General features: G+C 71.3%; 47 protein-coding genes (1 of these 47 running past the window's edge). 20 read left to right on the plus strand and 27 right to left on the minus strand.

What is annotated here, in order from left to right; all coding sequences use genetic code 11:
- Positions 1 to 102 precede the first annotated feature (102 nt).
- Positions 103 to 1,047, minus strand: a complete 945-nt coding sequence (locus N4G66_RS25815; RefSeq protein WP_261706581.1) for an SCO0930 family lipoprotein — start codon at positions 1,045 to 1,047, stop codon at positions 103 to 105.
- A gap of 479 nt (positions 1,048 to 1,526) precedes the next feature.
- Here N4G66_RS25815 and N4G66_RS25820 point away from each other — a divergent pair, with 479 nt between their 5' ends.
- The 3 genes from N4G66_RS25820 to N4G66_RS25830 all read left to right on the plus strand — a co-directional run bounded on the left by N4G66_RS25820 (position 1,527) and on the right by N4G66_RS25830 (position 3,475).
- Complete coding sequence (locus N4G66_RS25820; protein WP_261706582.1) at positions 1,527 to 1,784, plus strand: hypothetical protein; 258 nt, start codon at positions 1,527 to 1,529, stop codon at positions 1,782 to 1,784.
- A gap of 173 nt (positions 1,785 to 1,957) precedes the next feature.
- Positions 1,958 to 2,722, plus strand: a complete 765-nt coding sequence (locus N4G66_RS25825) for a bestrophin-like domain (protein ID WP_261706583.1) — start codon at positions 1,958 to 1,960, stop codon at positions 2,720 to 2,722.
- Between the two features lie 225 nt (positions 2,723 to 2,947).
- On the plus strand, positions 2,948 to 3,475 hold the full coding sequence (locus N4G66_RS25830) for a hypothetical protein (RefSeq protein WP_261706584.1): 528 nt from the start codon (positions 2,948 to 2,950) through the stop codon (positions 3,473 to 3,475).
- 131 nt (positions 3,476 to 3,606) lie between these two features.
- Here N4G66_RS25830 and N4G66_RS25835 read toward each other — a convergent pair whose 3' ends face one another.
- The gene (locus tag N4G66_RS25835; RefSeq protein WP_261706585.1) at positions 3,607 to 4,098 is read right to left on the minus strand and encodes a hypothetical protein; all 492 of its coding nucleotides are present in this window, start codon (positions 4,096 to 4,098) and stop codon (positions 3,607 to 3,609) included.
- Positions 4,099 to 4,429: 331 nt separating this feature from the next.
- On the opposite strand from N4G66_RS25835, the gene N4G66_RS25840 reads away from it, so the two are divergent.
- Positions 4,430 to 5,092, plus strand: a complete 663-nt coding sequence (locus N4G66_RS25840; protein ID WP_261706586.1) for a class F sortase — start codon at positions 4,430 to 4,432, stop codon at positions 5,090 to 5,092.
- 111 nt (positions 5,093 to 5,203) lie between these two features.
- On the opposite strand, the gene N4G66_RS25845 is transcribed toward N4G66_RS25840, so the two are convergent.
- Together N4G66_RS25845 and lysX are read right to left on the minus strand one after the other, a co-directional pair.
- Complete coding sequence (locus N4G66_RS25845) at positions 5,204 to 6,049, minus strand: polysaccharide deacetylase family protein (protein ID WP_261706587.1); 846 nt, start codon at positions 6,047 to 6,049, stop codon at positions 5,204 to 5,206.
- Between the two features lie 82 nt (positions 6,050 to 6,131).
- Positions 6,132 to 9,410: a bifunctional lysylphosphatidylglycerol synthetase/lysine--tRNA ligase LysX gene (lysX, locus tag N4G66_RS25850; protein ID WP_261706588.1), complete on the minus strand. Its 3,279-nt coding sequence runs from the start codon at positions 9,408 to 9,410 to the stop codon at positions 6,132 to 6,134.
- Positions 9,411 to 9,511: 101 nt separating this feature from the next.
- Between lysX and N4G66_RS25855 the strand changes: the two genes are divergently transcribed.
- A complete protein-coding gene (locus N4G66_RS25855) occupies positions 9,512 to 9,976 on the plus strand; it encodes a universal stress protein (RefSeq protein ID WP_261706589.1) in 465 nt (154 codons plus the stop codon).
- 13 nt (positions 9,977 to 9,989) lie between these two features.
- Here the strand turns inward: N4G66_RS25855 and N4G66_RS25860 are convergent, their stop codons facing one another.
- Positions 9,990 to 11,138 (minus strand): CapA family protein, encoded by a 1,149-nt coding sequence (locus tag N4G66_RS25860; protein ID WP_261706590.1) that lies wholly within the window; start codon positions 11,136 to 11,138, stop codon positions 9,990 to 9,992.
- A gap of 278 nt (positions 11,139 to 11,416) precedes the next feature.
- Here N4G66_RS25860 and N4G66_RS25865 point away from each other — a divergent pair, with 278 nt between their 5' ends.
- The 3 genes from N4G66_RS25865 (at position 11,417) to N4G66_RS25875 (ending at position 13,484) form a co-directional block, all read left to right on the plus strand.
- Positions 11,417 to 11,965, plus strand: a complete 549-nt coding sequence (locus N4G66_RS25865) for a sigma-70 family RNA polymerase sigma factor (RefSeq protein WP_261706591.1) — start codon at positions 11,417 to 11,419, stop codon at positions 11,963 to 11,965.
- A 135-nt stretch (positions 11,966 to 12,100) separates the two neighbouring features.
- Entirely contained in the window at positions 12,101 to 12,616 is a 516-nt protein-coding gene (locus tag N4G66_RS25870) for a hypothetical protein (RefSeq protein ID WP_261706592.1), read from the plus strand.
- 187 nt (positions 12,617 to 12,803) lie between these two features.
- The gene (locus tag N4G66_RS25875) at positions 12,804 to 13,484 is read left to right on the plus strand and encodes an anti-sigma factor family protein (protein WP_261706593.1); all 681 of its coding nucleotides are present in this window, start codon (positions 12,804 to 12,806) and stop codon (positions 13,482 to 13,484) included.
- Between the two features lie 129 nt (positions 13,485 to 13,613).
- Here N4G66_RS25875 and N4G66_RS25880 read toward each other — a convergent pair whose 3' ends face one another.
- The 3 genes from N4G66_RS25880 to N4G66_RS25890 all read right to left on the minus strand — a co-directional run bounded on the left by N4G66_RS25880 (position 13,614) and on the right by N4G66_RS25890 (position 18,011).
- Entirely contained in the window at positions 13,614 to 14,474 is an 861-nt protein-coding gene (locus N4G66_RS25880; RefSeq protein WP_261706594.1) for an Fpg/Nei family DNA glycosylase, read from the minus strand.
- A gap of 37 nt (positions 14,475 to 14,511) precedes the next feature.
- Positions 14,512 to 16,587 (minus strand): SpoIIE family protein phosphatase, encoded by a 2,076-nt coding sequence (locus N4G66_RS25885; RefSeq protein WP_261706595.1) that lies wholly within the window; start codon positions 16,585 to 16,587, stop codon positions 14,512 to 14,514.
- Positions 16,588 to 16,664: 77 nt separating this feature from the next.
- A complete protein-coding gene (locus N4G66_RS25890; protein ID WP_261706596.1) occupies positions 16,665 to 18,011 on the minus strand; it encodes a DUF6777 domain-containing protein in 1,347 nt (448 codons plus the stop codon).
- 117 nt (positions 18,012 to 18,128) lie between these two features.
- Between N4G66_RS25890 and N4G66_RS25895 the strand changes: the two genes are divergently transcribed.
- The 5 genes from N4G66_RS25895 to N4G66_RS25915 all read left to right on the plus strand — a co-directional run bounded on the left by N4G66_RS25895 (position 18,129) and on the right by N4G66_RS25915 (position 22,823).
- Positions 18,129 to 19,559 (plus strand): lipase maturation factor family protein, encoded by a 1,431-nt coding sequence (locus tag N4G66_RS25895; protein ID WP_261706597.1) that lies wholly within the window; start codon positions 18,129 to 18,131, stop codon positions 19,557 to 19,559.
- 164 nt (positions 19,560 to 19,723) lie between these two features.
- Positions 19,724 to 20,428 (plus strand): VanZ family protein, encoded by a 705-nt coding sequence (locus N4G66_RS25900; protein ID WP_261706598.1) that lies wholly within the window; start codon positions 19,724 to 19,726, stop codon positions 20,426 to 20,428.
- A gap of 67 nt (positions 20,429 to 20,495) precedes the next feature.
- Positions 20,496 to 21,191: a response regulator transcription factor gene (locus tag N4G66_RS25905; RefSeq protein WP_261706599.1), complete on the plus strand. Its 696-nt coding sequence runs from the start codon at positions 20,496 to 20,498 to the stop codon at positions 21,189 to 21,191.
- A complete protein-coding gene (locus tag N4G66_RS25910) occupies positions 21,184 to 22,314 on the plus strand; it encodes a sensor histidine kinase (RefSeq protein ID WP_261706600.1) in 1,131 nt (376 codons plus the stop codon). Before N4G66_RS25905 ends, N4G66_RS25910 begins: the two co-directional genes overlap by 8 nt.
- A 74-nt stretch (positions 22,315 to 22,388) precedes the next feature.
- A complete protein-coding gene (locus N4G66_RS25915) occupies positions 22,389 to 22,823 on the plus strand; it encodes a hypothetical protein (protein WP_261706601.1) in 435 nt (144 codons plus the stop codon).
- Positions 22,824 to 22,851: 28 nt separating this feature from the next.
- Here the strand turns inward: N4G66_RS25915 and N4G66_RS25920 are convergent, their stop codons facing one another.
- From N4G66_RS25920 to N4G66_RS25935, 4 genes are read right to left on the minus strand one after another with little or no spacing between them, the layout of a single operon-like run.
- The gene (locus tag N4G66_RS25920; RefSeq protein WP_261706602.1) at positions 22,852 to 23,691 is read right to left on the minus strand and encodes an amidohydrolase family protein; all 840 of its coding nucleotides are present in this window, start codon (positions 23,689 to 23,691) and stop codon (positions 22,852 to 22,854) included.
- Positions 23,688 to 24,674 (minus strand): aldo/keto reductase, encoded by a 987-nt coding sequence (locus N4G66_RS25925; protein WP_261706603.1) that lies wholly within the window; start codon positions 24,672 to 24,674, stop codon positions 23,688 to 23,690. The genes N4G66_RS25920 and N4G66_RS25925 overlap by 4 nt, the downstream gene beginning before the upstream one ends.
- Positions 24,671 to 25,435, minus strand: a complete 765-nt coding sequence (locus tag N4G66_RS25930) for an SDR family NAD(P)-dependent oxidoreductase (RefSeq protein WP_261706604.1) — start codon at positions 25,433 to 25,435, stop codon at positions 24,671 to 24,673. The genes N4G66_RS25925 and N4G66_RS25930 overlap by 4 nt, the downstream gene beginning before the upstream one ends.
- Complete coding sequence (locus N4G66_RS25935; protein WP_261706605.1) at positions 25,432 to 26,787, minus strand: L-fuconate dehydratase; 1,356 nt, start codon at positions 26,785 to 26,787, stop codon at positions 25,432 to 25,434. The genes N4G66_RS25930 and N4G66_RS25935 overlap by 4 nt, the downstream gene beginning before the upstream one ends.
- A gap of 363 nt (positions 26,788 to 27,150) precedes the next feature.
- On the opposite strand from N4G66_RS25935, the gene N4G66_RS25940 reads away from it, so the two are divergent.
- On the plus strand, positions 27,151 to 27,807 hold the full coding sequence (locus N4G66_RS25940) for a FadR/GntR family transcriptional regulator (RefSeq protein ID WP_261706662.1): 657 nt from the start codon (positions 27,151 to 27,153) through the stop codon (positions 27,805 to 27,807).
- Positions 27,808 to 27,845: 38 nt separating this feature from the next.
- Here N4G66_RS25940 and N4G66_RS25945 read toward each other — a convergent pair whose 3' ends face one another.
- The 6 genes from N4G66_RS25945 to N4G66_RS25970 form a co-directional block, all read right to left on the minus strand.
- On the minus strand, positions 27,846 to 30,863 hold the full coding sequence (locus N4G66_RS25945) for an alpha-mannosidase (protein ID WP_261706606.1): 3,018 nt from the start codon (positions 30,861 to 30,863) through the stop codon (positions 27,846 to 27,848).
- A gap of 35 nt (positions 30,864 to 30,898) precedes the next feature.
- On the minus strand, positions 30,899 to 32,941 hold the full coding sequence (locus N4G66_RS25950) for an endo-beta-N-acetylglucosaminidase (protein ID WP_261706607.1): 2,043 nt from the start codon (positions 32,939 to 32,941) through the stop codon (positions 30,899 to 30,901).
- Positions 32,942 to 33,101: 160 nt separating this feature from the next.
- Complete coding sequence (locus N4G66_RS25955; RefSeq protein WP_261706608.1) at positions 33,102 to 34,334, minus strand: glycoside hydrolase 5 family protein; 1,233 nt, start codon at positions 34,332 to 34,334, stop codon at positions 33,102 to 33,104.
- Between the two features lie 186 nt (positions 34,335 to 34,520).
- Complete coding sequence (locus N4G66_RS25960; protein WP_261706609.1) at positions 34,521 to 35,438, minus strand: carbohydrate ABC transporter permease; 918 nt, start codon at positions 35,436 to 35,438, stop codon at positions 34,521 to 34,523.
- Positions 35,435 to 36,436 (minus strand): carbohydrate ABC transporter permease, encoded by a 1,002-nt coding sequence (locus N4G66_RS25965; protein ID WP_261706610.1) that lies wholly within the window; start codon positions 36,434 to 36,436, stop codon positions 35,435 to 35,437. Before N4G66_RS25965 ends, N4G66_RS25960 begins: the two co-directional genes overlap by 4 nt.
- 6 nt (positions 36,437 to 36,442) lie before the next feature.
- The gene (locus N4G66_RS25970) at positions 36,443 to 37,729 is read right to left on the minus strand and encodes an ABC transporter substrate-binding protein (protein ID WP_261706611.1); all 1,287 of its coding nucleotides are present in this window, start codon (positions 37,727 to 37,729) and stop codon (positions 36,443 to 36,445) included.
- Positions 37,730 to 37,950: 221 nt separating this feature from the next.
- Here N4G66_RS25970 and N4G66_RS25975 point away from each other — a divergent pair, with 221 nt between their 5' ends.
- Together N4G66_RS25975 and N4G66_RS25980 are read left to right on the plus strand one after the other, a co-directional pair.
- Positions 37,951 to 38,994: a LacI family DNA-binding transcriptional regulator gene (locus tag N4G66_RS25975; RefSeq protein ID WP_261706612.1), complete on the plus strand. Its 1,044-nt coding sequence runs from the start codon at positions 37,951 to 37,953 to the stop codon at positions 38,992 to 38,994.
- Positions 38,995 to 39,294: 300 nt separating this feature from the next.
- Positions 39,295 to 40,635: an amidase gene (locus N4G66_RS25980; protein WP_261706613.1), complete on the plus strand. Its 1,341-nt coding sequence runs from the start codon at positions 39,295 to 39,297 to the stop codon at positions 40,633 to 40,635.
- Between the two features lie 138 nt (positions 40,636 to 40,773).
- On the opposite strand, the gene N4G66_RS25985 is transcribed toward N4G66_RS25980, so the two are convergent.
- The gene (locus N4G66_RS25985; RefSeq protein ID WP_261706614.1) at positions 40,774 to 40,950 is read right to left on the minus strand and encodes a hypothetical protein; all 177 of its coding nucleotides are present in this window, start codon (positions 40,948 to 40,950) and stop codon (positions 40,774 to 40,776) included.
- Between the two features lie 551 nt (positions 40,951 to 41,501).
- Here N4G66_RS25985 and N4G66_RS25990 point away from each other — a divergent pair.
- Both N4G66_RS25990 and N4G66_RS25995 read left to right on the plus strand, forming a co-directional pair.
- Positions 41,502 to 42,095: an HD domain-containing protein gene (locus N4G66_RS25990; RefSeq protein WP_261706615.1), complete on the plus strand. Its 594-nt coding sequence runs from the start codon at positions 41,502 to 41,504 to the stop codon at positions 42,093 to 42,095.
- 442 nt (positions 42,096 to 42,537) lie between these two features.
- A complete protein-coding gene (locus tag N4G66_RS25995; protein WP_261706616.1) occupies positions 42,538 to 43,344 on the plus strand; it encodes an SDR family oxidoreductase in 807 nt (268 codons plus the stop codon).
- A 138-nt stretch (positions 43,345 to 43,482) separates the two neighbouring features.
- Here N4G66_RS25995 and N4G66_RS26000 read toward each other — a convergent pair whose 3' ends face one another.
- From N4G66_RS26000 to N4G66_RS26025, 6 genes are all read right to left on the minus strand, one after another.
- The gene (locus N4G66_RS26000; protein ID WP_261706617.1) at positions 43,483 to 44,997 is read right to left on the minus strand and encodes an SDR family NAD(P)-dependent oxidoreductase; all 1,515 of its coding nucleotides are present in this window, start codon (positions 44,995 to 44,997) and stop codon (positions 43,483 to 43,485) included.
- Positions 44,998 to 45,098: 101 nt separating this feature from the next.
- A complete protein-coding gene (locus N4G66_RS26005; protein WP_261706618.1) occupies positions 45,099 to 46,427 on the minus strand; it encodes a wax ester/triacylglycerol synthase family O-acyltransferase in 1,329 nt (442 codons plus the stop codon).
- A 155-nt stretch (positions 46,428 to 46,582) separates the two neighbouring features.
- On the minus strand, positions 46,583 to 48,925 hold the full coding sequence (locus N4G66_RS26010; protein ID WP_261706663.1) for a GH92 family glycosyl hydrolase: 2,343 nt from the start codon (positions 48,923 to 48,925) through the stop codon (positions 46,583 to 46,585).
- A gap of 351 nt (positions 48,926 to 49,276) precedes the next feature.
- Positions 49,277 to 50,506, minus strand: coding sequence for a glucose-1-phosphate adenylyltransferase (gene glgC, locus N4G66_RS26015; protein ID WP_261706619.1), 1,230 nt, complete (start codon positions 50,504 to 50,506; stop codon positions 49,277 to 49,279).
- Between the two features lie 82 nt (positions 50,507 to 50,588).
- Complete coding sequence (gene glgA, locus N4G66_RS26020; protein WP_261706620.1) at positions 50,589 to 51,740, minus strand: glycogen synthase; 1,152 nt, start codon at positions 51,738 to 51,740, stop codon at positions 50,589 to 50,591.
- 86 nt (positions 51,741 to 51,826) lie between these two features.
- Positions 51,827 to 52,576, minus strand: coding sequence for a (2Fe-2S)-binding protein (locus tag N4G66_RS26025; RefSeq protein WP_261706621.1), 750 nt, complete (start codon positions 52,574 to 52,576; stop codon positions 51,827 to 51,829).
- Positions 52,577 to 52,786: 210 nt separating this feature from the next.
- Here N4G66_RS26025 and N4G66_RS26030 point away from each other — a divergent pair, with 210 nt between their 5' ends.
- Positions 52,787 to 54,175, plus strand: a complete 1,389-nt coding sequence (locus N4G66_RS26030) for a DMT family transporter (RefSeq protein ID WP_261706622.1) — start codon at positions 52,787 to 52,789, stop codon at positions 54,173 to 54,175.
- Here N4G66_RS26030 and N4G66_RS26035 read toward each other — a convergent pair.
- Positions 54,165 to 55,373 carry a transglycosylase family protein gene (locus N4G66_RS26035; RefSeq protein WP_261706623.1) on the minus strand — a complete coding sequence of 403 codons (1,209 nt, stop codon included), beginning with the start codon at positions 55,371 to 55,373 and terminating at the stop codon, positions 54,165 to 54,167. The two genes, N4G66_RS26030 and N4G66_RS26035, sit on opposite strands and share 11 nt — an antisense overlap.
- Positions 55,374 to 55,871: 498 nt before the next feature.
- On the opposite strand from N4G66_RS26035, the gene gndA reads away from it, so the two are divergent.
- Positions 55,872 to 57,311, plus strand: a complete 1,440-nt coding sequence (gene gndA / locus N4G66_RS26040; protein ID WP_261706624.1) for an NADP-dependent phosphogluconate dehydrogenase — start codon at positions 55,872 to 55,874, stop codon at positions 57,309 to 57,311.
- A gap of 296 nt (positions 57,312 to 57,607) precedes the next feature.
- Here gndA and N4G66_RS26045 read toward each other — a convergent pair whose 3' ends face one another.
- Positions 57,608 to 57,671, minus strand: the end of a protein-coding gene (locus N4G66_RS26045) for a hypothetical protein (protein ID WP_261706625.1). Its footprint extends 161 nt past the window's final position; only the last 64 of its 225 coding nucleotides appear in the window; the start codon falls outside the window, past its right edge; its stop codon occupies positions 57,608 to 57,610.

The raw sequence follows: 57,671 nt of genomic DNA on the forward strand, positions 1-57,671 counted from the left end.
CGGACCCTTGGCGACGCGTTTGGTGCTGTTCGGGCGGGCTGATCAACCGTGGGGTGCTGATCAGAACCGTGGGGAGTTGACCGACCGTGGGGAGTCGATGCCCTACTTGGCCGCGCCGACCGGCTTTCCGTCGGGCGAGACGGCGTACCACGTGCCACCCACGCCCTGACCGTTGGTGTCACCGGGGGCACTGTCACCGGAGAAGGTGTAGATCGGCCAGCAGTTGACCGTCATCTGCTTCACACCGTCCGGGCGGGTGAAGCCCATCAGGCCCTTCTTCTGAACACCCTTGGTGTCGCTCGCGGGAACCGGAGCGACGGCGGGCCACTTCTCCAGGCAGGCGCCCGTGCAGGCCGACTTCGAGACGGGCCAGGCCTGGTCCTTCATGAAGCGGTAGACGGTCATGCCGTTCTTGTCGACGACGATCTGGCCGAGCTTCGGGTCGTTGCGGACCGACAGACCGGGGAGAGCGGCCAGCGTCGCCTTCTTGCCGTTGGGCGCCGAGGCGAACCAAGTACCGCCCACACCCTGACCGTTGGCGTCACCGGCCTTGGTGTCCTTGGCGAACCGGTACATGGGCCAGCCGCCTATGGTCAGCTGCTTCGTACCGTCGGCCCGGGTGACCTCGCCGAGCAACGCCTTGTCGACGCCGGCGGCGGCCTCGGCACCCTCGGCGGGCACGGGCGGCCAGGCGGTGGCGCAGGCACCGTCACAGCTCGACTTCGGCGGCTCGGCGGTGTCCTTGTCGAAGCGGTAAAGAGTGAGTCCGGCGCCGTCGGTCAGCACCTTGCCGAGCTTGACGCTTTCCGTCACGGCGAGCTGGCCCGCGACTTCCGGCTTGGCGGCAGCGCTCTGGTCCTTGGAATCGGCGCCGTAGCCATTGCCCGCACCGGCGGTGGTGCTCGTCCCGTAACCCCCCGCCACCGCGGTGGCACCCACGTTCTGAGCGCTCGAAGGGGTGCCCTGTTCCTGACCACACGCCGTCGTGAGCGCCAGCACGGCCGCAGCTGACGCTACGAGTGAGGCGCTCCGCCAGGAGGTCTTCATTGGTAACTCCCGCTGTTCGCATAAGTGTTGCAGCGCCCTGCAGCGCCGCGCATGGTCCTAGGTACGGGCGGGAGGGGCAGGAGTGTTCAAACGGGCTTCAAATTTCTTTCGGAAGACTGTGACGCGCACGACGACGCTCGCCCATATGTTCGATCCGTGCCCGCGCTTCCCGACCCCCGCTCGTCAAGCCGCCGGGGGTCGGAGGTACCCCCTTCGGGGGCAATCCCGGACACTCCGGCGTGGCCGGGTCCCGCGCACCTCATGATCTCCGTCGTGCACGCACCCCAGCGGACCCGATCCGCCCTCTTCATACGTGTATTGGCGCTGACGGCGCTCACCTGGCTCCTCGTCGGCGCGCCGAGCGGAACGGCCGCGGCCGACGCCTGCGCGTACGCCTCCACCGGCCCGGGCGGCGACGGCGTCACCGCGGTGGCCGTGGCGGGCAGCGGGGCGGTCGCCGTCGCCGGGAGCACCACCCGGTGCCCGGCCCCGACCCCGACCCCGCCCTGCCCGCCCACACCCACACCGACCCCGCCGCCCCCCAAGCCCCCTCCGCCGAAGCCGACGCCGAAGCCACCCCCTCCACCCACCCACGCGCCGAAGCCCGTACCACCGCCTCCGCCACCGCCCCCACCACCGCCTCCTCCTCCGCCCGCGCCGAAGCCGAGGCCCCTGCCGCCACGGCCGGCCCCCGTCCTGGCGCCGAGACCCACGCCGAAGCCCCGGCCGGCACCTAGCGCGCGTCCCACTCCCCCGCCGGTTCCGGTCAGCTATCCGGCGTACCGCACGCCGCCGCACAAGCACCAGCCCCGCAGCGGTCCGTCGCTGGTCTCGTTCACCCTGCTCATCACCGCGCCCGCGGTGCTCGCCGTCGCGGCGCTGCGCCCGCGCTGACCCCTGGAGGCACACTTTGTCGGATTGGCTTGTTCTCGCCCTCGCGATGGCGGCCGCGTGCCTCGTGGTCCTCATCGTGACCCTCGTACGCCATCGCAGGGCCCGCGAGGACGAGGACCCCACCGAGACCCCGGACGTCATCGAGTACATGACGATGATGATCGGCGTGGTGTACGCCATCGTTCTCGGTCTGGCCATCGCCGGTGTCTGGGAGGCCCGCGGCGGCGCCCAGGACCATGTGCAGGCGGAGGCCCAGGCCCTGCACGAGATCTCCGAGCGGGTCCGGGTCTACCCGCCCGACGTCCGCGACCGCATCCGCGGTGACGTCGACACGTATGTCCATCACGTGGTCACCACCGAGTGGAAGGCCATGGCCGAGCACGGCCGGGTGACCGCCGAGGGCGGCCGGCTCCTCGACCGGATCCGGCACGACGTCACCGACTACCAGCCGAAGTCGGACTTCGAGGCGCAGGCGTACCAGCCACTCCTCGACCAGGTGACGGCGGCCGACACCGCGCGCAGCGCCCGCGCCGACTCCACGGGGGCGACCATGCCGGGGGTGGTGTGGTTCGGGCTGATCACCGGCGCCGTGGTCACGGTCGGGATGATCTTCGCGCTGCAGATCCGGCGCACCGCCCGGGAACTGATCCTGGCCGGACTGTTCTCCGCCCTGATCGCCTTCCTGCTCTTCCTGATCTGGGACTTCGACGCGCCCTACAGCCGGGGGATCACAGCGTCGGCGGAGCCCTTCACGGCGCTGTTCCCGCAGCTTCCCGGGTAACGGCTCGCCCGGGGAGACCCGACGGACGGGGGACGGACGCCACGCCGTGTCCGTCCCCCGTCCGCACGCACGACATCCCTCGAACGGCCCACAGGATTGCCCCGTTCGCGCTACTGGGATCGCGCCCCGGTTCACCCTTTCCTAGCGTTTCGATCATCGAGGTGCATTTCTGGCGCGAGCGGAAAAGGTCCGCAGCAAGGCTCCTCGGGGACCTGGAGGCTCACCATGCGCGCGATACGCGTCGCTTCGGCCGCACTGCTGGGCGTGACCGCCCTGACCTTCACCGCACCCGCCGCCTTCGCCGGTGACGGGGACCACAACATCACCCCGTTCGCCTTCAGCGTGCAGCCGTCGACCATCGCCGCGGGCGGTCAGGTGTCGCTGCTTCTGAAGCGGGACGGCGGGTGCAGGGGAACCGCCACGGTCACCTCCGGGGTCTTCGACACCGTCACGATCCCGCCGGGGCAGTCCTCGGCCACCGCCATGGTCGACTGGGACGCCAGACCCGGGGCCGTGTACGACGTGACGTTCTCCTGCGGCGGAGCGAGCGGCAGCACCGGTCTCACCATCGCCGGCCGCCGGCCGGTCACTCCGACCCCGGTCCCCCTGCAGCGGGGTGTCCGGGCCGGTGTCGGCGGCAGCGTCGGCGGCTTCGATCCGAAGGAGATCGCGATGGGAGCCGCGCTCATCGCCGGTTCCGTCGGCGCCGCCTGGTACCTGTCGCGCCGACGCGGCGCGTCCGACGAATCCTGACGGGGTGGCACAGCCCTTCACCCCGGACCCTGTCAGGCGGGTCCGGAGCGAAGGGCTGTCATGTGCGCTCCGCGCGGCGGACGGCCGGCCTCCGAAGGGGGCGGGACCGGCCGCTTCGCCCGTCGGAACGGTCAGATGTGCCTTTCCGACCTGCGCCGCATCCAGAACACCCCGCCGCCGACGGCCGCCGCGGCCACCAGACCGCCGCCGATCGCCATGTCGGTGGACGTGGCCCCGGTGGAGCTGCTGCCGCCGAGACCGCCGCGCACACCGCCGATGACGGTGAAGGCGGCAGGACGGGTCAGCGGGCCCGTGCCGTCGCAGTTGACGGTGATGTCGTACGAACCGGGACGGGCGTCCTGGTTGATGGTGGCCGTACCGCTGGACGACTCGTTGTGGCTGCCCAGGAGCGGCGAGAGCCTCGCCTGACGGAACGCGGGCGAGGTCATGGTGCCTCCTCTCGGGCACCCGTCGACCGTCACGGTCAGCTGGCCGCCGCGGGCGATGACGCTGGGCATCGCGACGATGTTGCTCGGGGTGTTCCACGCCGCGGCCATCGGGGCGGCGAGCCCCACGACGGCGACCGCGGCGGCAGACACCGCCAGGGCACGAGTAGTACGCATGTGATCCTCCGCGGGGGCGCCCCGGGAACCGTCCCCGGTGGATCGGCGAGAAAGCGCCTCCCAGACAGACCCTCAGATGCCGTGCGCGGGGCCGCATTTCGGGAATGGTCCGTCCTGGTGAGAAGACACGCCGAAGGAATTCCACACAATCGGATATTGCCGCAGGTCACGCACCGTCAGAAAATTCCTGGTCACGGCAACTCGGATGGCGCACGATGCATTCGTCCCGCCACCCGTTCGCCCGCGCCCCGTCGCCGGGCGGTCCCGCTGCCATTAGCGTGCTCATATGCGCGGATGACGAGGCGACGGCCGCGTCGAGAGGGGATTGCGAATGTCTGCGTCCGAGCTGGCCGAAGAGGAGGAGCGGCAGAGGAAGCGCGCTCCTTGGGGCGTGATAGCGCTTGTTCTGCTGACCGGCCTCGCACTCATTCGGAATGGTTCCGGTGAGTTCGACGTGGGCCCCCCTCAGCCCGCCTCGGCCGCCGCGGCGGACAGCCGCACGCCGGGTGGCACGTTTTCGAACGCGCCGGACCCGCTGCCGTACTCCGTGGTCGACCGGGTGCGGATCCCGGCCATCCGGGTCGACGCCCCGGTGATGCCGGTGGGTCTGGACATGGACGGATGGGTCGACGCGCCGCCGCCCGACGATCCGAATCTCGCCGGCTGGTTCACCGGCGCGGTCTCGCCCGGCGAGAAGGGCACGGCCGTGATCGTGGGCCATGTCGACAACATGCGGGGGCCCGCCGTGTTCTACGGGCTCGGGGCGCTCAAAAAGGGGAACCGGATCGAGGTCCTGCGCAAGGACGGGAAGACCGCGGTGTTCGAGATCTACGGCATCGAGGTCTTCGCGAAGAGCGATTTCCCCGGCGACCGTGTTTACAACAGCAAGGGCACCCCCGAATTGCGCGTCATCACGTGCGGAGGCGGTTTCTCCAAGCAGCACGGCTACGACGGAAACGTGGTCGTCTTCGCCCGTTTGTCCGAGGTGCGCTGAGCGTTCCCGGATCGGGCGGGCGAAAGGCCGGTCGGCGAGGCTCCGGGCCTCCCGCCGGCCGGCCCGGCCGAAAGCCCCGCGACGCCCGGCGCGCGGGGCCCTTTTTCGGTTCTAGGCGTATTTCCGGCGCGGCACCGTGATGTGGTAACCGGAGTCCAGCAGGTGCGGGAGATAGCCGCGCAGCGCCTGAACGCTCTGCGAGCGGTCACCGCCCGCGTCGTGCGAGAGGACGACGACGCCCGGGGCGGCCTGCTTCTCGACCACGCCGACGATCGAACGGGTGCCCGGCATCGACCAGTCGAGCGTGTCGATCGTCCAGGCCAGTGGCTCCATGCCGAGTTCGGCGCCGATCTGGTAGGTCGCCCGGTTCCACTCCCCGTACGGCGCGCGGAACCAGGCCGGCGGCTCGCCGTAGGCGTCGTCGATGACCTCGCTGGTGCGCTCGAGCTCGGAGCGGATCGCGGAGCGCGAGAGCTTGGTCAGCAGGGGATGGCTCCAGGTGTGATTGCCGACGATGTGTCCGTCGTCGGCCATCTCACCCAGCAGGTCCTTGTTGTCGGCGGCCATCGCCCCGCACACGAAGAACATGGCGTGCACGTCGTACTCGCGCAGGGTGCGCAGGATCTCGGGGGTGTAGTGCGGGTCGGGGCCGTCATCGAAGGTCAGCACCATGCTGCGGCCGCGTCCGGACATGCGCATGAACGGCTCGCGCCGGACGAAGGTCCGCAGGTGCGTGCTGTTCGGAGGCGGGCCGTACCCGGCGATCGGCTGGAGGCGGTACGCGGACGGCTTGAGGGCGCGGGACGCCTGCGGGCCGGTGAGCGGGAGACTCCGCGCCGGCTGCGCGGCCCGGTCGGCGGTCAGAACACGGGCTGTTCCCGCCGCCCCGGCCGCCCCCAGGACGGCGGCGCCGGCGATCAACGCCCGGCGCCGGGTAATCAGCTGATCCTTTTTCATGACCAATCAGTCACCCGGCGGAGGGGTCACCACGCCGAGCAACACCGGTAGGGCCCCATGAATGCACCCGCCTGGACCATTTTCAGCGGCGTCGCACCAGCGGGAACGGCAGCGTTTCGCGGATCGTCAGCCCGGTGAGGAACATGACGAGCCGGTCGACGCCGATCCCGAGCCCGCCGGTGGGCGGCATGGCGTACTCCAGGGCGTCGAGGAAGTCCTCGTCCAGTTCCATCGCCTCGGGATCTCCCCCGGCGGCCAGCAGCGACTGCTCGGTGAGCCGGCGGCGCTGCTCGACCGGGTCGGTCAACTCCGAGTAGGCAGTGCCAAGTTCCGTGCCGAAGGCGACGAGGTCCCAGCGCTCCGCGAGCCGCGGGTCGGTGCGATGCTGCCGGGTGAGCGGGGAGACGTCGGTCGGGAAGTCCTTGTAGAACGTGGGCAGCCGCGTCTTCTCCTCGACCAGACGTTCGTACATCTCCAGGACGACGTCACCGCGTCCGTCGTCAGCCGTGTACGGGACGCCCGCACGGTCGCACAGCCGCAGCAACGCCTCCAGCGACGTGTCGGCGTCGATCTCGTCCCCCAGCGCCTCGGAGACCGCGCCGTACACCGTCTTGACGGGCCAGTCCCCGGAGATGTCGTACTCGGTGCCGTCCTTGCGGGCGATCGGTGAGCCGAAGGCGGCGGTCGCGGCGCCCTGGATGAGTTCGCGGGCGAGGTCGAGCATCACGTCGTAGTCGGCGAAGGCCTGGTAGGCCTCCAGCATCGTGAACTCGGGGTTGTGCTTGTAGGAGACGCCCTCGTTGCGGAAGGTGCGGCCCATCTCGAAGACCTTCTCCATGCCGCCGACGCACAGCCGTTTGAGGTAGAGCTCGGGTGCGATGCGCAGATACAGGTTCAGGTCGTAGGCGTTGATGTGGGTGGTGAAGGGCCGGGCGTTGGCTCCGCCGTGGATCTGCTGGAGCATCGGCGTCTCGACCTCCAGGTAGCCGCGGTCGAGCAGGCCCTGACGCAGCGCCTGGACGGCCGTGGAGCGGGCCCGTACGACATCGCGGGCGCCGGTGCTGGACACCAGGTCGAGATACCGGCGGCGGACCTTGGCCTCGGGGTCCGCGAGTCCTTTGCGCTTGTCGGGCAGCGGGTGCAGGCACTTGGCGGTGAGCTGCCACGAGGCGACGAAGACCGTGGGTTCGCCGGTGTCGCTGGCGCCCGCGAGACCGTCGGCGCTGATGTGGTCGCCGATGTCGACGACCTGCCGGAAGCGGTCGAGCGCGGGGCCGGACTCCTTTCGGGTGAGGGCGATCTGGAGATCGCCGGACCAGTCGCGCAGCACGGCGAAGAGGATGCCGCCGAAGTCGCGTACGAGCATCACGCGTCCGGCGACGGTCACGTCCTCGCCGCCGCGGACGTCGGCCAGGACATGGGTGCGCGGCGGGATGCCGACCGGGTAGGGGTCGGTGCCGTCGGCGCGCAGCCGGTCGAGTTTGCGGTGCCGCACACGGACCTGGTCGGGCAGACCGGTGGTGGGATCGCCGGCCTCGGTCCCGTCCCCCGTGCCGAGTCCGAGGGCCGTCAGCGAGGGCAGCCCCGCGGTGGTGGCGGGTTTGGGTCCGCCCTTCGCATGCCCCTTGCCCCACAGCGTGCGCAGCGAGGGCACGGAGACGAAGCCCTCGGCGATGGCGGAGGCCATGCCGATACGGGCCAGGGCGCCGGTGTCGCCGTAGCAGATGAAGCGCGGGTACCACTCGGGGTGGTACTTGGCGTTGGAGCGGTACAGGGCCTCCAGCTGCCACCACTTGGAGAAGAACAGCAGCAGCCTGCGCCAGAGTCTGAGCACCGGGCCCGCGCCGATGCGGGCGCCCTCCTCGAAGACCGAGCGGAACACGGCGAAGTTGAGGGAGATGCGCCGGACACCGAACTTCCCGGCGACCGCGCACACCTCCGCGACCATGAACTCCATGACGCCGTTGGGCGCGCTGCGGTCCCGGCGCATCAGGTCGAGGGAGATGCCGTCGCGGCCCCAGGGCACGAAGGAGAGCAGCGCGAGGAGTTTGCCGTCGGAGCCCATCGCCTCGACGAGCAGGCATTCGCCGTCCTCGGGGTCGCCGAGCCGGTCGAGGGCCATCGAGAAGCCGCGTTCGGTCTCGGTGTCGCGCCAGGTGTCGGCCCGGCTGACGATCTCCTCCATCTCTGCTTCGGACAGGGTGGAGTGCCGGCGTACCCGGCAGGTGGCGCCGGTGCGTTTGACGCGGTTGACGGCCTGCCGGGTGACGCGCATGTCGCGGCCGGAGAGGTCGAAGCCGACGACGTACAGGATCGCCTCGTCGCCGAGTTGCAGGGCGCCGAGCCCGGAGCGCGCGAACGCCTTGGCGCCCTCTTCGGAGGCGCCCATCGCGGCGGGCGCCCAGCCGTAGCGGCGGGCTATGTCCAGCCAGGCGCCGATCGCGTGCGGCCAGGCCTCCCGGTCGCCGACGGGATCGCCGCTGGCGAGGCACACTCCGGCCTCGACGCGGTAGGTGACGGCCGCCTTGCCGCTGGGCGAGAAGACGACGGCCTTGTCGCGGCGGGTGGCGAAGTAGCCGAGAGAGTCGTCGCCGCCGTACGCCTGGAGCAGGGCGCGGATCCGGGTCTCCTCGTCGCCGTGCAGGGCCGCGACCAGGCGCTGGGAGCGGAAGAGCGCGGCGGCGGCGTTGAGCAGGGCGAGGGCGCCGAACAGGCCGAGGACGAAGAACAGCCAGCGCGGCGGACGGCCGTCGAACGAACGCCCGGAGACCAGTCCGCCGCAGACCCGGTTGGCGGCCCACAGCAGCCGCTGGCCTTCCGCCAGAGTGCCGGGGAACAGCTCGACCAGGCCCCAGCCGAGCAGGATCGCCACGACGAGTCCGGTGAACAGGACGAGCAGGGCCCGTCGTACGGCGGCGCGCCGCGAGTCGGCGTAGAACTCCCGGCGGGCCACGATCAGCAGCGCGAGCAGGAGCCCGCAGACGATCAGCGAGGGGATCGAGGCGGCGTACAGGCCGGCGGCGACCCCGAGGGCGTCGGTCAGGACCAGCAGGCCGAGGTAGACGACCACCAGCCACCAGGCGATCTTCTTGCGGGCGGCCGTCGCGGCGGCGAGCAGGAAGAGGAAGACGGCGTACGCGAGGTTGGCGCTGACCGGGATGATCAGCAGGTCGAGGAAGCGCACCACCGGGCGCAGCAGCGCGCGCAGCGGGGGGATGAAGGCGAGCAGGGCGCAGAGCAGACCGATGATGCCGAAGAACGTGCCGAAGCCTTCGGGCACCTTGCTGAGGAAGCCGTCCCGGGGCGGCCGTTTCGGGCCGGTGGTGCTCTTCGGCGGGCGGGCCTCCACGGTGGCACTCATGGTTCCGACTGTAGGAAGAGCGGCGCCGCCCCGCCCGTCGAGTGAATCCTCCCCGCTCCCCGGAGGCGGTGGGACCTGCGGGTTCCGATAGCCTCGCAGCCGTGACGGAAGAGCAGCACGCGCATGGGTTCGAGCGCGGGACGGACGGTCCCAAGGTCATCGTCGTCGGTGTGGACGGTTCCGACTCCTCGCTGCGCGCCGCGGCGTACGCCGGGGGTCTGGCGCGGCGGCAGCGGGCGCTGCTCGCGGTCGTCTACATCCAGCCGGTGATGGCGGCGGGGGCGGCGCTCGGGGTGCCGGTCGCGGAGACCACCGACGAGATCGCCGAGGATCTCGTCCAGTACATCCGCGACGCCGCCGAGCGGGTGAAGGACATATTCGATGTGCGCTGGGAGTTCCACACCTTCCGCGGTGACCCCTACAACGGCCTGGTCACGGCCGCGGACGAGCTGAAGGCGGACGCCGTGGTGGTCGGGGCCTCCGAGCAGGCGGGGCACCGGATCGTCGGTTCGGTGGCGATCCGGCTGGTGAAGGCGGGCCGCTGGCCGGTCACGGTCGTGCCGTAGCGCGGCTCCCGCGTCATTTCCCCATGACGAGGCCGGCCCTGCCCGCGCCCCGGCCGAGGACGACGTCCCGGATCCGGTCGCGTACGGCGCCGACCGCGGCGCCCTGCTCCAGCGCGGCGTTGAGATCGACGACCCGGCCGGCGTCGAGGTCGAAGGCCAGCGGGATGAACTCGGCCTTCGTCACCTCCCACCGCGCTCCCCGCCGCGCGGACGGGGCGAAGGTGAAGCGTCCGATGGTGCTCTCGTCGCCGCGCGGGTCCTGGACGCCCTGGTCGTTGTACATCTCGCCGGCGATCTGGTCGCCCGTTCCGTAGACGACCCAGGTGCCGTTGACCTTCTCGTACGCCTGCGGGACGTGTGCGCGGGTGCCGAGGATCAGGTCGATGTCGGGCCGCCCGTCGGTGCGGGACGCGGTCAGCTGCCGGCTCAGCAGCAGTTGTCGCTCGTCGGGCTCGTCCTGCCACGCGGTGCCCCGGTCGAGGGAGACGACGACCACGTCGGCGCCCGCCTTGCGGGCGGCACGGGCGTCCGCGACGATCCGGCCGGGGTCGATCAGGCCGACCGCCCAGGGCTGCCCGGGCGGGAGGGGAAGCCCGTTCGCGTCGTCGGTGTACGCGAGATGGGCGACCCGGGCGCCGCCCGCCCGCATGAGGGTGGCGCCGTTCGCCTCCTGCGCGGTGCGCGCCGATCCGGCGTGCCGCACGCCCGCGCGGTCCAGCACGTCCAGGGTGCGCCGGACACCGTCGGCGCCGTCGTCCAGGGTGTGGTCCGAGGCGGTGGAGCAGGAGTCGTAGCCCGTCGCGGCGAGACCCTCGGCCATCTGGGGCGGGGTCTTGAGGGCTGGGGAGCCGATGTGGTCGGCGTCGTACACGGTCTCCATCCGACAGATCGCCAGATCGGCCCCGGACACGACGGGCCGGACGCCCGCGAGCATCGGCCGGAAGTCGTATCCGCTGCCTCCCGCATCGGAGTTCGCCCGGTCGACGACCGAGCTGTCCGGCAGGACGTCGCCGCCGGCGACGAGCGTGAAGCCGCGGGCGGCTGCGGGGGCGGGCTGCCCGCTGCGCCGGTGCGCGCCCGAGTCGTGGGCCTGGCAGGCGGCCGCCGCCGCGATGAGGGCGGCCGCGAGGGCCAGGTTGATCTGTCGCGCGCGTGTGATCATGCCGGGCCCCATATCGTCGTATTTAATTACGAATTGATAGGCATCCACGTACACGGGCAGCCGGCAGTCAAGGAGACACCACCACCGCTAGCCCGTTCGGCGCTCACGGGCGTGCCCGTCGGGGCGAACAGCGGTGCGACGGCGGTGGCGGCCACGGAATCCGGGGCTCCACCTCGGCGGACCGTTCGGCGCACCGTTCACCGACGGCTTCGACCGCCCACCGCACAACCGTGTTCCCGGCCTGTCCGCGAGAGGCGCGGCACGCTGGCATACACGCCATGACGGCCGGAACCACCACCATCGCCCACGGGACGACCGCCGAGCACGAGCTGGCCGCACTGCAGCGTGAGCACGGCCGCCCCCTCTTCGCCCTGCTGTTGCGTCTGTCCGACGGCGATCGCCAGCGCGCCGAGGACCTGCTGCAGGAGACGTTCGTACGCGCCTGGCAGCACCCCGAGGCCCTGCGCACCGACGACTTCGACTCGGTACGGCCCTGGCTGCTGACCGTGGGGCGGCGGCTCGCCATCGACGCACGCCGGGCCCGGCAGGCACGGCCTCCCGAGGTCGGGGACGCGGTCCTCGACAACGCGCGCGTCTGTGCCGATCACGCCGAACGGTCGGCGGCGACGCTCGATGTGCGGGAGGCTGTGAAGACACTCACTCCCGAACACCGTGAAGTCCTGGTGCTGGTGTACTTCCAGGGGGCGAGTGTGGCGGAGGCCGCTGCGGCACTCGGGATTCCGCCGGGTACCGTGAAGTCCCGCGCGTACTACGCGCTGCGCGCCCTGCGCCGGGTTCTTCCGGGATACGCGGCCGACCTGCGGTGAAACCGAAGGCTTAGTCAAACCTCCGTAAAGCGCCTTGCTGAGGACCATGGTTGAGCAATCAGCTTGCCTCATCCGTGTTCCGGACTGGGGCCCGGGGTCGGGCGACGCGCACGCACCGGAGGAAGGCAGGAAGGGATGCTGCACAGAGGGCAAGAGAGCACGGACGGCACCGACGGGGGCGAACTCACCGTCCCCATGGCCTGGTTGTACGCCGAGTACATCGCCGACGAACTGCTGCGTACGGGCGACCTGATGCCGCCCACCTCCTTCGAGTTCCGCGCCGGGCGCGACGCCCTGGCGCTGACCATCTTCCTGTCCGACAGCGGGGGCGAACTCTCCGGAATCCGGGTCATCACCCAACTGGAGACCTGGCTTTCGCTGACGGCGTACGACCAGCCCTGGCACACGTGGGTGCGCGAACACCTGGCGCGGCGCGCGGCCGAGGCCATCGGATCCGCCGCACCCGATCCCGATCTGAGGCTGGCGTCCGCGGCCTGGCGCTGGCTGGAGGAGACGGAACTGCTCGCTCCGGACCTGGACGCGGTGCCCGGCGGCGGCTCCGTACCAGGTGAGGACGACGGTCCGAAGGTGTGGACGGCGGCCTGGCGGCTGGGGCTGCCGCTCGGGCATCTGGCCATCCACCTCTTCTGACGGCGGCCGTGACCGCGCCGGGAACAGTTTTTTCGGGCTCGCACCAATCCGCGAGCGCGCGTGCTCCGAATGTCTTGACCCCGATTCCGAACGAGTCTTGAGTGATTCGACGGTCTGGTGCGTACCCGTGGGCAACAGCAACACCACTCACAGTCCGCACCAACGCCACGAGGATTCGGTATTCGGTATGAGGTCCCTGGAACGGCATCGCGACGTCGGCGCCTATGCGCTCGGCGTGCTCGGCGAGGCGGAAGCCTTCCGCTTCGAGGACCACCTCATGGAGTGCCCTCGGTGCACGGCGTACGTCAGCGAATTCCGCCCCGCCACACGGCAGTTGATGCTGTACCGCCGGTCGACTCCGCGCACCGTGCACCCGTTCGCCGCCCCCGGGCCGCGGCTGCTCGACCGGCTGCTCGGTGAGGTGGCCACGCGCAACCGCGCCGGCCGCCGACGCTTGCTGTACGCCCTGGCGGCCTCCGTTGTCCTCGCGGCGGGCGGTCCCACGATCGCCCTCGTCACCGCGCACGGCTCCCCCTCGGACCAGGTCGCCGCGGCCGACCCCCCGGCCAACCAGATGGCCAGGACCGACGCGGAGACCGGGGTCTGGGCCCAGGTGTCGACCCGGGACCGGGTCTGGGGCAGTGAGATCGAGGTCCAGGTCAAGGACGCCAAGGGTCCCCGCTCCTGCGAGCTCGTCGCCATCGGCGAGGACGGCTCGGAGCAGACGGTGACGAGCTGGATGGAGCCCCCGCACAACGGCGCCGCCATCACCATGCAGGGCGGCTCGTCCATGCGGCCCGACGAGATCCGCCGGTTCGAGGTGCGCACGGCGGACGGCAAACACCTCGTGACGCTCAACTCCCCCTGAACAGCGCCCCGTCCCACAGCTCGGGCCACCGCGACACGCCCCTTGCCGCCGCACGTCCCACAGCTCGGGCGGCCGCGCCGCGGCCGCTGCCGAGGCCCCGAGGTCTCCCTGGTCCGGCCGCGGGTCCGCCTACTTGAGCAGCCGGGACATCCGCCGGTCCGCCAGCGGCCTGCCGCCGGTCTGACAGGTCGGGCAGTACTGCAACGAGGAGTCGCTGAAGGAGACTTCGCGAATGGTGTCGCCGCACACCGGGCAGGCCTCCCCCGTTCTCCCGTGCACCCGCAGACCGCTCTTCTTCTCCGCCTTCAGCCGTCCGGCGGCCAGCCCGCGGGAGCGCTCCACTGCTTCGGCGAGCGTGCCGCGCAGGGCCTCGTAAAGCCGCCGGGTCTCCTCGGGGGTCAACGAGGAGGCGATCTTGAAGGGGGACATCCGGGCGGCGTGCAGGATCTCGTCGCTGTAGGCGTTGCCCACGCCCGCGATCAGACCCTGGTCGCGCAGAGCGCCCTTGAGCCGGCGCCGCTCGCCCTGGAGCAGCCCGGCGAACCGCTTCTCGTCGAAGTCGTCGGCGAGCGGGTCCGGGCCGAGCCGGGCCACGCCGGGAATCAGTTCCGGGTCCTCGACGACATACACGGCGAGCCGTTTCCGGGTGCCCGCCTCGGTGAGGTCGAAGCCCTCGCCGGTCTCCAGCGCGACCCGCAGCGCGAGCGGCCCCTTGCCGGGCTTGGGCGGGCCGTCGGGGAGCGTGTCCTTCCAGTGCAGCCAGCCCGCGCGGGCCAGATGTGTGACGAAGTGCAGGCCGTCCGCGTCGATGTCGAGGAACTTGCCGGACCGGCGGACGGCCGTGACCTCGCGTCCTTCCAGGGCCGTGACGGGAGGGTCGTACGTCTTCATGACGCTGATGGCGACGGGCAGCACGCGCACGACCTGACGGCCGACGAGGTGGTCGGCCAGGAAGTCCTTGAGCGCTTCGACCTCGGGCAGTTCCGGCATACGTCCAGAGTGCCATCCGGCGCCGCAACGCCAGGGATCAGTTCCGTTCCCGGACCATGAACTCGCACCACACGCACTTGCCGCCGCCGCGGGCCTCGACGCCCCAGACGTCGGTGAGGCGGTCGACGAGCAGCAGTCCGCGGCCGGAGACACCGGACTCGCCGGCCTCGCGGCGGCGCGGCAGCGCGCTCGACGAGTCCTCGACCTCGACGCGCAGTCTGCGGTCGGATCCGGTCAGCACGCGCAGGGTGACGATCGCCGAACCCTCGGTGTGCATGAGGGCGTTGGTGATCAGTTCGTCGGCGACCAGCTCGATCTCGTCGGCCCGGTCACGGGCTCCCCAGGCGCGGACCGCGGCCCGGATCATGTGCCGGGCCTCGATGAGCGCTTCCGGATCGCCGGGCGCCACGTGCTGCTGGAGGCGTCCGCCCGAGCGCTGGTCGATGACGCTGTGGCGGCGCAGGAGCAGCAGGGCGACGTCGTCGTCCCCGCCGCGTTCCTCGGCCATCTCGATGAGCCGGTCGGCGAGGTCGCTGACGTCCTCCGGGCCGCCGCAGATGATTTCGCCGAGGGTGCGCATGCCCTCGTCGAGGTCGACGCCCGGCTCCTCGACGAGCCCGTCGGTGCACAGCAGCAGGGTCTGGCCGGGGTCGAGTTCGACGGTGGCGACGGGGTATTCGAGGGCTCTGAACTCGGCGGACAGGCCGAGCGGCAGGCCGCCTTCCACGGGCAGCCGGCGGCACGTTCCGTCGGTGTGCCGGACCAGCGGGTCGATGTGACCGGCCCGCACCACCTGGGCCACTCCGGTGGACAGGTCGATCTCGGCGTACAGGCAGGTCGCGAAGCGGTCGGTGTCGAGTTCGTCGAGGAAGATCGAGGCGCGGGCCATCACGGTGGGCGGCGTGTGGCCCTCGGCGGCGTAGGCGCGCAGGACGATGCGCAGCTGGCCCATGACGGCGGCGGCGTGGGTGTCGTGGCCCTGGACGTCGCCGATGACGGCGCCGACGCGGCCGCCCGGCAGCGGGATCAGGTCGTACCAGTCGCCGCCGATGTCCCGGCCGAGGGAGGCGGAGCGGTAGCGGACGGCGACGTCGGCGCCCGCCACGCTGGGGATGGAGCGCGGCAGCATGGCCTGCTGGAGGCCCTGGGCGAGGTCCTTCTCCTGTTCGTAGAACATGGCCCGCTGGAGGCTCTGGGCGATGCTGCTGCCGAGTGCGACGAGGACGTTGCGCTCGTCCTCGGAGAAGCCGTGCCGGTCGTTGTAGAGCAGGCCGATCGCGCCGATGGGGCGGGCCTGCACGATGAGCGGCAGATACGCGGCCGAGGTGATCTTCAGGCCGGTGATGTTCGGCCACAGGAGCGGGTACGACTCGGCGAACTCCTCGGGCGACTCGATGAAGTGCGGCGCGAGGCTCCGCACGACCTCGTTCATCGGGTACTGCGCGTCCAGGCGGGTGACCCGGGTGCCGGGGACGTAGCTGTGCTCGGGGCCCGTGGCGACCATGCGGATGCGGCCGGCCTCCACCAGGCCCATGACCAGGCTGGCCGCCCCGAGGTGGGTGAGGCCGTGGGTGTCCTGCAGGACGTCGATGACGTCCTCGACGGTGCGGGCGTGGGCCAGCGCGGCCGTGGTCAGCTGGACGACGTTGGTCTGCTGGCGCCTTACCTCGTTCTGGGCGGCCTGTTCACGGCGTGCCGCGCTCTCGTCGAGCTCGTCGGTGGCGTCGCGGACGATGCCGATGATCCTGTGCGGCCGGCCGCTCTCGTCGCGGCGGATGTAGCCCTGGGTGTGGGTCCAGCGCAGGGAGCCGTCACGGCGGCGGATGCGGAAATAGGCGCCGTAGTTCTCGCTGCCGTCCTTGAGGGCGTGGGACACCATGGTGTCGAGACGCGTGGACTCGGCCTGCGGGACGCGCATGCCCAGGGTGGCGGGGTTCCCGTCGTATTCGTCCGGGCGCACGTCGAAGACCTCGTGGGCCCGGGCGTCCATCTGCATCAGACCGTTGTCCAGGTCCCAGTCGAAGCTGCCCATGCGGTTGAGCGCCAGGATCGGATCCGGGTGGGCTGGCCAGTCGTCCGGGAGTGACAGGGCGCTCGCTCCCCGATCAACCATGGGGCAACCATGCCAGCATTTGCCCGATTATTCGACTTCTGGGGAGCCCGTTTCCGGGCTCCCCGGACGAGCGGGCGTCAGCTGTCGAAGCCATCGGCCGAGACGTCGAAGACGCTGTCCGGACCGCTCGGCTCGTCGGGGATCAGTCCGCCGCCGTCGGGTGCGTCGGGGCTGTCCGGAGCGGTGTCCTCGGTGGGCGTGCCCGGCTCGTCGGACGGGACCGGCGGTGACGAGGGCTCCTGGGAGCCGGACCGGTCGGGGGCGGCGGTGTCCGTCGACGGGGCGGTGTTCCGGCCCGAGGGGGCCGGGGTGGTCCCCGGTCCCGTGGTCGGAGGTGCCGTGGCGGTGCCCGTGGGGCAGTGCGAGGGCTCGGCGGGCAGGGGCGAGGACCGGTCCGGCCGGGATACGTCCCTGGCGGCGCCGTCCGTCGGCGTGCCGGTGGGCGCGGTGCCGGACCCGGCGCTCTCGCCCGGGGCGCTCTCCCCGGTCCCCGGCGTCGCAGTCGGGGTCGCGGTCGGGGTCGCGGTCGGGGTGACGCAGTCGGACGCGGAGGCGTCCGGGGACGGACTCCGTCCGTCCGGCGAGGCGCTGGCGGAGGGGTCGTGCGGGGCCGTGGAATCGTGCGGCTTCGGGGTCGGGGTCCGGCCGTCGGGCGGCGGTACGACATGGTCGTGACGGTGGCCGTCGTGGCCGACCGGCCGTTCGATCCAGGTGTTGTCGTCGACGTCGACGATCGTGATGTCGGTGATCACCGCGGGCGCCGGGGTCACCACGACGACCTGGGCGGGCCGGTACCCGCTCCAGGGCCTGCCCCGGACGTCCGGGTTCCCGTCGATCGGGGTGGGCCGGCCCAGCGGGTTGCCGCAGGCGCAGCGGACCCGGGGTACGCCCCGGTTGTCGACGAGGACGGCCGTACCTGCCTGGAGCACGGCCTGGAAGCCGGTCGCCCGTCCGTCACCGAACCCGTGGTTCGTGACGCTGGTGTCGGCGCGCAGTACGACCGGGGTCAGCTGGCGCAGATAGTCCGGGACGGATCCCGGGGAGATGCCGGAGACCTCGGCGAAGGCGCGGGCCTTGGCCCGGTCGGCGTCCAGGAACCGGATCTGCTTCTCGACGTCGCAGCTGCCGGTGTTCCGGGCGCCTCCGTAGAGGCCCGGTGTGGCGCCCGAGAACGAGCGCACTCCGCGCGCGGCGGTGGGCGTGGACTGCGGCGTTCGGGTGACAGCCGGCGGCGTCGCGGTGGAGGTGTCGGTGGACGCCGTGAAGGGGTCGGGCCCCCGGGCCGCGGCGGGCTGGAGGAACACCTCGCCGCCGGTCGATCCGTTCGATGCCCTGCCCCTGTCGCCGCCGCCACAGCCTGCGACGACGAGCAGTACCGCCGCGAGCGCGCAGGCCACGACGAGGGTCCTGGTGGGTATGTGCACCGCGTTCTCCCGTTCGTCCCGGGCAATTCGTGCACCATTCTCTGCGTCACCCTCTTGGCGCACGCAAGCGGAGATCGGTCACCCAGCGTCACAATGGAGGGGAGAGGAGCACGCGCCATGGAGTGGTTCGTCGCACCCGACTACTGGCTGAGCCGGCTGGTCTTCCAGCGGGCGCTGGCCGTGCTGTATATCGTCGCGTTCCTGGGCGCGGCCCTGCAGTTCCGCGCGCTGATCGGGGAGCGCGGGATGCTGCCGGTGCCGCGCTTCGTGCGGCGGGTCGCGTTCCGTGACGCGCCGAGCGTGTTCCATCTGCGCTACTCGGACCGCTTCTTCGCGGCCTGGTGCTGGACGGGCTGCGCGGTGTCGGTCGCGCTGGTCGCCGGCCTCGACGGGCGGCTGCCGCTCTGGGGCGCGATGCTGTTGTGGCTGGTCCCCTGGGCCCTGTATCTGTCGATCGTCAATGTCGGCCAGACCTGGTACTCGTTCGGCTGGGAGTCCCTGCTCCTGGAGGTGGGCTTCCTCGCGGTCTTCCTCGGCAACGACGAGGTGGCGCCGCCGGTCGTGGTGCTGTTCCTCATGCGCTGGGTGCTGTTCCGCGTCGAGTTCGGCGCAGGGCTGATCAAGATGCGGGGCGACGCCTGCTGGCGGAAGCTGACCTGCCTCTATTTCCACCACGAGACCCAGCCGATGCCGGGTCCGCTGAGCTGGTTCTTCCACCATCTCCCCAAGCCGTTCCACCGTGCCGAGGTGGCCGCGAACCACTTCACCCAACTCGTGCTGCCCGTGCTGCTGTTCACCCCGCAGCCGGTCGCGACGGCGGCGGCCTCGCTGATGATCCTGACCCAGTTGTGGCTGGTCCTGTCCGGCAACTTCTCCTGGCTGAACTGGACGACGATCGTGCTCGCCCTGAGCGTGACCGAGCTCCCCACCACCGCGCCGCATGTCGCCGCCGCGCCGCTCTGGTACGAGGTGGTCGTCCTCGTGGTGGCCGCCGGCCTGCTGGCCCTGAGCTACCGTCCGGCACGCAATCTGATCTCCCCGCGCCAGGTCATGAACCGCTCCTTCGACCCGCTCCACTTGGTCAACACCTACGGGGCGTTCGGCAGCGTCAGCCGGGTGCGTCACGAGGTGATCGTCGAGGGCACCGCGGACGAGGTGCCGCGCGAGGACGCGGACTGGCGGGAGTACGAGTTCAAGGGAAAGCCGGGCGATCCGCGGTACTGGCCACGCCAGTTCGCGCCGTACCACCTGCGGCTCGACTGGCTGATGTGGTTCGTGGCGCTCTCTCCCGGATACGCCGGAACATGGTTCTCGGCATTGGTGGAACGGCTCCTGGAGAACGACCGTGACACCCTGCGGCTGCTGCGCCGCTCCCCGTTCCCCGCCGACGCGCCGCCCCGCTACATCCGCGTCCGCCTCTTCCGCTACCGGTACACGACCTGGCGCGAACTGCGCGAGACCGGCGCGTGCTGGCATCGGACGTACGTGCGCGACTTCCTCCCGCCGACACGGCTGGAAGGCGCGGGCGAGCGGCGGATTCCGTACTGAGGGCTGCCTCGTAACCGGTGTGCCTCACTGCCTGCCTGCGCCGGTTCCTTGCTGCCGGGAACTCCGTGATGCCGAGGACTCCGTGATGCCGTGGATTCCGTATATCGCGGGCGTATCGAAAATCGCATACGCCACCGCAACGGCCCTCGGTCTCCAATGTGGGCATGAACCGCAACCCATCCCTGTCGGCGCCGCTCCGCCGTACGCGCGGGATCGTGCTTCTCGGCCTGGCGATCCTCGGCGTGGCGAGCGCCGCGTTCGTCGTGCGGCGGCCGCTCATGATGTCCGCTCCGAGATGCATGGCCGGGCGGTGGCACGGCTGCTTCGACACGTTCAACGGTGTGGTGCTCATGACGTTGGTCACGCTGCCGTTGGCCGCGCTGGTGGTGTGGGCCCTGGCGCACCGTCGGCGGGCCGCCGGCGTCACGTCGCCGTGGCGGATGTCGCTGGCCGAGGTGGGCATGGTCCACGGGACGGTGCCGTTCCTGTGGCTGACCATGATGCCCGGCGCCGGGCCCGGCACCGCTCCACGTCGGGTGAGCCTGGTACCGCTGCGGGACCTGGTCACGATGGGGCCGCTCGGGATCGCCGGCAACCTGCTGGTCTTCGCGGCGCTGGGGTTCTTCGCCCCGATGCGGTTCGCGGCGGCGGCGTCCGTGCCGCGGATCCTGGCCCTCGGGGTGGGCTGCTCGGTCCTGGTCGAAACCGCACAGTACGTCCTGTGGCTGGACCGGGTGTCCTCCGTGGACGACGTACTGGTCAACACCGTCGGCGCCGCGCTGGCCGCGCTGGCGTCGCGCCGCTGGTGGCGCACCACGGCGCAAGCGCCCTCGGACCGGCCTCGCCCCGCGCTGACACCGGCAGGCTGAGTCGCGTGTCCGGTGCGCGCATGTCTTGCATACGTCGGCGATATGGTGCGCTGCTTAGGCTTCAGGCATGCGCGTACTGATCGTGGAGGACGAGCCCTACCTGGCGGAAGCCGTCCGTGACGGTCTGCGGCTGGAGGCGATCGCCGCCGACATCGCCGGCGACGGCGACTCCGCCCTGGAACTGCTCAGCGTCAACTTCTACGACCTCGCGGTCCTCGACCGCGACATCCCCGGCCCCTCCGGCGACGAGGTCGCCCGGCGTATCGTCGCCTCCGGCAGCGGCATCCCGATCCTCATGCTCACCGCTGCCGACCGGATCGAGGACAAGGCTTCCGGCTTCGGGCTCGGCGCCGACGACTATCTCACCAAGCCGTTCGAGCTCCAGGAGCTCGTCATGCGGCTGCGGGCGCTCGACCGCAGGCGCGCGCACTCCCGGCCGCCGGTCAGGGAGATCGCGGGCCTCCGGCTGGACGCCTTCCGTCGGGAGGTCTTCCGCGACGGACACTACGTCGCGCTGACGCGTAAGCAGTTCGCCGTCCTCGAAGTCCTCGTCGCCGCCGAGGGCGGGGTCGTCAGCGCCGAAGAGCTGCTGGAACGGGCCTGGGACGAGAACGCCGACCCCCTCACCAACGCCGTGCGCATCACCGTCTCCGCACTGCGCAAACGACTCGGCGAACCATGGCTCATCGCCACGGTGCCCGGCGTCGGCTACCGGATCGACACCGGCATGGACAGCACCCACTCCGGCGGCGCTCATGAATAGACGCCCAGGGCGCAGCGCCCGGCTGAAGCTCACCCTCAGCTACGCCGGATTCCTCTTCGTCGCGGGCACTCTCCTGCTGGCCGTCGTGTGGGTGTTCGCGCTGCGCTGGCTACCGGACAACGACCCCAGATCCCTCCAGAAGACGTTCGGTGCCGTGGTCATCGTCGGGCCCAGCCGCTCCGACCTCCTGCGCGGCTTCGCCCCCGCCGCGGCCGTGGCGATGGTCTTCCTGCTCGTGTTCGGCCTCCTGGGGGGATGGGTCCTCGCCGGCCGGATGCTCGCACCACTCACCCAGATCACGGATGCGGCCCGGATGGCCGGGAACGGATCGCTGTCCCACCGGATCCGCATGCAGGGCCGCCAGGACGAATTCCGGGAACTCTCCGACGCGTTCGACTCGATGCTCGAACAACTCGAGTCCCATGTCGCCGAGCAGCGGAGGTTCGCCGCGAACGCATCCCACGAACTGCGCACCCCGCTGGCGATCTCGCGGACGCTCCTCGACGTCGCCCGCAAGGACCCCACGCGGGACCGGGGTGAACTCATCGAACGCCTGCACGCGGTCAATACGCGGGCGATCGACCTCACCGAGGCCCTCCTGCTGCTCGGCCGCGGCGACCGCGGGACCTTCACCCGCGAGAGCGTCGATCTGTCCCTCATCGCCGAGGAAGCCGCCGAAACGCTGCTTCCCCTCGCCGAACAGCGCCGGATCACGCTCGACGTCACCGGTGCGGCGGCCCGAACCAGCGGCTCCGCGGAGCTCCTGCTGCGGATGGTGACGAACCTCGTCCAGAACGCCATCGTCCACAATCTCCCCGTCGGCGGCACCGTGACGGTCCGCACCGAGGCGGACGGCGACACGAGCGTGCTGCGGGTCGAGAACACGGGCCGTCAGCTCCCGCCGGAGCTGGTACCGACCCTCACCGAGCCCTTCCAGCGCGGAACGGAGCGCCTGCGCACCGACGAGCACGCCGGCGTCGGCCTCGGCCTGGCCATCGTGAACAGCGTCGTCCGCGCCCACGACGGGACCCTCGACCTCGCTCCCTGCCCCGCCGGCGGCCTCCTCGTCACGGTCCGGCTTCCCGGCACGAAGCAGGCGTCGTCCCCGAGTGATCGGCAATGATGGGCGAGGTGTCAGCGATGACTCGCGCACCGGAATCCGCGATCCGGACAGTGACGACGGGGTGCGTTGTGGGAATGGTCGAAGAGCTCTGGAAGGCCGGGGAGATGCCGCTCCGCGACGGGCTGTACCGGCCGGACGACACCGGCTCGGAGTTGCGTGTCGAGGGTCCGGGGGCGTACCACCCGGATGCCGGGCAGCCGATTCCCTTCCGTGTCGGAGGACCGTTCGACGTGGCCCAGGCCCTTGAGGAACACGGCGTCGACGAGGTGGACACGTGCTTCGAGAGCCCGCTGCCGGACGGAACGGGGTGGATGTCCGGCGGGGGCGGCGGGATGGGCAACATCGGCCACCTCGCCCGTCTCGACGCCGACCGCTCGTTGCGGTGGCTCGCCGTGATGTTCCACTCCAACCCGTTCGTCGAGGTGCGCTACGAGGGCATGAGCGCCGTCTTCACCAACGACTGGGGAAACCGGCTGATGCTCGACCTCGGCAGCCCTGCCCTCGGCTGACACCGCCCCTGAACGAGGACAGGGGGGATCAGACGCCGTACACGCGAGTGGCCGTGCCGGTGAAGACGGAGTGGCGCTCGCTCTCGTCCAGCCCGGACGTCAGCTCCTCGGCCGTCCGGACGACCTGGCCGTAGGTCGCGGCGAGCGTGCACACCGGCCAGTCGGAGCCGAACATCGTCCGGTCGGGACCGAAGGCTTCCAGGACCGTGTCGGCGTACGGCCGCAGGTCATCGGGAGTCCACCGCGCCGGGTCCGCCTCGGTGACCATCCCGGAGAGCTTGCACACCGTGTTGGGCAGCGCGGCCAGTTCGCGGACCGCGGCCGCCCAGGGGTCCGGGGCGCGGGCGGCGATCGGCGGCTTGCCCAGGTGGTCCAGCACGAAGGTCAGTCCGGGGTGTTCGGCGGCTGCCCGTGCGCAGGCGGGCAGTTGGTGCGGCCGCACGACGAGGTCGTAGACGAGCCCCGCGTCCGCGACGGCGGCCAGTCCGCGCCGCACGTCCGGGCGCAGCAGCCAGCCGGGGTCGCGCTCGCCCTGGACCTGGTGGCGGATGCCCCTGAGATGACTGCCGCCGGGCATCTCCCGCAGGCGCGCGAGCTCGTCGGCGACGTCCGGCCGGGTCAGGTCCGTCCAGCCGACCACGGCCGCCACCAGCGGACTCTCCTGCGCGAGCGCGAGCAGCTCGGGGGTCTCGTCGGCCATGGTGACCGTCTGGACGAGGACGGTGCGGTCCACCCCGGCGGTGTCCGCCTCCGGTGCGAGGTCCGCCATGCCGAAGTTCCGTCGCAGGGGCTGGAGTTCGGGGCCGGTGATCCAGTCCTGGTCTCGGACCGACAGGTCCCAGACGTGGTGGTGAGCGTCTACGGTCACGGCAGTTCCCGTCCGGGGAGGGGGGTGGTGACCGGCAGCAGGCCCTCCGCGTGCAGCTCCTGCCAGAATTCCGGGGGCACGGGCTCAGCGAACTGCCGTGCGCAGTCGCGGACTTCGGCCGCCGAGCGGGCACCGGCCAGGACGCTCACCACCGCCGGGTGGGCGGCCGGGAAGGCGAGGGCGGCGGCGCGCAGGGTGGTGCCGTGCCGCTCGGCGATCTCCTTCAGGCGCAGTGCGCGGTCCAGCAACTCGCCTCCCGCCACGGTGTAGTTGTACGTCGCTCCCGGGCGCGGATCCGCCAGCAGGCCGGAGTTGAAGGCGCCGCCGATGATGACGGAGGTACCGCGGTCCTGGGCGGCAGGGAGCAGTTCGGTGAGGGCGCCTTGGTCCAGGAGGGTGTAGCGGCCCGCGCACAGCACCACGTCGACGTCCGTCTCGCGCACGAACCGGGTGAGCATGTCCGTCTGGTTCATGCCCGCGCCGATCGCACCGACGACGCCCTGCGAGCGCAGCTTCTCCAGCGCGGGGTAACCCTCACGGAAGGCCTGCCCGGCGTGGTCGTCGGGGTCGTGCAGGTAGACGACGTCCACGCGGTCGAGGCCGAGCCGTCCGAGGCTGGCGTCCAGGCTCCGGCGTACGCCGTCGGCGCTGAAGTCCCAGACGCGGTGGTGCGTGGCGGGCACCGCGAAGCCGTCGGCCAAGTCGTCGCCGCCCGCTTCCACGGGTTCCAGGAGGCGCCCCACCTTGGTCGAGACGGTGTACTCGGCGCGGGGCCGGTCGCGCAGGGCCTCACCCAGGCGCTGTTCGGAGAGGCCGAGGCCGTAGTGCGGGGCGGTGTCGAAGTAGCGGATGCCGCTCGTCCAGGCGGCGTCGACCGCCTCGTACGCCTGCTCGTCGGTGACCTCGGTGAACAGGTTGCCGATGCCGGCGGCACCGAAGGACAGCGCGCTGACGGGGACGCCGCTCCCGCCGAGGAGGTTCACCGGGCCGCCGGGCGCGGTCGCAGCCCCTGCATCCCGCCGTCCACCGCGAGTGCGGTGCCGGTGGTGGATCCGGACAGCGGGCTCGCCAAGTAGGCGATGGCGCCCGCGACTTCGGGCGCCGACACCAGGCGGCCGGTGGGCTGGCGGGCCTCCAGTGCGGCGCGCTCGGCGGCCGGATCGGGAGCGGCGTCCAGGAGCCGGCCGACCCACGGGGTGTCCACCGTGCCGGGGTTGACACAGTTGACGCGGATGCCTTCGCGGACGTGGTCGGCGGCCATGGCGAGGGTGAGGGCCTGGACGGCGCCCTTGGACGCCGAGTACAGCGCCCGCTGGGGCAGGCCCGCGGTGGCCGCGACCGAGCAGGTGTTCACGATCGCCGCGTGTGTGGATTCCCGGAGGTGGGGCAGGGCGGCGCGGGTCGTCCGCACGACGCCGAGGACGTTGACGTCCAGGACCCGGTGCCATTCCTCGTCGTCGTTGTCCTCGACGGTGCCGCGAGCGCCGATGCCCGCGTTGTTCACCAGGATGTCGAGGCCGCCCAGGTCCGCGACCGCGGCGGCGACGGCCGCCCGAACGGAGGCGTCGTCGGTGACGTCGGCGCGGTGGCCGGTCAGCGGCTTGTCGACGGACGAGGGATCGAGGTCGAGGACGGCGACCCGGGCTCCGCGGGCGGCGAGGAGGTCGGCGGTGGCCCGGCCGATCCCGGAAGCGCCTCCGGTCACCAGTGCCCTGAGTCCGTCGAAGTCCTGATGGTCCGTCATGCGGCGTGCCCCTTCCGGTCGTCGGCTTTCGGCCTAGTGAGGTCGGCGGCCCAGAAGGCGCCGCCGGGGTAGGTGAACTCCGCGATGGACTCCGGCCGCATGGTGGCGGAGAAGCCCGGCGCGGTGGGTGCCCGGTAGTGGCCGTCGCGGATCACCACCGGTTCGGTGAAGTGGTCGTGCAGATGGTCGACGTACTCGATGACGCGGTCGTCGGTGGTGCCGGACAGGGCGACGAAGTCGAACATCGAGAGGTGCTGGACGAGTTCGCACAGGCCCACGCCCCCGGCGTGCGGACAGACGGGCACGCCGAACTTGGCCGCGAGAAGCAGGACGGCGAGGTTCTCGTTGACACCTGCGACGCGTGCGGCGTCGATCTGGAGAATGTCGATGGAGCCGGCCTGGAGGAGTTGCTTGAAGACGATCCTGTTCTGCACGTGCTCGCCCGTGGCGACCTTGACGGGGGCCACCGCCTCGCGCACTGCGGCATGACCGAGGATGTCGTCGGGGCTGGTCGGCTCCTCGATCCAGTACGGCTGGAGCTCGGAGAGCGCCTTGGTCCAGCTGATCGCCTCGTCCACGTCCCAGCGCTGGTTGGCGTCGAGCGCGATGCGCACGTCCGGGCCCACCGCCGCACGGGCGACGTGGCAGCGGCGTAGATCGTCCGCGAGATCCGCTCCCACCTTCAGCTTGATCTGCCGGAATCCCCCGGCGACCGCCGCGACGGCGAGGCGGGTGAGCTTCTCGTCGCTGTAGCCGAGCCAGCCGGGCGAGGTGGTGTACGCGGGATAGCCGTGTGCGCGCAGGGTCGCGGCGCGTCCCGCGGCCCCTTCCCGGCCCCGGTTCAGCAGTTCCAGCGCCTCCTCGGGCGTCAGCGCGTCCGTGATGTAGCGGAAGTCGACCTGTCCGACGAGCCAGCGGGGATCGGCGTCCGCGAGCAGCTGCCACAGCGGTTTGCGGGCGCGTTTGGCGGCCAGATCCCACACGGCGTTGACGACGGCGCCGATCGCCATGTGCATCACGCCCTTCTCGGGTCCGAGCCAGCGCAACTGGCTGTCGCCGACCAGATCCCGGGAGAGGGAGCCCGGGTCGGCGCACAGCTCGTCGAGAGACCGTCCGGCCACGTGCCCCCGTAGCGCGTCGATCGCGGCGACCTGGACATCGTTGCCCCTCCCGATGGTGAAGCTGAAGCCGTGCCCCTCGACCCCGTCGGCCGCGTCGGTGCGCAGGACGACGTAGGCCGCCGAGTAGTCGGGGTCCGGATTCATCGCGTCCGAGCCGTCGAGCTCGCGCGAGGTGGGAAAGCGGATGTCGTAGGTGTCGACCGCGGTGACACGGGCGGGGCTCGGGGACACGGGAGGCCTTTCGGTCGGTCCTCGTCGGGTGTTGTCGAGCGAAGTCGATCGAACTCGGGCGTTTGTCGAGCGCTGTGGGACAGGACGCGTGGCCGGAGGTCCCGCTACCGACCGCGACGAATATTTATCAGACCACTTCGCAGTACGGACACCCTTCGATGCCACATTTTGCCGATTTTCAGCCGCGCCGGCCCACAGTGGTCCGACCACTCCAGTCGTTAGACTGCGGCGCACCCGGCGACAGGAGGACGCGGCGTGGACGAGACCCCACCCGGTGCCACAGAGCCCGGTGCCACAGAGCCCGGTGCCACGGCGCACGGCGACGGCCCGGCGCCGCCGAAGGGCACCGTCACACAGCGCGCCATCGAGCGGATCAAGACGATGATCCGCGAGGGCTCTCTGGAGCCGGGGCAGCGGCTGCCGGCCGAGCGGGATCTGGCGGCCCGACTGGGCATCTCGCGCAGTTCGATGCGCGAGGCGATCCGGGCACTGACGATTCTCGGCGTACTGGAGGCCCGGCACGGATCGGGCATCTACGTCACGCGGTTGGAGGCCGGTGACCTGCTGGAGACCTTCGGCGTCGTGGCCGACCTCTCCCGTGGACCCCGGCTCGTCGAACTGCTGGAACTGCGCCGCATCCTGGAGTCGACGGCGACCTCGATGGCCGCCGCCCGGATCACCCCGGACCGGCTCGCCGAGGTGGAGAAGCATCTGACCGCGATGAACGCGACGGACGATCCGGAGCAGATCCTCGCCCACGATCTGGCCTTCCACCGCGCGATCGTGGCCTCCGCGGGCAACGAGACCATGACCGCCGTCCTGGACGGCCTCTCCTCGCGCACGTTCCGTGCCCGCGTCCGGCGCGGCGACCAGGAGGAGGGCGCCTTCGAGCGCACCCGGCGCGAACACGCCGCGATCCACCGCGCGTTGGTGGCCCGGGACCCGGAGGCGGCACGGGCGGCGGCGGCCGCGCATGTCGGCGAGGTCGAGCGGTGGCTGCGGTCCCGGCGCGAACCGTAGCGGCTCGAGCCGGGACCGCGGCCGCCCCCGGCCCGGCGTCAGGCCCGCTTGAGCCGCAGGGTCACCAGCTCGAACGGGCGCAGCCGCAGGCTGATCCGGTCACCCTCCCGGGTCGGGGACGGAACGTCCGGGAGCGGTCGCTCCAGCAGGTCCGTCACGGTGACGTCCCCGACCGTGAACCCGGCCGTCAGGGTGGCCCTCGTACGGCCTCCCCGGGACTCGTGGAAGCGGACGACCACATCGCCGCTCCTGTCGTCGGCCAGTTTGACCGCCGTCACGACGACCGCGTCCTGGTCCACGCCGACCAGCGGCGCGACCTCCCGCGCACCCATGACCCGCCGCTCGGGCAGGTTGATCCGCCAGCCCTCGCGCACCGCGTCCCCGATGGCGGCGCCCGGCACCAGCGCGTGCCGGAAGCGGTGCGTCCCCTGGTCGGTCTCGGGGTCGGGGAAGCGCGGAGCACGCAGCAGCGAGACACGCACGGTGGTGGTCGTACCGGAGTCGCTGTCGCGCACGGTGCGGGTGACGTCATGGCCGTACGTCGAGTCGTTGACCAGGGCGACGCCCCATCCCGGCTCCTCGATGTGCACGAAGCGATGGTTGCACGCCTCGAACTTGGCGGACTCCCATGAGGTGTTGGTGTGCGTGGGCCGGTGGAAGTGCCCGAACTGGGTCTCGGACGCGTACCGTTCGGCGTGCACGTCGAGCGGGAAGGCGAGCTTCAGGAACTTCTCGGTCTCGTGCCAGTCCACCTCGGTGTCGATACCGAGCCGGCACTCCCCGGGGCTCAGCGACAGCACCTGGGTGACCCTCGACGCCCCGAAGGACCGTACGATCCGGACCGACGTGCCGTCCTCGGCGGGCGCGATCTCGTCCACGTCGACCAGGTCGGTGACCGTGTTGCGGTAGAACTCGTCGACGTCCCAGGCGTCCCACATGTTCGGGAAGTCGGGGTGGATCTGGAGCAGGTTGGCGGCCCGGCCGGGCGCGACCGACTCGCGGTCCGCATCGAGGTCGTACGCCGAGACCACGAGCCCCCGCTCGTCGATCTCCACGCGCAGCAGGCCGTTGTCGAGGACGTGGCCGCCGTTCGGGCGCGAGGCGTGTCGAACCTCGCCGTCGACGCGCGGCGCGGCGCCGCCGCCCGCCGGGACCCCGTCCCTGCTGTGCGGGGCCGAGTTGAACACCAGCGTCGTGGAGCCGTCACCGGCCAGTGCGCGCTGCGCGGCGTCGATGACGGCGCCCAGCTCCTCGGCGACCCGCTCGTAGGTGCGGCGGGCCTCCCGGTGCACCCAGGCGATGGACGAACCGGGCAGGATGTCGTGGAACTGGTGGAGCAGCACCGTCTTCCACAGCCGGTCCAACTCCTCGTACGGGTAGGGGAATCCGGTCCGTACGGCGGCGGTCGTCGCCCAGAGCTCGGCCTCCCGGAGCAGGTGCTCGCTGCGCCGGTTGCCCTGCTTGGTCCTCGCCTGGCTGGTGAGGGTGGCGCGGTGCAGTTCCAGGTACAGCTCGCCGACCCACACGGGGGCGTCGGGGTATTCGGCCTCGGCCTTCCTGAAGAACTCCTCGGGGGTCTCCCAGACCACGGTCGCGGAGCCTTCGAGGTCGCGGAGCCGGGCCGCCTTGGCGACCATCTCGCGTGTGGTGCCGCCGCCTCCGTCGCCCCAGCCGGTGGGGGCGAGGGAGTGCCGGGCGACGCCCTTGTCCTTGAAGTTGTTCGCCGCGTGGGCGATCTCGCCGCCCTTCATCGAGCAGTTGTAGGTGTCGACGGGCGGGAAGTGCGTGAAGATGCGGGTGCCGTCGATGCCCTCCCAGCGGAAGGTGTGGTGCGGGAACTTGTTGGTCTGCGACCACGAGATCTTTTGTGTCAGCAGCCACTTGGAGCCGGCCGCCTTGATGATCTGCGGCAGGCCGGCGGCGAAGCCGAAGGTGTCGGGCAGCCAGGCCTCGTCGTTCTCGATGCCGAACTCGTCGAGGAAGAACCGCTTCCCGTGCACGAACTGACGGGCCATCGCCTCCGAGCCGGGCATGTTGGTGTCCGACTCGACCCACATGCCTCCGGCGGGCACGAACCGCCCGTCGGCGACCGCCTTCTTCACCCGGGCCCACACCTCGGGCCGGTGGTCCCGCACCCACGCCCACTGCTGGGCCTGGGACATGACGAAGACGAAGTCGGGTTCCTCCTCCAGGAGCGCGGTCATGTTGGAGGTCGTGCGGGCCACCTTGCGGACGGTCTCGCGCAGCGGCCACAGCCAGGCCGAGTCGATGTGCGCGTGCCCGACGGCGCTGATCCGGTGCGCCGACGGCGCGGCGGGCGCCGCCAGGACGTCCCGGAGCTGTGAACGCGCCGCTTCCGCCGTGCTGTTGACGTCCTGGAGGTCCACCGCGTCCAGCGCCCGTTCCACCGCGCGCAGGATGTCCCAGCGCCGCGCGGACTCCACCGGAAGCTCCGCCATCAGCTCGCCGAGGACCTCCAGGTCGTTGACGAGCTGCCACACCGTCTCGTCGAAGACGGCGAGATCCATCCGCTCCAGCCGGTACTGCGGCTCGCTGCCCGCCGTCTCCTTGTCGCCCAACCGGGTGGGCAGGAAGGGGTGGTAGTCGAGGATCACCGGGTTGGAGGCGGCCTCGATGTGCAGCTGGACCCGCTCGCCGCCCTCGACCGGGGCACCGATCCGGACCCACTGGTTGCGCGGGTTGAGGCCCTTCACGGGGGTGCCGTCGGGCCGGTGGACGAGGCCCTCGCACTGGAAGCCTGGCATGTTCTCGTCGAAGCCGAGGTCGAGCAGCGCCTCGACCGTCCGGCCGGCCCATGCCTCGGGGACGGTGCCGGTGACCCGGAACCAGCTGGTGCCCCACGGAGCTCCCCAGCGCGCGCCGACCGCGATCGGTTCCGGCGTGGCGGCGAGCCCTTCGGCGACCGGGACGGGCTCGTCCGGCGCGTTCCACACGGCCACGTCCAGCGGTGCGGACTCGGGGTACACGGCCGGACGGATGCGTTCGTCCAGGACGCGCTTGAGGCGGGCCTCGACCAGCGTGCGGTCGTCATGCATGCGAGTACTCCGTGGGGTGAGGGGGAGGATGTGGGCTACCAGGTGCGGGTGGTCGTCGCGGGGGTCGAGACGGTGAACAGCTCCCCCACCGAACGCAGTTCGAACACCGCGGCCGCCTCGCCCTGCTCGGGGGCGAGACCGCCGACGCAGAAGGCGCTCTGGCAGGTTCCGCCGAGAAAGCGGCGCGTGCCGTCGGGCAGGATCCGGTACAGCTCGTAGTGACGGACGGCGCCCGCCGTCGCGTCCCCGGCCGGGCCGGGGGCGGCCTCCCAGGCGAGGCGCAGGGTGCCGCCGTCGGCGTCGGTGACGCGCAGGCCGGTGGGCGCGGCGGGGGTCACGGCCGTGTCCCGGACGGCGAGGGCGCCGAGCCGCCAGCGCACCGGGGCTCCGGCCCCGGTCAGCCGGACACCCAGGGCCCGTACGGTCCCGGACAGCCCGCCGAGCGGCACGGTGGTGGTCTGCCAGCCTTCGCCCGACGTCGGACCGTCGACCGACGGCAGCGGGACATACGTGTACGGGGGCGCCCCGCCGGCCGCGTCGGGGTCGGCCGTGGCGACGGCGAGTTCCAGGGACACCTCGCCCGCGTCGGTGCGGTGGGTCAGCTCGACGACCGTGTCCGGGCCGAGCGGGAGCCGCGTCGCGTACAGGTCCACGGTGGCCGGTGCGTCGAGATCACCGGAGACGAGGAGGCTGCTGCCGCCGCGCCAGGCTTCGGCGAAGTCGAAGGTGACGGTGGGGCGTCGGCCGGTGGTCCGGACCACCCAGCGGCGCGAGGGCAGCCGATCCTGGAGACCGAGGTGGTTCCAGGCGGCGTCCGAGGTCGCGCTGCCGTCCTCGTACCACTTCAGGCCGTGGCCGGTGTTGAAGACGGTCGCGAAGGGGACGGAGGTGACGGTGGAGCGGTCGGCGACAAAGACGGCGGGGGCGCGCCATTTCGCCGTCGGGTCGGGTGCGGCGGGGTCGAGGGAGGCGCCGGTCCAGAACGCGTCGTCGGCGGCGTGGAAGTCACCGGGTGTGCGGCTCGCGGGGAGGTGGTTGCGGGTCCACTCCGGCCGGTAGAAGCCGATGGAGGTGATGTGCGGCGCGCCGGCCGGCACGATGGCGTCCCAGTTCACGGAGGCGTTCGTGCCGTTCGCCTCGACGTCGATGCCGGCCCACAACTCGTAGCGGTCGCGGCCGAGTTGCTGTGCGGTCGTCCCGGAGGTGGCGAGGCTGCTCCGGGACCAGCGGAAGTCGAGGAACATGGAGTCGGCGGCCTGGAAGAACGTCTTGTTCTGGTTGTTCAAGGCCCCCTGCCAGCTCACCGTGCCGTTGACGGTCATCGCGTCGTACCAGGTGACGCGCTGCCCCTCGGCCGCGCCGAGCGCCCTCAGTTCGCGCACGAAGCCGAGCATGTCGGTGGCGAGCGCGGTGTTGCCGCCGCCGGTCTCGGCGTTGAGGAACCAGCCGTCGAAACCGTACGCGGCGGCCACCGCGACGAGTTGCGCGGCGAGCGGGAAGTGCCCGGCGGAGTCCTTCTGCACCAGGTCGCGGGTCCACTGCAGTCGGCCGCCGTAGGCGACGGGCGGCAGGAACACATTGCCGAGGACGGGTACACCGTGGCGGTGGGCGGCGTCCACGATCGGCGCGTTCGGCGCGAGGATCAGTCCCTCACCCGACGAGCCTCCCCAGAAGACGAGCTCGTCGACGTACGACCAGTGGGTGAGCGCGTAGTAGTCGGCGGTGGCCGCGCCCTGGGCGGGGTTGCCCGACGTGGGGCCGAACGAGACCAGGGACTGGACGCGGGCCTGGCCGGAGCGGGCCGTGGTGTTCGCGGGGACCGGGGTGAAGCGCGTGGCGAGCGGAACGGTGGCGGCGTTGAAGGCCAGGTCCGTGTCGCTGTCGGCGCTCCACGCCTTCAGACCGCGCCAGGTGATGCCGGCGCCCGGCGTGCCCGAGGGCAGCGAGTCGGGGTACCAGTACGAGGCGTAGGGCTGGAGGTCGCGGGTGGCGGCCGCGGCCCTGCCCAGCGGGCCCGGGAGGAGTCCGGCGGCGGCGCCGGCTCCGGCGAGCAGGACTGTACGTCTGCTGAGGTTCACGATGTGCTCCGTATCGTTGGGGGACGGTCTACGGCGCTGAGGTCGTACGGCGAATCGCCGGTACGGCCCCGGAGTTGGGGTCATACGGCGAATCGCCGGTACGGCCCCGGTCTTGGGGTCATGCGGTGAATCGCTCGGCGGCGGAGCCCGGTGTTTGGGGTCATGCGGTGACCTGACCCGGTGTGACGACCTCGGTGATGCCGCGGGCGGCGAGATGTTCCTTGTCGGCCGCGCGGCTCGCGAGGACGGTGGTGGGGCGGACGCCGTCGGCGGTCAGCCGGGCGAAGGCCTCGAAGACGGGGCCGCCCGGCGCGCAGACCGAACGGCCCGGCGTGGTGTCGACGACCAGCGCGGTTGTGCGCGGGGCGGGTACGTCCGGGCGGCCCTCCTTGACGATCCTCGCGATGCTCTCCCCGGCCGGCTTGGTCTGCCGGTCGTTGGTCAACAGGCCGAGGCTGTATTCGAGTTCGGGGAAATCGGCGAGGTCGCGGCTGACGTCGTGCGAGCACCACCAGGTCACGCCCCACAGATCGGGGCAGTCCAGGGCGGCCGCCACGGTCGCCTCGGTGAAGGCGGCCGCGTGCTCGGCGGGGATCAGCGGAGCGGGCGCGCCGACCTCCTGGAGCCAGACCGGCCGGTGCGGGTCGTCGGCCCAGGCCTTGGACAGCTCGATCAGGTAGGCGGCGTGGTACTCGGTGGCGGTGCCACTGCGGCCGTGGCGCTGTGCCGTCCCGTTGAACACCCACGAGTGCACGGCGGTCATCGCGCCGAGCCGCGCGGAGTGCTCCGGCGTGAACGGCTGGTCGTCCTGGTACCAGGCGGCGTCGTACGAGGCGTGCAGATGCGTCCTGCCCGGGGCACCCTCCTCGCAGGCGGCCAGCAGACGCGCGAGCCACCGCTCGGCCTGGGCGGCGGTGATGCGGTCGGGGTCGGGGTGCGGTCCGGCCGCGAACTGATTGACCTCGTTGCCGATCGTCATCCCGATGAAGTTCGGCCGGTCGGCGAGGGCCGCGGCCAGGGTCCGCAGGTACTCGGCCTCTCCCGCGACCACGTCAGGATCGGTGAAGATGTTCCGCCGGTGCCAGGTCTGCGTCCAGGCCGGCAGGAAGTCGAAGCTCGACAGATGTCCTTGCAGACCGTCCACATCGACGTCGAGTCCCCGCTCTGCGGCCGCGTCGGCGAGCGAGACGAGCTGCTCGACGGCCCGCGGACGGATCAGCGTCCGGTTGGGCTGGAAGTAGGGCCACAGCGGGAAGACCCGGATGTGGTCCAGGCCGAGCGCGGCGATGGAGTCGAGATCGGCGCGTACGGAGTCCGGGTCGAAGTCGAGCCAGTGGTGGAACCACCCGGAACTCGGGGTGTAGTTGACGCCGAAGCGCACGGCAGAGGGCATTCGGGATCCTTGCGAATCGGAAGAACGGGGGTGCGGAGTACGGGGGTGCGGGGGAGCACGAAGTGTGGGGAGCAGGGGTGCGGTCGTACGGGGATGCGGGGGTGCGGAGTACAGCGGGTCGCAGGCACGGGCCTGCGGTATGAGGGAGTACGCAGGCACGGGCCGGCGGCGAACCGCCCGCCGGCGTCAGCCCTTCACGGCTCCCTCGCCCACCCCGCGGAAGAAGTACCGCTGGAGACAGGCGAAGAGGGCGATCAGCGGCGCCACGGCGATGATCGTGCCCGCGGCGACGAGCCGTTCGTCGTTGGCGAAGGTGCCGTGCAGGTAGTTGAGTCCGATGGTCAGGGTGAACTTCGAGGGATCGCTGAGCACGATGAGCGGCCACAGGAAGTCGTCCCAGGCGCCCATGAAGGCGAAGATCGCGACGACGGCGAGGGTGCCCCGCACCGAGGGCAGCGCGATCCGCAGGAACCGCTGCCAGGCGTTGGCCCCGTCGACGAAGGCCGCCTCCTCGATCTCGTAGGGGAGGCCGAGGAAGGCGTTGCGCATCAGCAGAACGTTCATCGCGCCGACGCAGCCGGGCAGGACGACCCCGATGAGCGTGTTGTTCAGGCCGAGCTCACGCATGGTGGTGAACTGGGCGATGATGATGCCCTCGACGGGGACCAGCATGGCGAGGATGAAGACGAGAGTGGCCACGCGCCGGCCCCGGTAGCGCAGCCGGGCCAGGGCGTAGCCCGCGAGTGCCGAGCCCACGCAGTTGGTGACGACATTGGCGCCCGCGACTTTCAGCGAGTTGAGAGCGAAGTCCCACACCGGGATGGTGTCGGCGACCCGCTCGTAGTTGTGCAGGCTCGGACTGCCGGGGAGGAACTTCGGCGGCGAGCTGAAGATGTCCTCGGTCGGCCCCTTGAGCGAGGTGGACAGCTGCCACAGGAAGGGGCCGACGGTGAGCGCGAGGACACCGAGCAACAGCAGGTAGCGCAGGGCGAGTTCCCAGGCGCGGATGCGGCGTCCGTGTTCGTCGGTGACACCGCGGCGGCGCGGGTGGCGTTCCGTCTCCGGCCGCCGCTCGACGGGACGTACCTTCTCCAGCACGCTCACGCGTCCTCCTTCCGGTCGGCGCGCAGCACGAGCAGCATGAGCGCGACGGTGACGACGAAGACGACCACCGAGAGGGCGGACGCGTAGCCGACCCGGCCGGTCAGTCCGGTGCCGGTGCGCTGGACGAGCATGACGAGGGTGGTGTCCTCGCCCGCCGGACCGCCGTCCGGGCCCGCCATCAGGTACACCTCGGAGAACACCTTGAAGGCGGCGACCGAGGACAGCGCGGCGACCAGCACCATGGTGGAGCGGACGGCGGGCACGGTGACCGTGAGGAAGCGGCGCACCGCGCCCGCGCCGTCCACCGAGGCGGCCTCGTGCAGTTCGCGGGGCACGTTCGCGAGCGCGGCCAGGTAAATGATCATGTAGTAGCCGAGGCCCTTCCAGACCGTGACGGCCATGGCACTGAGCAGGAGCAGCCACTGGTCGCTGAGGAAGCCGACCTTGCCGATCCCGATCGCCTCCAGCAGCGAGTTCACCAGGCCGCGTTCGTCGAGGAGCCACACCCAGATGAGCCCGACCACGACGATCGACGCGACGACCGGGGTGTAGAAGGCCGACCGGAAGAAGGTGATGCCGGGGATGTTCTTCTGGACGAGGAGGGCGAGCAGCAGCGGCAGCAGGACGAGCGCGGGGACGACCCCGAGGACGTACAGCGTGCTGTTGCGCAGCCCGGTCCAGAACATCTCGTCGTGCAGCAGCTCCCGGAAGTTGGCCAGGCCGACGAACTCGCCGGGGATCAGGGTGCGGCGGTCGGTGAAGGAGTTGATCACCGTCGACACGAACGGATACAGGATGAAGACGGCCACGACCAGAAGCCCTGGAGCCGCGAACAGCCAGGGGCTGCTGACCAGTTGGCGCCGCACTCGGGTATCGGACCGTCGCCCCCCGGCGTCCGCCCGTCGCCCCGGGACAAGGGCCCGCCGTTCCCGGGTGCGAGGCCGGGGCTCCCGGGTCTGGGGCCCGGGTTCCCGCGCGGTGCTGGAAGAACTCGCCATGTCCGCTCAGCCCTGCTGCCGAAGCAGCGTGTCACAGGTCTTGACAGCGTTGTCAAGAGCCGTCTTGGGGCTCTCCTTGCCCTGGAGCGCCTTGGCGACCTCGTTGCGCAGCGCGGTCTTCATCTGCTCGCTGAACAGGACCGGCGTGTAATTGACCGCGTTCTTCAGTGACTTGGCAGCGGCGATCCGCACGCGCGTCTCGTCGGTGCCGTCCTCCTGGGTGAAATACGGGTCGCCCAAAGACCCCGCCGTGCTCGGGAAGATCGCGACCTTCTTGGCGAAGGACATCTGGTTCCGCGCGTCGGTGACGTAGTGCGCGAAGGCGACCGCGGCCGGGGTCTGCTTGGTGCGCGAGTTGACCATCACGCCCATCACGTACATGTTCACCTTGCCGGTGCTGGTGATCTGGTCCGTGATGCCGATGTTCCTGTAGAGGTTCGGCGCCTGCTTCTTGAAGTTGCCGAGGTCCAGGGCACTGCCCGGGTTCATGGCGACGGCGCCGGTCAGGAACTTCCTTCCGGACGACTCCGGGGTGGCGGTCAGCGCCTGCGCGTCGAGTGCCTTGGCGTCGTACAACTCCTTGTACTTGGTGAGGAGTTCGATTCCCTTGGCATCGTTGAAGGAGAACGCGGTGCCCGCCTTGTTCATCAGCTCGACGCCGTAGCGGCCGAAGTCCTCGACGGTGGGCACGTTGGCGAGGGTGGCGACCTTGCCGTCGCTCTTCTTCGCCAACTGGAGGGCTTCCGAGAAGAGTTCGTCGTACGTCGTCGGCGGCTGGGCCGCGTCGAGGCCGGCCTCCTTGAAGAGCGACTTGTTGTAGAACAGCGGGCCGGTGTTGAGGTACCAGGGAAAGGCGTACGTGCCGGTCATGCCCGGGATCCGGTGACTGGCCCAGGCACCGGCCAGATACTCCTTCTCGTACTGGGCGGCCGACTTGTCGAGGTCGAGGGCGAGGCCCGCCTTGGCGAGCGGGGCGACGAGGTCCGGCGAGACGTTGACGACGTCGGGCAGGGTGCCGCCCGCCGCGTCCGCGCTGATCTTGTCGGCGTACCCCTCGGCGGGCTGGTCGATCCACTTCACGTGGGTTCCCGGGTACTTCTTCTCGAAGTCGACGATCACCCCCTCGAAGTAGGCCTTGAAGTTGGCCCTCAGATTCCAGGTCTGGAAGGTGATGTCACCCTCGACCTTGCCGGAGGCGTCCGTCGATCCACCGCTGTCACCGGAGCCGCACGCGCTGAGCGGCAGGACGAGGGCGACGGCGGCGGTGACAAGTGCTCTGCGGGGTATGGACACGGTGACACGGCTCCCTTGCTGCGTCGGCAGACTGTGGCGCCAGCGACCTTGCCCGGCGGTCTTCGGGGAAGTCAATGCATTCGGGCCCACTAAAGAAATCCCCATAGCATTAGTACAGGTCAGAGCAATATCAACAGTTACTTGCCCAGGATCACTAATGCGCTTTAGGCTTCGATCACTCAAGCGCATTAGTGCGCCTCCTGGAGAAATGGGGAGCCGACATGCCGGCCAAGCGGTCCCCCGCACGCCGTCCGACGATGAAGGACATCGCGCGGCGCGCCGGGGTCTCCGAGAGCGCGGTGTCCTTCGCGCTCAACGACCGGCCCGGGGTCTCCGAGGTGACCCGCGACCGGGTGCGCCGGGTCGCCGAACAGCTCGGCTGGCGGCCCAGCACGGCGGCTCGCCAGCTGTCCGGCGAAGGCGCGGCCACCGTCGGCCTGGTGGTGGCGCGCCCCGCCGACACCCTGGGTGTGGACTCGTTCTTCCTGCAGCTGATCTCGGGAATCCAGGAGGTACTGGCGGAGCGCCATCTCGGCCTGCTCTTCCAGGTGACCGAGGACGTCGACGCCGAGTGCGCGGTCTACCGGCGCTGGTGGGCCGAGCACCGGGTGGACGGCGTGCTGGTCGTCGACCCGCGCGTGGACGATCCGCGTCCGGGACTCCTCGACCGACTGGGCCTGCCCGCCGTGGTCATCGGCGGGGCGCCGGACGCCCGGCATCCGGGACTGTCCACGGTCTGGGCGGACGACGCCGGCGCGATGGCCGCGGTCGTCGACGAGCTGTACGCCCTCGGCCACCGGCGGATCGTGCACATCGCCGGACTGCCGGGCCTCGCCCACACCGAGCGCCGCATCCGGACACTGCGGGCGGAGGCGGAGCGGCGGGGCCTGGCCGAGGTCCGCTCGGTGACCACGGACTACTCGGACGCCGAGGGCGCCGCGGTCACCCGCCGGGTGCTGGAGGGCGCCCGCCCGCCGAGCGCCCTCGTCTACGACAACGACGTGATGGCCCTCGCCGGCGTGGCCGCCGCGACCGAAATGGGGTTCACCGTCCCGGGTGACGTGTCCGTCGTCGCCTGGGAGGACTCCCCCCTGTGCCGCATGGTCAGGCCCTGGCTGTCCGCGCTCTCCCGGGACACCGTCCAGTTCGGCCGCACCGCGGCCCAGGAACTGACCGCGCTCCTGGACGGCGGCCCGGCGCACACGGTGCGGGTACCGGTGCCGCGGCTGATCGAGCGGGAGAGCACCGGGCCCTGCGGGGCATGACGAGGGCGGTTGCCTGGTGCCCTACGAGCACGTCCATCGGGTGCCCGACGAGAGCGAGGCCGCCGAACACCGGGCCATCAAAAGCCGCAAATGGGATGTTCGGCGTCACCGGTCGAGCATATGATCGAATGACATCGCGTGCCGCTGAGGCCGGTGCGGGGACATCGGCCGGCGCCCGCGTGGAATTCGGGAAGGACCGGACCGAATGTCCCAGGCCGACGGCTCTCGACGCGGCGCCCCACCTGCGGGCAGAGTGCTCCCCGTAACTACTCACCAGTACGACACGAGTGAGGAGCGCCCGTGACCACCTGGGCCGGCCGGACCGCCACCGAGATCGCCGCAGCCGTACGCGAAAAGAGGGTCACACCCCGCGAGGTGGTGGCCGAACACCTCGCTCGGATCGAACGCCTCGACGAGCGCGTCGGCGCCTTCCGTACGGTCCGCGCCGAGGCCGCCCTCGTGGAGGCCGACGAGCTGGCCACCAGGGATCTCGGCCAACTCCCCCTCGCGGGCGTGCCGGTGGCGGTCAAGGACAACCTCGCGGTACGCGGCGAGTCGACCCGTAACGGTTCCGCCGCGACCCCGGACACGCCCGCCGAAGAGGATCACGTCACCGTGGCCCGGCTGCGTGCGGCGGGCGCCATCGTGGTGGGCCTGACGAACGTGCCCGAGCTCTGTGTCTTCGGCACCACGGAGGGTGTGTACGGCAACGCCCGCAACCCCTGGGACCTGTCCCGCACGGCGGGCGGCTCCTCGGGCGGCAGCGCGGCGGCGGTCGCCGCCGGGATGGTGCCCATCGCGCTGGGCAACGACGGCATGGGTTCACTGCGCATCCCCGCCGCCAACTGCGGTCTGGTCACACTGAAGCCGGGCCACGGCGTGATCCCCGCCGGGATCGGTCACGGCGACTGGTTCGGCATGTCGGAGAACGGCCCGCTGGCCACGACGGTCGAGGATGCCCGGCTGATGTTCTCCCTCCTCGCGGACATCGAGCCGGCACCGCCCACGGAGCCCGTCACCCGCAGGATCGCCGTCTCGGTACGCAGCCCCCTGGCAGGTGTTCACGTCACGCGGCCGTATACGAACGCCGCCCGCGAGGCCGCCGCTCTCCTGGCCGAGGCGGGCCACCAGGTGCGGTCCGCGAACCCGCCGTACCCGCTCTGGCTGAGCACGACCTCACTCGCGCACTGGACGGCGGGCACCGCGGCGGACGCCGAGGAACTCGACCCGCGCCGGCTGGCCCGGCGCACCCGGGTGCACGCCGCGGTCGGACGCCGCTTCGTGACCGGCGTACGCAAGGGGGCGCGCCGCGAGCAGTTGCGCGGGCGCTTGGCGACGTTCTTCGCCGATCACGACGTGCTGCTCACCCCGGCGCTCGCCCGGCGCAGTCCCGCCTCCGTCGACTGGCACAAGCGGGGCTGGCTGCGCAATGTCCTGGCCAACACCAACTACTCGCCGATGACCCCGCCGTGGAACCTCACCGGCTGGCCCGCGATGTCGGTTCCGTTCGGAAAACTGCCGAACGGCGCCCCGTGCGCCGTCCAGCTCGTCGGCCTGCCCGGCTCCGAGGCGGCTCTGCTAGAGGTGGCCGGACAGCTGGAAGTACTGCACCCGTGGCGGCGTACCGCACCCCTCGGCTGAGAGCTTTCCCCGCTCGGCCGGACCCTGCCGTCACATGCCGAAGCCGCGGCCGTTCGTCGGCCGCGGCTTCCCTGGCTCGGCATGAGCGCGAATCGGCACCCCGGTGCCGTCGTCGATCGCGCTGGATCCCGGCGTCGGTCAGTCGACGCTGGGCAGGATGTGGGGCTCGGCGAGGTCGTCCTCGTAGCCCGCGAGGCGGATGGGGGCGGACCTGGCCCACACGTCCAGGCTTCCGAGCTTGGTGTCGGACCCACCGCCCAGGCGCTCCGTGTGTTCCTTGGGGTCCTGATCGAGATTCGTCTTCTCTGGTGTCACCGCGCACTCCTTATGTGTCGGGTCACCCTCGGGACGTTAGCGCCCGGTGCTCTCGGATCGCCTGACGCCCGCTCGGGTCTGAGTCGAAGCAGTTAGGGACGCGGTGGCGCCGGTAACTCGTATGAGAGCAGGCCGTGGTGACCGGCTTGTCCCGGGACGGACCGTGGGTGTGGGTGGAACCCAGTAAGGCTGCCCGTCGGCTACAGGGTAACCAAATGAGCAGCCCCCCGCTCTATGGGGCTGAAAACTTGAGGTTACTGTCACACGTCATCCAGAACTCATCAGGCCCCGATCTGCGGCGATTTGAAACATGATGCCCTCTTCGTGACCACCCATTCGGCTCAATACCGCCCCTCGGCGAGGGTGTCGGGACCGGCCGCGGGTATCGCCGAAGTCCCGGCCGCGGGTCTCTGAAGTCACCGTCGGCCTACGGTCGTCGCGCGCCTCCCGCACCGAAGACGCCACGCAGTTCAGGTCCCGTTGGCCGGTTCGCAAGGAGGCCATGATCTGCTGTCGCACGGCAACGGCCTTTCTCCCGGGAGGACTGACGCATGGAGCTGCGCAGCGTCGAGGAGCTGATGGATCTGCTGCACGCCTGCCGGGGGGCCTGGGACACCCCGGACCTCCCCCGCTCTCGGCTTCACCCGAGCGGGGGAAGACCCGTCGGCGACCCCGTCGATCTGCACGACCACGCTCTGCAGACCGCCGCGCTGCTGCGCCGGGGCCGTCCCAGCGACAAGGAACTCCAGGTGGCGGGCCTGGTGCACGACATCGGCCATCTGCTCAGGCCGGGTGACGACGCCGGGCACGCCGACCACGCGGCCGACGCGATACGGCCGCTGCTCGGCGAGCGGGTCTCCCGTCTCGTACGCCTGCATGTGGCGGCGAAGCGCTACCTGGCGACCGCCTCGCCCCGCGGGCTGCCCCCGCGGAGCACGTCCACTCCGGCCGCGCAGGGCGGCGCGATGACCCCGCGCGAGGCGACCGCGTTCGAACACGACCCGCTGGCCGAGGACGCGGTGACCCTGCGGCAGGCGGACGACGCCGGCAAGGTCGTCGGCCTGTACGCCGGGGACATGGAGGACTGGCGCACAGTGCTGGAGCTGGTGGCGGAACGTTCCGCGCGGCTCGGGGCAGTCGACTAGCACCTGTCCGTCCCTTCGCGCCGGATCGGACGGCGGCGTCCGGTGCCGTGCGCCGCACGGCGGAGGGTCGCCCTCGCACTGGAAGCGCTCGGGCGTGTCCGACAACACGGCGAGGTGTGGTGCCCAGGCACCGCGGGCCCGGCGGAACGGTCGGACAGGCCTCGGCGCCGCCCGCGCCGGAACCGCTCCCTGCCCGCGTCACCGCCGATGCCACCGCCTCGCTCCGGACCGGCCGCCGCACGGCAACACCGCCTCCTCCAGCACAGGTCACAGGCCGGCGGCGCCACCGACATCGCCACCTCGTTCGCACGGACCTCCGCAGGGAGACGCTCCGCACGGCCCTCAGCCGTCACGTCCGGTGGGCGGCAGCGGTCGTCCGGCGTGCGACGGCAGTCGTCGCCGCGGTCTGTCGGCTGACGGTCCGTCATGAGACGGTACGCGGATGATGCCGCCGTACGGACTCGAGGGCAGGGCCGCCATCGTCACCGGGGCCTCGCGGGGGATCGGTCTCGCCGTCGCCGAGGCGCTCGCCGGAGCGGGCGCGCGGGTGTGCGTGACCGCACGGGATCCGGACGCGGTGCGGCGCGCCGCCGAGCGGGTCGGCGGTATCGGGCTCGCGGGTTCCGTAGCCGACGGGTCTCATCTGACGGAGGTGACCGGGCTGACGCTCCGCACGTTCGGGCGCGTCGACATCGTGGTCAACAACGCGGCGACGAACCAACCCTACGGCCCCCTCATGGACGCCGACCCGGAGCGCTGGCGCGACGCGTTCACCGTCAACGTCGAGGCGCCCTTGCGGCTGGTGCAGTGCGCCTGGCGGGCCTGGATGGGCGAGCACGGCGGGACCGTGGTGAACGTCTGCACGGAGGGCGCCGGACACGTCGGGCCGCGGGTCGGCGCGTACGGCACCAGCAAGGCCGCCCTGCTCCACCTGACCCGGCAACTGGCCGGCGAGCTGGCCCCGAAGGTGCGGGTCAACTCGGTCTCCCCCGGTCTCGTCCGCACCGAGATGGCCCGTTTCGTGTGGGAGGACTCCGAGGACGAACTGGGCGCCTCACTCCCGCTCGGCCGTATCGGACGGCCCGAGGACATCGCCCGTGCCGTCACCTGGCTGGCGTCCGACGCCGCCGAGTGGATCACCGGGGCCGACCTGCTGGTCGACGGGGGAACGCGGGTGAGGGCGGCGTACCCGGGCTCCCCGGCCCACGCCGTCCACGAGCGGCTCCGGGCCCGGACACCCGACGGGTGACGGCCCCGGGGTCTTGGCCTGCCCGATGTCCGCGCAAGTCCCGATGCCGGCCGGGCTCGCCCTCGGCCCGGCACGGCGGAGGTGCGGTGGCGGCACCCATCGGCACCGCCACCGTCACCGCGGACCGCCCTCGCTCGGCTACCACTTGCCGGGCGCGTAGTCCTTCATGAAGACGCCGTACAGGTCGTCGCCCTGCTCACCGCGGACGATCGGGTCGTACACGCGGGCCGCGCCGTCGACGAGGTCCAGCGGGGCGTGGAAACCTTCGTCGGCCAGGCGCAGCTTGTCGTAGTGCGGGCGCTCGTCGGTGATCCAGCCGGTGTCGACCGAGGTCATGAGGATGCCGTCGGTCTGGAACATCTCCTGGGCGCTGGTGCGGGTCACCATGTTCATGGCCGCCTTCGCCGCGTTCGTGTTCGGGTGGCCCGCGCCCTTGTAGCCGCGGCCGAACACACCCTCCATCGCCGAGACGTTGACGATGTACGCGCGCCCCGTCGGCGCCTTGCGGGCGGCCTCGGCCATCCGCGCCCGCAGCGCGCTGATCAGGATGAACGGCGCCGTGTAGTTGCAGAGCTGGGTCTCCAGCAGCTCCACGGGGGAGATCTGCTCGATGGTCTGCACCCAGGTGTTGCTGTCGACCACGTCGGGGACCAGGCCGCCCGCGTCGATGGCGGTGCCGTCGCGGTGGCGGACCACACTGGCGTTGCCGGCGACCAGGGCGAGGTCGGCCACCTTCTGCGCGTCCAGCCCGGACACGCCGACGGGCAGCGCCGTCAGTCCGTCGACCGCGCCGGAGTTGAAGGCGCCGATGACGTGGCTCGAGGGCAGTTCTCCGGCCGGCAGCGGGGCGCTCTCGCCCTCGACGAGCGCGGCGTAGGCGGAGGGCAGCCGGCGCACGGTCTGGGTGGCGTTGTTGATCAGGATGTCGAGCGGGCCCTGCTCGGCGACCTGGTCGGCCAACGCCACGGCCTGGGCCGGGTCGCGCAGGTCGATGCCGACGACCTCCAGGCGGTGCATCCAGTCCGCCGAGTCGTCCATGGCCTTGAAGCGGCGGATGGCGTCCTTCGGGAAGCGGGTGGTGATGGTGGTGTGCGCACCGTCACGCAGCAGGCGCAGCGCGATGTACATGCCGATCTTGGCGCGGCCGCCGGTGAGCAGCGCCCGCTTGCCGGTGAGGTCGGCGCGGGCGTCGCGGCGGGCGCGGTTCAGGGCGGCGCAGTCCTGGCAGAGCTGGTGGTAGAAGTAGTCGACCTCGACGTACCGCGCCTTGCAGGTGTAGCAGGAGCGCGGGCGCTGGAGTATCCCCGCGATCATGCCCTCCTCCGTCACCGACGACGGCAGGATGCCCTCGGTCTCGTCGTCGATGCGCTGGGCGGAGCCGGTCGCGGTGGACTCGGTGACCTGCTTGTCGTGGGCCGTCTTGGCGGCGCGGCGCTCCTGGCGGCGGCGCTGCTTCACGGTCCGGTAGACGCCGGCTGTGGCGCGGCGCACGGCGATGGCGTCGGGGTGGTCGACGTCGATCTTCTCGAGTTCGTCGAGCACGCCGAGGCAGACGGCCAGCCGCTCGGGGTCGATACCGGGACCGAACGCGACGGCCGCCACATCTGTCGTGTCCACGGCGGGGGTCGCCCGGCCGTCCTCTGTCACCGTCATCGCTGCTGCCGTTCCTCGGGTTGTGCGCCGCGTTCGAACCGCGCTCGCTTTCGAAGGCGGAATTTTACGGACCAATCGGCGCGGCACCAAACCCGTCGTGATCATGGCGTGCATGCGGTGATCAGTGCGCGCACCTCCTCGGTCAGGGAACGGGCCAGCAGATCGAGGTCCGGCACGGCCTCCGCGTCGGCCACGAGCCCGTAATGCACGCTTCCCCGGTAGGTCGAGACGGCCACCGCGAGGGCCTGGCCGCGGGCCAGCGGGGCGAACGGGTAGACCTCGGTGAGCGGGCAGCCGCCGAGCTTCAGACCGAGGCTGGGCAGCGGCACGCTGGTGACGAGGATGTCGAACAGCAGCCGGGCGGCCTGCCCCACGACCGGACCGCCGAGCCGGTGCCCGAGCGGCGGAACGTGATCGGCGAGCAGCGCGACGGCGCCCGCGCCCCGGTTGGGTCCGGCGTCCTTGTTCCGGTCCATCGCCGTCCGCACGGCACGCAGCCGGCCGAGCGGGTCCGGGTCGTCGACGGGAAGCCGTATCAGGTAGCCGGAGAGCCGGTTGCCCTGGGGGTGCGCGGTCCGCGGCCGGCGCCGGGAGACGGGGATCAGGGCGCGTGGGGAGACGCCCTCGCTGCCGTCACCGCGTTCGTCGAGCCAGCGGCGCAGGGCGCCCGCGACGACGGCGATCAGGACGTCGTTGACGGTGCCGCCGACGCTCTTGCGGACGACGTGCACCTCGTCGAGGTCGATGACCACGCCCGCGGTGCGCCGGGTGCCGGTGGGTTCGGAGGTGAGGGCGGGCGAGGACTGGACACCGAGTGTGGCGCGGGCCACCGAGGTGCCGATGTCGAGGGCGCGGCCCATGTCGGAGAGAGCGTCGCGGACCAGACCGGGCAGTTTGCGGACGTCCGGGAAGAGCCCCCGGGGCGGCTCCACGGGGCGCGGGCGGGCCTCCGGCAGGTCCATCGGGTCCATGATGGCTGCGGCCAGCATCAGCGCCCTGAGGCCGTCGGCGAGCGCGTGGTGGAACTTGAAGAGCACGGCGAAGGACACCCCGTCCTCGCCGGGCAGCACATGCGCCTCCCACGGCGGCCGGCCGCGCTCCAGCGGGCGTTCCATCAGCCGGCCGGCCTCGGCGTGGAAGTCGGCGGTCGGCTTGTGCAGCAGGACGTGGTCCAGCGGCTCGAAGTCGGGGGCGGGCTCGCGGGCCGCGCTGCCGAAGGCGAGGGGTGCGAGAGGCTGCCACACGTCGCGGATCCGCATGCGCAGCCCGGGGACGGCGGCGGCGCGGGCCGCGAGCAGGTCCGCGGCGTGGGCGCCGGCGGTGGGCGAGTGCGCGGCGAAGACACCGAGGGCGCCGAGATGCATCGGGTGCCGGTCGGACTCGATGTTCCAGAACGCCAGGTCGAGTGGTGCGAGGAGGTCGGAGATCAAAGGCTTGCTCTCGCGTCGACGACGGGTGGACTTGCAGTCAAACCCGGAGTGGTGATTACGGTCAAGTACGATCAAGTTACGCACAGTTAACAGCGGATTAAGTCCCGCCCCTCGGAGGAGGGACGGGACTCGCTCACCTCAGGACACTTCGGTCGTCACTTCAGGACCGGAGGTGCCGCCGAGGCCGCCGTTCCCCACTCGGACGGCTCCGGGCCGACCGTGAAGCGGAGCGAGCGGATGCTCCTCAGGGTGCCGGTCGTCAGGTACGTACGGCCGTACGGCGATCCGTCGAGGCGGGCCGACTGAATGTACCGGTCGGTGTCCGAGGTGCCGGACGCCGTCACCGTCAGCGCGCCGTGCGGGTAGTAGCGCCGGTCGAGCGTGAGGTCGACCCGCTCGAAGACGGGCGTGGACAGACCCCAGGTGTCGTAGCCGGGCTGCACCGGGAAGATCCCGATGGACGACAGGACGTTCCAGGCGGACATCGTGCCGAGGTCGTCGTTGCCGGTCATCCCGGTCGGCGCGTCCGTGAACAGGGTCAGCGCCGCGTGCACGACGTCGGTCGTCTTCCACGGCTGTCCGGTCGAGAGGTAGGTGTACGGGGCGATCAGGTCGGGCTCGTTCTGCGGGTTGTACTTGTCCGCGTTGTAGTAGGCGTACGGACCGTTGACCCACACCTCGCGGGCGGTCTTCGCGGGATCCTTCAGCAACTGCCCGTAGGCGAAGAACGAGTCGAGCCGGTCGTTGGCCGCCTGCTTGCCGCCGATCAGGTCGACCATGCCCGGCAGGTCCTGCGGCACGAGCCACTGGTACTGCCAGGACGTGCCCTCGTGGAAGCCCTCGCTCCGGGCCGGGTCGGCGGGTCCGGTGAAGGCACCGGAAGAGTCCCGGGCACGGAAGAAGCCGGTCGAAGGGTCGTGGATCGCGCGGTAGTTCTGGGACCGCGCCAGGTAGCGCGCGGCGTCTTCGTCATGGCCCAGTTCCCGTGCCATCTCGCCGAGCATGGCGTCCGACAGGGCGTACTCCAGGGTCACGGAGGCACCGTGGTCGTAGTCCGAGTCGCCGGGCTTCGCGTGCGGGCGGCCCTTGACGTACGGCGCGAAGCCGTTCGCGATGTACTCTCTGTTGGCCTCGCGGCCCACCGCCGGTGAGTCGGCGGGCGGCACACCGTCGGCGTTCTTCTTCAGCGCGCGATAGGCCCGCTCGGCGTATCCGCCGGCTCCCTTCAGCAGACCCTGCTGGTAGGCGTTGGTGAGGAACGGGGTCACCGGGTCACCGGTCATGATGTTCGTCTCGGCCGTGCCGTAGCCCCACTTGGGCAGCCAGCCGCTCTCCTCGTCGATCTTGATCACGGAGATCGCCATGTCCCGCGCCTCGCGCGGAGCGAGCAGGGCCAGCAGCTGCGACTGGGTGCGGTAGGTGTCCCACAGCGACCAGTTCTGGTAGTACGTGAAGCCCTTGGTGCGGTGGATCCGCTGGTCCCAGCCGGTGTAGCGGCCGTCGGCGTCACTGCCGATGTTGGGCGCGAGGAAGGAACGGTAGAGGGACGAGTAGAAGGTGCGGCGCAGGGCGTCGGTGCCACCCTTCGCCCGTACGTCGTCGAGCCGGTCCTCCCACGCACGGTGCACGGCCGCGAGGACCGCGTCGAAGGAACGGCCGCCCTCGGAGCGGAGGTTGACGGCCGCGCCGCGGGCATCCACGTACGAGAGCGCGGTGGTCGCCTCGACCGTACGGTCCTTGGTGGTGTCGAAGCGGACGAAGGCGCCGGTGCGCCCGGTGGTGCCGGCGGTCTCCTGGGAGCCCTCGGTGACGGTGTCGCCGTTCCAGGTGCCCGAGGTGGTGAACGGGCGGTCGAAGCGGGTGATCGTGTACACCGTGTACGGCTTCGTGCCCTGGCAGAAGCCGCTGCCGGTGATCGCCGTGCGGACGGTCCTGTTGTCCAGGATCTCGACCTTCGTCGAGACGGTCCTGTGCAGCGACTGGCCCGCGTTCAGCAGCACGTTGGCCTTGTCGGTGGCCGGGAAGGTGTAGCGCTGCACGCCGGTGCGCGCGGTGGCCGTCAGTTCGGCCTCGATCCCGGTCTTCAGGCCCACCTTGTAGAAGCCGGGGTGCGCCTCCTCGGTGTCGTGGCCGAACTCCGCCGCGTACTGCGCGTCGTCCGTCCGGGTGATGTCCCCCGTCGTGGGCAGCACGGGCAGGTCGCCGCCGAGGCCGCAGCCGACGCCCGAGAGGTGCACGAGGGAGAAACCGCGGATGTGGTTCTGGGAGTGGTCGTAGCCGGTGTTGTGGCCGGTGTCCGGCGAGAACTGCACCATGCCGAAGGGCACGGCGGCGCCGGGGTAGGTGTTGCCCTCGTTCTCCGTTCCGATGAACGGGTTGACCAGATCGGTGAGTTGGCCGTCGCGCGGCTCGGCAGCGTGTGCGGCGGGCAGGGCGAACAGCGCGGAGGCTGTCACCAGCACGGCCGTGCACAGGCGCAGGCGCCGGGTCCATCTCATGCGGAAGACCTCCGGTGGGTGATCGACATCGTTGTCCTCATGCATGGTCGGGGCGGGAGACCGGCTTTCCGGGCAACCGGAGGAGATCCCGCCGTACGCGTCGCGTCCGGGCACGGCGCGTACGAGACCGCCCCAGCCGATGACATCGTTGTCAGCGCTGTACAACGTTGTCATCAACGGCAGTTGGCATGACAACACGGGATTCCGTCCCCTGTCCAGGGACATGACAAACGGCCCGGGGTGCCGGGCTCGGTGAGCCCGGTGTACGGAGCCGTCGTTCAGGCATGGTGGCCAGAGCCCTCGGGCCGTCGCCCGCGGACGGCGGCCGGGGCCCGGGGCGTCCACTGCCGGCTACGGCACGCGCTGGCCCTTGCCCAGGGCGATCACGCCCCCCTTGGAGACCGTGTAGAGGTCGGTGTCGCGCTCCGGATTGACACCGATCGTCGCGCCCGGCGGCACCTCGACGTTCTTGTCGAGCACCGCGCCGCGCACCACGGCACCCCGGCCTATCTTGACGTTGTCGTGCAGGATCGAGCCCTGCACCACCGCTCCCGGATCGACGACCACACCCGGCGACAGCACCGACCGGGTCACCTGTCCCCGGATCAGGCATCCCGCGCTGATGATGGACTCGCTCGCAATGCCCCCGGCGTTGAAGCGCGCGGGCGACAGCTGACCGGAGCTCGTGTAGACGGGCCAGCTGCGGTTGAACAGGTTGAAGGCGGGACGCTCGGCGATCAGGTCCATGTGGGCGTCGTAGTAGGCGTCGAGGGTTCCCACGTCGCGCCAGTAGCCCTGGTCGCGGGTGGTCTCGCCGGGCACGTGGTTGTCGCTGAAGTCGTACAGCTGCGCCTCGCCGCGCTCGGTGAGCGCGGGCAGGATCGAACCGCCCATGTCGTGCACGGAGTTCTCGTCCTCGGCGTCCCGTTGGAGCGCCTCGATCAGCGCCTTGGTGGTGAAGATGTAGTTGCCCATCGAGGCGAAGACGCACTCGGGGTCGTCCGCGAGGCCCGGCGGGTCGGCGGGCTTCTCCAGGAAGCCCCGCACGCTCTGCCCGTCGGAACCGGGGCTGATGACGCCGAAGGACGACGACTCGGTGCGCGGCACCCGTATCCCGGCCACCGTCACCCCCGCGCCGCTCTCGATGTGCTGGGCGAGCATCTGCCGGGGGTCCATCCGGTAGACATGGTCGGCGCCGAACACCGCGACGTACTCGGGCTGTTCGTCGTGGATCAGGTTGAGCGACTGGAGGATCGCGTCCGCGCTGCCCAGATACCAGCGGGGCCCGAGCCGCTGCTGGGCCGGCACCGGCGTCACATAGTTGCCGAGCAGGCTCGACATCCGCCAGGTGGTGGTGATGTGCCGGTCCAGCGAGTGCGACTTGTACTGCGTGAGCACGCAGATGCGCAGGATGTCGGCGTTGACGAGATTGGAGAGTACGAAGTCCACGAGGCGGTACGTGCCGCCGAAGGTCACCGCCGGTTTCGCCCGGTCCGTCGTGAGCGGCATCAGCCGCTTGCCCTCACCGCCCGCCAGTACGATTCCCAGCACCGAAGGTCCACCGCGCCCACCGCGCCGCATGCCGCCGCCCCTCTACGCCCGGTCGGGCCACGCCCGGACACCCGGACCCGCCCCGTGTCTCTGAAGCTCGCCTGTCCGATGGTTACCCCGGTTTGAGGACTTCCTCGTACAACTGGACCGTCTTTCGGGCCACGGCGTCCCAGCCGAACTCCCGTACCGCGCGCAGCCGTCCGGCCTCGCCCATGCGGCGGGCCGTGTCGGGGTCGGCGAGCACGGAGTCCAGGGCCCTCGCGAGCCCCGCCTCGAAGTCGCCCCCGAGCGGCACGAGAAGACCGGTCTCGCCGTCCTCGACGACCTCGGGAATGCCGCCGACGCGCGAGGCCACCACCGCCGTCCCGCAGGCCATCGCCTCCAGATTGACGATGCCGAGCGGCTCGTACACCGAGGGACAGACGAACACGGCGGCGTGCGTGAGGAGTTGGATGACATCGGGCCGCGGCAGCATCTGCGGGATCCAGTGCACACCGTCGCGCACACCGCTCAGCTCCTGGTACAGCTCGCGGAACTCCCGGTCGATCTCCGGGGTGTCGGGGGCACCCGCGCACAGCACCACCTGTGCGGCCGGGTCGATGTCCCGTACCGCGCGCAGGAGATGGGGCACGCCCTTCTGCCGGGTGATGCGGCCGACGAACAGGATGTACGGACGCCCGGTGTCCAGGCCGATCCGCTCCAGGACGTCGGTGCCGTGGTCGGGCCGGTAGAGGGAGGTGTCGATGCCGTTGTGCACGACGCGCACCCTGGCCGGGTCCAGGGCCGGGTAGCAGCCGAGAATGTCCTCGCGCATGGCGCCCGAGACGGCGATCACGGCGTCCGCGGCCTCGATGGCGGTGCGCTCGGCCCAACTGGAGAGGGCGTAGCCGCCGCCCAGCTGCTCGGCCTTCCAGGGGCGCAGCGGTTCGAGGGAGTGGGCGGTCATCACATGCGGGATGCCGTGCAGGAGTTTTCCGAAGTGTCCCGCGAGGTTGGCGTACCAGGTGTGGGAGTGGACCAGTTCGCGGCCTTCGAGCGCGGCGGCGATGGAGAGGTCCACGGAGAAGGTGCGCAGGGCGTCGTTGGCGCCGTCGAGTGCGGTCCAGGGCCGGTGACGGACCACCCCGCCGGTGCCGCCCTCGCCCCAGCAGTGCACATCGAGCTCGGTGAGGGCGCGCAACTCCCGCGCGAGGAACTCGACATGGACGCCCGCACCGCCGTACACGTCCGGCGGGTACTCCCGGGTCAGCAGTCCCACGCGCACACAGAACCCCCGTCGTAGCCCGGCTGGTGCCCCTCATGGTCACTCAGTTGAAGCCGATACGGAAGACCACACGGGAAGCCCCAGTATCAGGTCCGGCGTGGCGCGGACCGCGGCGGTCGGTCGAAGCAGCAGTCGCCGCAGACTCCGCCGCCGGGCACCCGGTAGTAGAGACAGCAGCTGCGGCGGCGGAGCGTCCTGGGGTCGAGGGTTCCGGAGAGGTCGGGGTGCTCGAAGAGCCGGCCGGCCAGCGTCCTGGCCCGCTCCCCCACGTCCGGGCGTCCGTGGACGAGCGCCCAGCGGTCCAGCTGACGGACGGTACCGGCCAGGGCGGAGCCGGCGTTGCCCCACAACAGGCCCGGTGAGACGCGGTGGCGCGAGCGCAGGGCCGCGTTCAGCGGGACGAGGAGTCCGGCGCGTACGACCGTGTCGAGATCGGTCACAGGCCGGGTGCGGACCTCGGTGAGCCAGAGGTCGTCCGGAGCGCTGGCATCGGGGTCCCAGCGCAGCAGCTCCGGATCGAGGTCGGGTACCCGGCCGCAGAGCGCGGCGGCACCGAGCGCGATCGACCAGAAGCGTGCCGCGAGACCCTGCTGCGCCACCGACGCCGCGACCCGCGGCTCCGGCGCTCGAATACTCTGTGCGACCTTCCGGACGCGAAAAGTTATCGGATCCCCGTAAACCTCCTCCGGCGTCTCGGATCGCGGGTTCGCACAGGCGCTCGCGAGGGCAGGGAGGGGGCCGCGCGGCGGTACGCCGGTGCGTAGTACGAAGAATCCGCCGAGCGCGTCGAGCGCAGCAAGTTGGGGGTCGAGGTCCACGAAGAGCAGTAGTACCAAGCCCCCTAGGGGTAACCACCAGTGGATCGGGCCGTGGTGTCGCCCACCCTGGGGAGGACAAGGGGCGATTCGTACTCCATCGGCAGTAGGACCCAATGACTGCTCAGGGACGACGACGAGAACTAAATCGCACGGCATCGTTGTTTGCATGGAAGCCGACCGTTCGTCGCGCCGGGCCGCAGCTCCGCGCCGTACGCAGAGGAGGGACTCATGAGTGCCCTCGCTTTGTCCGTAGTGCTCTCGTTCGTCTCGGCCGTTGCGTATGCGGGTGGCGCGATCATTCAGGAGCAGGTCGCCGTGACCTCTCCCGGCCAGACCTACGCACCGCTGCACAGGCCGGGCTGGTGGGCCGCCGTCGCGCTGACCGGCCTGGGTGGGCTGCTGCACGTGGTCGCCCTCGCGTTCGGCCCGCTGAGCCTCGTACAGCCGCTCGGCGCGCTGACCATCGTCTTCGCGCTTCCGATGGCGGCCCTGTTCGTCGGCCGCAGGGCCGGAGCAGCCGCCTGGCGTGGCGCGATCATGGCCACGTTGGGTCTCGCCGGTCTGCTGGCCCTGGTCGGCGCCTCCGACGCGCAATCACTGAGCAATGCCCAGCGCCTGGCGCTGGGTGTGGTGGCGGGCGGCGCGGTGGCGGCCCTCATGGTGGCCGGGCGCGCGGCGCACCGGCACCCGGCAGTGCGCAGTGTGCTGCTGGCGGTCGCGGCGGGCGTCGCCTTCAGCATGTCCTCCGTGTTCACCAAGACCGTCGCGGTGGACTGGTCGGAGCACGTGTCGCTCGCCGACCTGTCGAGCCTCGCGGCCATAGGTGTCTTCGCGACGGCCGGCATGCTGATCTCGCAGGCCTCCTACCGGGGCGCCGGCCTGGAGGCGCCGCTGGCCACGCTGACGGTCGTGAACCCCGTCGTGGCGGCCGCGGTCGGCATCACGATGTTCGGCGAAACCTTCCGCTACGGCGCGACCGGCACCGCGCTCGCGCTGGGCTGCGGCGTCGTCGCGGCAGGCGGTCTGATCCTGCTCACCATCGAGCGGATCGGCAGCGGTGACCGAACCGCGGCCACTTCCCCGGAGCCCGCGGCCGTGCCACAGGCGGTCGCCGGGCAGCCGGCCGACGGCGCCCCCGAGCCCACCGGCGAGCCGGCTCCGGTGGCCGTTGCGGCCGTATCGGAGTCACGGCTGCCCGAACCGGTCGTCCCTGCCGTCTCGGACCAGCGCCTCCCCGAGTCCGTCCTCCCGGTCGCCGCCGACCTCGGAGCTCTCACGGTCACCGAGGCGACCGTGGAGGCACTGCTGGCCGGGCTGCCCAAGCCCGCCGGAGGCGAGTACGGGTTCGTACCGGCTCCGCAGCCGGGTGCAGCGAGCGTGGTGCCACCGGCTCCGCGTGCGGGCGGCGAGGGTGTGCTCCTGGCGGCTCCGCAGCCCGTCGTCGGCGGCGTGTTGGTACCGGCTCCGCTCAGGGCCGCCAGGCCGGCGATGGAGGTCGGCGCCGCGCAGGACCACGCGGCGGCCAGGGACGAGCTGCCCTTCCTGACCGCCATGCTCGGTGTGCCCTACGTGCCGATGCCGTTCGTCAACCACCACCGCACCCGCGTCAAATCCTGACGCCCCCGGCCCGGAGGTAAGCCACCGGGTCGATGTCCGAACCGAAGCCGGGCCCCGTGCGCACCTCGAAGTGCAGATGCGGGCCCGTGCTGTTGCCCGTGGACCCGGAGCGGCCGATGCGCTGGCCGGCCACCACGCTCTGCCCGGCCTTCACTGAGATCGCGGAGAGATGGGCGTACTGCGTGTAGCGGCCGTCGGCGTGCCGGATCACCACCTGGTAGCCGAACGATCCGCCCCAGCCCGAGCTGACCACATGACCGGCCGCGACCGCCGCGACGGAGGTGCCTGTCGGCACGGGGAAGTCCACGCCGGTGTGGTAGCCCTTCGACCAGTGCGAGCCGGCGGCACGGTAGGGCGTGCCGGTCGCCGCGTGCACCGGGGCCACGAGGGAGTGCGTCCCGGCCTTGTCCGGGGTGGTCCTGTGCGGGGACGTCGTACGGGTCGAGGTCTTCTTCACCGGTGTCCGCGTGGGCGTCTTCTCCGGTGTCCGGGCGGGCTTCTTCGCCGGCGCCTTCGCCGGCGCGTGCTGCGTGTGCGCGGGCGCCTGGGTCCTGCCGCGCAGGGTGAGCCGCTGGCCCGGCAGGATCAGGTCCGGGTCGGAGCCGACCGTGGTGTGGTTCGCGGCGTACAGCCCCTGCCAGCCGCCCTGGACATGCCGGGAGTCGGCTATGCCGGAGAGCGTGTCGCCGTGCACGACGGTGTACATCTCGGCGGTCCCGGCCTGCGACTGCGGCGTGGTCTGCGGCTTCACGTCCCGCACGGAGCGCTGCTTCGCCGTCTGCGGCGCGGTCCCCGCCGGGCTGATGTCGGGGCTCGCGCCACCCCTGGTGAGCCCGCCGCGGACCGAGCACACCGGCCAGGCGCCGGGCCCCTGGCCCCTCAGCACCTTCTCGGCGATGGCGATCTGCTGGTCCTTCGTGGCCTGGTCCGCGCGCCGGGCGTAGGCCTTGCCGCCGTACGCCTCCCAGGTGGACTGGGTGAACTGCAGTCCGCCGTAATAGCCGTTGCCGGTGTTGATGCTCCAGTTGCCGCTGGACTCGCAGGCGGCGACCTTGTTCCAGGTCCCGACATCGGCCGCGTCGGCGACCCCGGCTCCGACGAGCGGGAGAGCGATCCCGGCGCCGCCCGCCGTGACGGTGAGTGAGGCGCGGTTGATCCTGTTCGGCTGGTACCGGCGGTGCCGACCGCGTACGGCCATGAGGGAGCCCCCTAGACATGCGTCAGGAGCGGCAAAAGTAAGCGCTGTGAACAGGCCAGGACAAGGCGGCAACCGGCCGCTCCGAAAAGGCGGTCGGCCGACTCCCGGACCGCCCTCGGTCCGAACGCGCTCCGCACGGTGGGTGACGGTGACGGCGCGGGACCGACGGGTGCCGGCCGCCGCTCCGGGGCCTGTCGACATCGGGTTCCTGTGTACGGCGGCGGACGGCCGATCCGCTCGCCGGAAGGGACCGCGCGGGATCGGGACCCGCGTCCGGGGCGCCGAACACCCCCGCCGCCGGCACCCGCCACCGAACGGCCTGTCCGAAATCCGCCCTCGCGACGCGGGGACGTTCTCGTACATGGACACCTCCGACGCGTCAGGGCGGCCTGGGGCAATACTGGCGAGCAGCACGGACGAGTACGACCGGCAGCACCGATACCGGGATCTTCTCCTTGTCGGCCACCGGACTTACCGCACTTCTTAGGAGCCAACCGAATGAGCACTTCAGCCCAGATCGGCGTCACGGGTCTCGCGGTCATGGGGCGCAATCTCGCCCGCAACTTCGCACGCAACGGCTACGCGGTCGCCGTACACAACCGCACCGTGGCGAAGACGAACGCGCTGGTGGAGGAGTTCGGCCACGAGGGCACGTTCGTGGCGGCCGAGACCGCGAAGGAGTTCGTGGCGGCGCTGGAGCGGCCCCGGCGCCTGGTGATCATGGTGAAGGCGGGCGACCCGACCGACGCGGTGATCCAGGAGTTCGCCCCGCTCCTGGAGCCCGGCGACATGATCATCGACGGCGGCAACGCGCATTTCGCGGACACCCGGCGCCGTGAGCGCGCGCTGCGCGAGCAGGGCATCCACTTCGTCGGCACGGGCGTCTCCGGCGGCGAGGAGGGCGCGCTGCACGGGCCGAGCATCATGCCGGGCGGCTCGGTCGAGTCGTACGCCTCGCTCGGCCCGATGCTGGAGAAGATCTCCGCGAAGGCCGCCGACGGGTCGCCGTGCGTCACGCATGTGGGTCCCGATGGCGCCGGGCACTTCGTGAAGATGGTCCACAACGGCATCGAGTACGCCGACATGCAGCTGATCGGCGAGGCCTACCAGCTGCTCCGCGACGTGGCCGGGTACTCCCCCGCGCAGATCGCGGACATCTTCCGCACCTGGAACACCGGCCGGCTCGACTCCTACCTGATCGAGATCACCGCCGAGGTGCTGTCGCACGTGGACGCGGCGACGGGCAAGCCGTTCGTGGACGTGGTCCAGGACCGGGCCGAGCAGAAGGGCACGGGCCGCTGGACCGTGCAGATCGCGCTGGACCTGGGCGTACCGGTCTCCGGTATCGCCGAGGCGGTCTTCGCCCGCTCCCTGTCCGGACACGCCGACCTGCGCGCCGCCTCGCGCGGCCTCGCCGGCCCGAAGGCGCGGCAGCTCGACGCGTCCGAGGCCGCGGCCTTCGCGGACCGGGTGGAGCAGGCGCTGTACGCGTCGAAGATCGTCTCGTACACCCAGGGCTTCCACGAGATCATCGCGGGCAGCGACGAGTACGACTGGAACATCGATCTCGGTTCCGTCGCCTCGATCTGGCGCGGCGGCTGCATCATCCGGGCGGCCTTCCTCGACCGCATCCGTGCCGCCTACGACGCCCGGCCCGACCTGCCGAGCCTGCTGTCGGACGAGACGTTCGCCCAGGAGATCGCGGCGGCCCAGGACGACTGGCGCGAGGTCCTCGTCGCCGCGACCCGCCAGGGCGTGCCCACTCCCGGCTTCTCGGCGGCCCTCGCCTACTACGACGCCCTGCGCGCCGAGCGCCTGCCGGCCGCCCTCACCCAGGGCCAGCGGGACTTCTTCGGGGCGCACACCTACCGCAGGACGGACCGCGAGGGGTCGTTCCACACGCTGTGGGGCGGCGACCGGTCGGAGGTCGAGGCATAGGGCTGCCGCCCGTGCCGTAGGGCTGCCGCTCGCGCCCGGGGCCGTACTCGGGCCGTAGGACTGCGCTCGGGCCCGAGGGTTTGCCGCTGGGGCCCGAGGGTGGTTCACCGCTGGGCCCGCAGGCCTGTCACCAGGCCCGGACACCTCGCCTTCGCCGAAGCCGTCACGTTCCCCGAGCGGGATCGTGGCGGCTTCGGCGCACTCGGGGACAGGGTGTCGGCGTGCTCGATGTGCCGACGGCCGATGTGCCGGGCGGACCTCGCCGTCCCGGTCGGCGAACCTTGGCTGACGCGGCCCTAGTCCCGCTGGGCGGCGAACAGTTCCAGGTGTGCGCAGTTGGGGCAGCGAAAGGCGTCTATC

It is taken from the genome of Streptomyces rhizosphaerihabitans (assembly GCF_025399795.1).
Taxonomy (GTDB): Bacteria; Actinomycetota; Actinomycetes; order Streptomycetales; family Streptomycetaceae; genus Streptomyces; species Streptomyces rhizosphaerihabitans.

Coding starts and splice junctions, on each gene's coding strand:
- N4G66_RS26030 (WP_261706622.1), top strand. CDS start 52,787: ATGAGTGCCCTCGCTTTGTCCGTAGTGCTCTCGTTCGTCTCGGCCGTT.
- N4G66_RS25915 (WP_261706601.1), top strand. CDS start 22,389: ATGGTCGAAGAGCTCTGGAAGGCCGGGGAGATGCCGCTCCGCGACGGG.
- N4G66_RS26010 (WP_261706663.1), bottom strand. CDS start 48,925: ATGAGATGGACCCGGCGCCTGCGCCTGTGCACGGCCGTGCTGGTGACA.
- N4G66_RS25815 (WP_261706581.1), bottom strand. CDS start 1,047: ATGAAGACCTCCTGGCGGAGCGCCTCACTCGTAGCGTCAGCTGCGGCC.
- N4G66_RS25885 (WP_261706595.1), bottom strand. CDS start 16,587: ATGGTTGATCGGGGAGCGAGCGCCCTGTCACTCCCGGACGACTGGCCA.
- N4G66_RS25945 (WP_261706606.1), bottom strand. CDS start 30,863: ATGCATGACGACCGCACGCTGGTCGAGGCCCGCCTCAAGCGCGTCCTG.
- glgC (WP_261706619.1), bottom strand. CDS start 50,506: ATGCGGCGCGGTGGGCGCGGTGGACCTTCGGTGCTGGGAATCGTACTG.
- N4G66_RS25930 (WP_261706604.1), bottom strand. CDS start 25,435: ATGACGGACCATCAGGACTTCGACGGACTCAGGGCACTGGTGACCGGA.
- N4G66_RS25880 (WP_261706594.1), bottom strand. CDS start 14,474: ATGCCGGAACTGCCCGAGGTCGAAGCGCTCAAGGACTTCCTGGCCGAC.
- N4G66_RS25895 (WP_261706597.1), top strand. CDS start 18,129: ATGGAGTGGTTCGTCGCACCCGACTACTGGCTGAGCCGGCTGGTCTTC.
- gndA (WP_261706624.1), top strand. CDS start 55,872: ATGAGCACTTCAGCCCAGATCGGCGTCACGGGTCTCGCGGTCATGGGG.
- N4G66_RS25955 (WP_261706608.1), bottom strand. CDS start 34,334: ATGCCCTCTGCCGTGCGCTTCGGCGTCAACTACACCCCGAGTTCCGGG.
- N4G66_RS25860 (WP_261706590.1), bottom strand. CDS start 11,138: ATGATCACACGCGCGCGACAGATCAACCTGGCCCTCGCGGCCGCCCTC.
- N4G66_RS25835 (WP_261706585.1), bottom strand. CDS start 4,098: ATGCGTACTACTCGTGCCCTGGCGGTGTCTGCCGCCGCGGTCGCCGTC.
- N4G66_RS25975 (WP_261706612.1), top strand. CDS start 37,951: ATGCCGGCCAAGCGGTCCCCCGCACGCCGTCCGACGATGAAGGACATC.
- N4G66_RS25900 (WP_261706598.1), top strand. CDS start 19,724: ATGAACCGCAACCCATCCCTGTCGGCGCCGCTCCGCCGTACGCGCGGG.
- lysX (WP_261706588.1), bottom strand. CDS start 9,410: ATGAGTGCCACCGTGGAGGCCCGCCCGCCGAAGAGCACCACCGGCCCG.
- N4G66_RS25875 (WP_261706593.1), top strand. CDS start 12,804: ATGAGGTCCCTGGAACGGCATCGCGACGTCGGCGCCTATGCGCTCGGC.
- N4G66_RS25840 (WP_261706586.1), top strand. CDS start 4,430: ATGTCTGCGTCCGAGCTGGCCGAAGAGGAGGAGCGGCAGAGGAAGCGC.
- N4G66_RS26000 (WP_261706617.1), bottom strand. CDS start 44,997: ATGACGGTGACAGAGGACGGCCGGGCGACCCCCGCCGTGGACACGACA.
- N4G66_RS25995 (WP_261706616.1), top strand. CDS start 42,538: ATGATGCCGCCGTACGGACTCGAGGGCAGGGCCGCCATCGTCACCGGG.
- N4G66_RS25965 (WP_261706610.1), bottom strand. CDS start 36,436: ATGGCGAGTTCTTCCAGCACCGCGCGGGAACCCGGGCCCCAGACCCGG.
- N4G66_RS25990 (WP_261706615.1), top strand. CDS start 41,502: ATGGAGCTGCGCAGCGTCGAGGAGCTGATGGATCTGCTGCACGCCTGC.
- N4G66_RS25870 (WP_261706592.1), top strand. CDS start 12,101: ATGCTGCACAGAGGGCAAGAGAGCACGGACGGCACCGACGGGGGCGAA.
- N4G66_RS26035 (WP_261706623.1), bottom strand. CDS start 55,373: ATGGCCGTACGCGGTCGGCACCGCCGGTACCAGCCGAACAGGATCAAC.
- N4G66_RS25845 (WP_261706587.1), bottom strand. CDS start 6,049: ATGAAAAAGGATCAGCTGATTACCCGGCGCCGGGCGTTGATCGCCGGC.
- N4G66_RS25865 (WP_261706591.1), top strand. CDS start 11,417: ATGACGGCCGGAACCACCACCATCGCCCACGGGACGACCGCCGAGCAC.
- N4G66_RS25910 (WP_261706600.1), top strand. CDS start 21,184: ATGAATAGACGCCCAGGGCGCAGCGCCCGGCTGAAGCTCACCCTCAGC.
- N4G66_RS25905 (WP_261706599.1), top strand. CDS start 20,496: ATGCGCGTACTGATCGTGGAGGACGAGCCCTACCTGGCGGAAGCCGTC.
- N4G66_RS25830 (WP_261706584.1), top strand. CDS start 2,948: ATGCGCGCGATACGCGTCGCTTCGGCCGCACTGCTGGGCGTGACCGCC.